Below are 57,671 nucleotides of genomic sequence, written 5' to 3'. Positions count from 1 at the left end.
GGCCTCGCGGAGCTGCGCCGGACCGTCGAAGGCACCGGGCACCTCGATCCGGACGAGGGCTTCACCGTGCACTGGGACTTCCACACCACGCTGGTGTCGATCAGCGGGAACCCGCTGCTGCACGTGATGTGCAGCCCGATCAACGCGGTGCTGCGCGGCCGGATGCACCGGGACCGGATCTCCCGTCCCGCCTGGGACGGCATCGACGAGGACCACGTGAAGATCTACGAGGCCGTCGCGGGCGGCGAGGCCGACATCGCCGAAACCCTGGTGCGCGAACACCTCCTGGGTCTCAAGCCGCTCTACGAGCGCATGGAGGACTAGTCCTCCGAGGACTCCGCGGACCGTCTCGGCGAAAACGTCAGACTTTTGTCTTGTGGTGGCGCGTGGTGTGGTTGCACACTGTGCGGGCCGGATGCGGTCGCGCATCCGCCGGGTCATCAATGACGAGGCCGAGGAGGCGCTCATGCCTGCCATCGCGGACGTGCTCGGGGAATTCGCCGCGCGCACCACGCTGCGGGACGTACCCGACGAAGTGCTGCGCCGCGCACGGCACCTCGCACTGGACTCCGTCGGCGTCGCCTTCGCCGCGGTCGATGAGGAGTTCACCCGGCGCGCCCGCCGGGCGGCCGCCGAACTCGGCCCCGGCGACCAGCCGGTCATCGGGCTGCCGGACCGGCTCGCCCCGCGCGAAGCCGCCCTGCTCAACGCGGTCCTGGTGCACGGCCTCGACTTCGACGACACGCACCTGCCCGCGGTCACCCACGTCTCGGCCAGCGCGCTGCCGGTGAGCATCGCCGCCGCCATCAAGCACCAGCGCTCCGCCGAAGACCTGCTGCTGGCCTACGTGCTGGGCATCGAGATCTCCGCCCGGGTGGGCACCGTCGCGCACGGCGGCTTCCACGCGGGCGGCTTCCACCCCACCGGGCTCGCCGGGGCGTTCGGATCCGCGGTGGCCGCGGCGAAACTCGCCGGACTGCCCGCCGACGGCATCGCCGAATCGCAGCGCATCGTCGGCTCGATGGCCTCGGGCATCCTGGAATTCCTCGCCGACGGCGCGTGGACCAAGCGGCTGCACCCCGGCTGGGCGGCGACCAGCGCGCTCACCGCCGCCACCTTCGCCTCGGTCGGCTGGCCCGGGCCGGAGCAGGTCTACGAAGGCCGCTACGGGCTCTACGCCACGCACCTCGGCAAGGACGGCTGGGACGCCACCGAAGCGCTCGACGGGCTCGGTGAACGCTGGGAACTGCTGGCCACCGCGGTGAAGCCGTACCCGAGCTGCCACTTCACGCACGCGTTCGCCGACGCGATCCTGCACCTGAAGCAGGCCGAGGGGTTCGCCGCCGCCGACGTCGACGTGGTGCGCTGCTTCATCCACGGCACGCCCGGTGCCGTGGTGTGCGAACCGATCGAGCGCAAGCGCGCCCCGCAGGACGACTACGACGCGAAGTTCAGCCTGCCGTTCATCGCGGGCGCCTGCCTGGCCCGCGACCGCCTCACGCTCGCCGAGTTCACCGACGACGCGTTGGGGGACCCGGAGATCCTGCGCCTCGCGCAACGCGTCGAGATCGCCGACGACCCGAACAGCCGCTTCCCGCAGGCGTATTCGGCCGAAGTGGAGATCGTGCTCACCGACGGCCGGACCCTGCACCGCCGCGAGGACGTCAACCGCGGTCACACCGAACGTCCGCTGTCCGATGAGGACATCCGCGCGAAGTTCACCGCCAACGCGGGCGACCGCGCACCGTCCACGATGGACCACGTGCTGGCGCTCGGGACGGGCAGCGCCGCCGACTTCGCCGAAGCCCTGCGCGCGGCCTGACCCTCCCCACCCCTCACCCCTAGGCGGTACCCCCATGTCCGGAACGACCGCGGAACCGGCGCGCGCGAACAGACCCGCCACCGCAGGACGGCCGTTGTCGGCGGCCCGCATCGCCGGGTCCTCGCTGCTCGGCACGCTCATCGAGATCTTCGACTTCATCATCTACTCGTTCATGGCCGCGCTCGTGTTCGGCCCGCTGTTCTTCCCCGGTGCCTCGCCGTGGATGGGCACGCTCGCCGCGCTCGCCACGCACGCCGTCGCGTTCGGGATGCGGCCGCTGGGCGCGCTGCTGTTCGGCAAGCTCGGTGACAGCCGCGGCAGGCGCACCGCGCTGCTGACCTCGATGCTCGTGATGGGCGGCTCGACCGTCGCCATCGGGCTGCTGCCACCGTTCGGCGTCGCCGGGTTCTGGGCGCCGGTGCTGCTGGTGGTCTGCCGCCTGCTGCAGGGCCTCGCCGTCGGCGGCGAGTGGGGCGGGGCGGTGCTCGTCGCCGTCGAACACGCCCCGGCGAAGCGGAAATCGCTCTACGGCGCGTTCGTGCAGCTCGGCACCGTGCTCGGCATCGGGCTGGCCAGCTCGGTCATCCTCGTGGTGAACCTGTGGGTCAGCGAAGAGGCGTTCCTGTCCTGGGCGTGGCGGCTGCCGTTCCTGGCCAGCGCCCTGCTCATCGCCCTCGGGCTGGTGCTGCGCAGGCGCCTGGAGGAGACGCCCGCGTTCCTCGCCGAACTCGCCGAACGCGAGAGCGGGCAGCGCAGCGCCCGGCCCACCGTGCGCGCGGTGTTCCGCGACCACGGGCTCGCGCTGCTCGCCGGTTCGCTGATGTGGTCGGCGTCCTGCTCCTTCCTGTACGTGCTGATGACCGGGCTGGTGGCCTACACGAAGCAGTACGTGCCTGCGCTCAGCGCCGTCGACGTGCAGATCGGACTGGTGCTCGCCTCGCTGCTGCTGGTGGTGCTGACCATCCTGTTCGCGGTGTACGCGGACCGGTGGGGCCGGGAACGGCTGACCGTCTGGTCCGGGATCGTGCTGGTGCTGTGGGCGTTCCCCGCGTTCTGGCTGATCGACGGCGGCGGGTTCGGCGCGATGCTGCTGGCGATGCTCGTCGGCACCCTCTGCTACGCGGCGTTCAACGGGGCGGTGCCGTCGCTGCTGTCCGAGCTGTTCCCGGTGGACGCCCGCTACACCGGCACCGGGCTGTGCATCTCGTTCGGCACCGCCGTGGCGGGCGGGCTGCTGCCCATCGGCGCGCTGGCCCTCGTCGGTTCGCTCGGCGGATCCTCCGTCCCGCTGTCGGCGACCCTGGTGCTGTGCGGGCTGCTCACCGTGCTGGGGATCGTGCTGGCCCGGCGGGTTCCCCGGTACCGCTGAGCCCGTCGGCTCGGTTCGTCCCCCGCGCCAGGGGACGGGCCGGGGATCTCGGCGGCTCCTCCGGTGCCTCGCGCCGGTACGACCGCGGCGCCCGGGCGCGCACCGGGCGCCGCGGCCCTCGCGGGGGAGCCGCCGAGCACCCGCTCGCGGAGCGGATCCGGTCCGCTGCAACGGGTATCGCCCGCCCACCCGACGTCGCCGCACGATCGCGGACGGTGATCTCCACCCGTCCGCTGTGATCGGTTCCACAGCGCGCGCCCGTGCGCGCGCGGCCGCGCGTGACACCCTGTGACACTGTCCGAACACGCGCACCCGGCGCCGCTGAAAGGCCACCATGACCCGGTTCCCGCCCGCCGATCACACCGCGGCACGCCCGCGTGACGCCCGGCAGGCCCGCGTCCCGGGGGCCGCGATGCCCGGATCCGCGCGGAATAGGGTGCACGGCGAAGTGGTTGCGGAGTGATGAGGTCGGTGCCGTGCCGCACCGGCCGGTCCGCGCCGGAGGTCCGCCGCAGCGGACCGGCCGGCGCCGGTTCCACCGCGTTCGAGGTCGTCGCGCCCGCACGGCGCAGCGAGGACCCGCGCGGCGGCGCTCCGGCCCGCGGCGTTCAACGACGAGTGCCACGACGTTCCCGTGACCGTGGCGATGGGTGAGGTAAGCGAACCAGCATGAGCATCAAGATCGGGTACAAGGCCTCCGCCGAGCAGTTCGCCCCGCGCGATCTGGTGGAGTTCGCGGTGCAGGCCGAGGAGAACGGCCTGGACAGCGTGATGGTCTCCGACCACTTCCAGCCGTGGCGGCACAACCAGGGCCACGCACCGTTCGCGCTGTCCTGGATGAGCGCGGTCGGCGAACGCACCTCCCGCGTCCAGCTGGGCACCAGCGTGCTCACCCCGACGTTCCGCTACGAACCCGCGGTGGTGGCGCAGGCGTTCGGCACCCTCGGATCGCTGTACCCGGGCCGCGTCATGCTCGGCGTCGGCACCGGTGAGGCGCTGAACGAGACCGCGGTGACCGCCCGCGAATGGCCCGAGTTCAAGGAGCGGTTCCGCCGCTTCCGCGAGGCCATCGACCTCATCCGCACCCTGTGGCGGGAAGAGCGGGTGAGCTACGAAGGCGAGTACTACCGCACCTCCAACGCCACCATCTACGACCGCCCCGAAGGCGGCGTGCCGATCTACGTGGCCGCGGGCGGGCCGATGGTCGCCAAGTACGCGGGCCGCGTCGGCGACGGCTTCATCTGCACCAGCGGCAAGGGCATGGAGCTCTACACCGACAAGCTGCTGCCCGCGGTCGAAGCCGGTGCGGAGGCCGGCGGCAAGAACGCCGCCGACATGGAGAAGATGATCGAGATCAAGCTCTCCTACGACCCGGACCGCGAACGCGCCCTGCAGAACACCCGGTTCTGGGCGCCGCTGTCGCTGCCCGCCGAGGTCAAGCACAGCCTGGCCGACCCGGAGCAGATGGAGAAGGCAGGCGAGGAACTGCCGATCGAGCAGGTCGCGACCCGCTGGATCGTGGCCTCCGATCCGGAAGAAGTGCTCGCCGAGGTGAAGGCCTACCTGGACGCCGGTTTCGACCACCTGGTGTTCCACGCGCCCGGATCGGACCAGACGCGGTTCTTGGAGACCTTCGGAGCGGACGTGGCACCGCGCCTGCGCGAACTCGCCGGCTGAGGTTTTCCAGGCTCCTTCGTCGAGAGGGGCGGGTGGCGGAACCTCAGCGCTTTCCTCGCTGCGGGATCGATTTCTCAGGTGGCTCCGCCACAGGAGAAATCGCTGTCCTCGCGAGGAAAGCGCTGAAAACCCGCGGCGGTGCGAGTTGCTCGGGTGGTCGTCTGCTCAGCGGCTTCGCCGCTGACAGGAAGGACGACGGGATCCTGGTAGCGGCTGGTTTCTTTGGGATTGGCGAACGCTCCCCCCGCCTGGTGGCGGGGGGAGCGTTCTGCTGCGTTCGTCCACTTCGGACTTGGTCAGCCCAGGGCGTTCACGGCGATCTTGGTGGCTTCCGCGATCAGGGCGTCGTCGTAGTCGGCGTCCACCGCCGCGCGGTCCGACAGCACCGACAGCATGATCGGCGCCCGGTTCGGAGGGTGGACCACCGCGATGTCGTTGCGGGTGCCGTGGTCGGCCGCGCCGGACTTGTCGCCGACGCGCCAGCCCTCGGGCACCCCGGCCGGGATGAGGTCGGCGGTGAGCGTGTTGGCGCCCATCATCCCGTTGAGCAGCGCCCGCTGCTCCGGTGCCAGCACGTCCCCGGTGGTGTAAGCGCGCAGGCTCGCGGCGAGCGCGCGCGGTGTGCTGGTGTCCCGCGGGTCGCCGGGGGAGGTCCGGTTCAGGTCGGTCTCGGTCCGGTCCGAGCGGGTCGTGGTGTCGCCCAGCCCGCGCAGCGCGGCGGTGAGCTCGGCCGGTCCGCCGAGCTCTCGGAACAGCAGGTTCGCCGCGGTGTTGTCGCTGTACCGGATCGCGGCGTCGATCACCTCGCGCAAGGTGAGGCCGTCGGCCACGTGCTGCTCGGTGACCGGCGAGTTCTCCACCAGGTCCGCCTGCGTGTAGGTGATGCGGCGGTCCAGGTCGGCGGGCGAGGTGCGCCGCAGCACCTCGCCGGAGGACAGCGCCTTGTGCGTCGAGGCGAACGCGAACCGCTCGTCGGCGCGGTGCACGACCTCCCGGCCGGTCCCGGTGTCCAGCGCGTACACCCCGAGGCGCGCGTCGAACCGCCGCTCCAGCTCGCCGAACTCGGCCTGCCGCTCGATCACCGCGGAAGCGGCGGTAGCCGCGTTCGCCGCGGCCGGGGGTGCGGAGGAGGGCGCGCCGCCCGAGCACCCCGCGAGGGTGAGCGCGGCCAGCGCGGCGATCGCGACCTGGTGGAAACGCTGCTTGAGCACGGAACTTCCCTTCCATCACTGCTCGACGGGCCGGAGCGGCCCGCGGCGCGCCCAGTCTCACCGCACCCCGCCCATGCTGTCCAAGACGGGAACCGTGGTTTCCATGCGGAATCGGCATATACTGCGGTCGTGGACTTGGTGGGCGGGTGCCGGGCGTTCGTCAGCGTCAGCGAAGCGGGCAGCTTCACCGGCGGATCGGCCGCCGCGGGCATCCCGCAGCCGGTGGCGAGCCGCCGCATCGCCGCGCTCGAACGGCACCTCGGGGAGCGGCTGTTCGACCGTTCCGCGCGGCGCGCGCTGCTGACCCCGTTCGGCCGGGACGTGCTGCCGCGCGCCCGGCAGCTGGTGCGCCTCGCCGACGCCCTGGAGCACGACGCGAAGCGGGCCCGGCTGCGGCCGGTGCGGCTCGCGGTCCCCGCCACCAGCACCACCCGAGCCCTGGCGGAACTGGACGCGGCGGCCCGCGACCACGAGCTGTTCCTGGAGTTCCGGCGCGCCGACCCCGCCGAGCGCGTGGACCTGGTGCGCACCCACGACGTGCGGGCCGCGCTGGTCGCCGTGCCCGCGGACGAGGCGGAGTGGTCGGTGCCGCTCGGCGTCGGGAGCACCACCGAACGCCACCGCGGCCCGATCCACCTGGATTCGCTGCGCGCCGGCCGCGCCGAACGCTCCCCGCGGCGCCGGGTGTGGATCCAGCCGGAGGACGACGTCCCGCATGTGCGGGACCGGGTGCTGCGGATGCGGGACGCGGTGGGGCTCCGACCCGCGCAGGTCGCTGTGGCAGAGTCGCTGAGCGCGGGCGCCGCCGAGGTGCTCGGGTCGGCGGACCTGCTGCTCTGCTCGGCCGAGCAGGCCGCCGAATTCGGATTCCGGTGGCACCCGGTCGCGGAGCTGCCGCTGGCGCGCGGCTACGCGATCACCGCGGAGGCCGGGTACGACGCGGACCCGCTGCGCACCGCGCTGCACGAGGAGGTCGCCCGCTGCCTCGGCGCGGTGGACGACGGGGGACGGGAGCACGGGTGAACGCCGAAGCACTGATCAGCGAGCTGCTCGCCGAGCTCGACGAGGGCGGGCTGCGCGGCTCGTTCCTGGTGCGCGACCTCGATTCCGGGCAGGAGATCGGCATCGAAGCCGACCTCGCGCACCCCGTCGCCTCGCTGATCAAGATCCCGCTGGCCGCCGCCACCGCCGACCGCATCCACCGCGGCGAACTGGACGGTGCCGCCGAAGTGCTGGTGCGGCCCGGCGCCATCAGCACCACCGGGCCGAACGGCCTGAGCCGGTTCCGCCATCCGGCGCGGGTGGCGGTGGACGACCTGATGTACCTGGCGGTGGCGCTCAGCGACAACGTGGCGGCCGACGTGCTGTTCGCGCTCACCTCTCCTGCCGAGGTCACCCGCGTGCTGCGGGGGTGGGGGTTGCGCGGCATCACCGCCCGGCACCTGGTCGGCGCCCTGTCCGAGACGCCCGCGGAGCGCTTCGCCGCCGCCGACGTGCACCTGGCGCACGCGCTCGCCATCGGTGCCCGCACCGCGGACCGCGGGCACCCGCTCGCGCAGCTCGACGTGTCGCGCGCGAATTCCGGTTCGGCGCGGGACTTCGTGGACCTGCTGCAGGAGTTGTGGCGGCCCGCCCGGATCGCCGAACCGGTCGCCGAGCGGGTGCGGGAACTGCTCGGCGCGAACCTGCTGCGGCACCGGATGGCCCCGGACTTCAGCTCGGACGCGACGACCTGGTCGTCGAAGACGGGCACGCTGCTGAACCTGCGGCACGAGGTGGGCGTCGTCGAGCACGACGACGGGCGCCGGTTCGCGATCGCCGCGCTCACCGAATCCCGGGTGCCCGCCGCGACCCAACCGGAGGCCGAGTACCTGATGGCCCGCACGGCCCGCAGGCTCCGCGACCACCTCCGCCGCCACTAGCGCGGTCCGCAGTGGACGGTAGCGCGCGGTGATTCCCCCGGCGGCCAACGGCGATCCGAGTATCGGTCGTCGCGGGCGGGGACGTGGACACCCGTTGCGACCCTCCTGTCGTGCGGCGCACCGGTTCCGGAGCCGCTTGGCGTGGCCGGGTAGTGGTTCCGGGCGGCGGACGGGTCAGCCGGGCAGCGCGCCGATCTCCGGGCTTTCCCCGGCGAAGGTGCGCCGCAGGTCGCGGTCGGCGAACCGGTCCCCGGCGCGTTCCAGGTAGCGGCGGCCGCGGCGGCTGCGGGCGAGCAGCCCCGATTTCACCAGGTTCGCCGCCCAGATCGGCGGGATCGCCCAGCTCGGCGTCACCGGCAGCTCCAGGTCCCGCATGTCCTGCTTGCCGAGGAAGAAGCGCAGCATGCTCAGCAACCGCAGCCGCGCGTACCGTCCCGCGAGCCGGCCGCGGCCCAGCGTCGGCTGGCCCGCCACCAGCGCGCCGGACAGCGCCGCGCCCGCCGGTGTCACGTCGTCCTGCACGCGCAGCACGTGGTAGTTGAACCGGTTCTGCTCGCGTTCGGTGTCGAACAGGAAGTCCTCGTCCACGCCCAGCAGCCAGCCCACGTACTTCCAGGCGTGCATGATCGCCCGCGACTCCTCCGGCGTGACCAGCCAGCCGAGCGCCCGCACCCCCAGCAGCAGCGTGCCGTTGAACAGCCCGAGCGTCGCCGCCTGGTCGGCCTGGTTGATCGGCAGGCCCCAGCGCTGCACGTCCCACCGGCCGTTGCTCTCGAACCGGTGGTTGATCAGCGCGTGCATGGCGCGCACGTGCACCGTCAGCCGGAATCCCTCGCCGTCGCGGCGCATCCCGCCGGGGCGGCTGATGGCCAGCGCCCACTTCTTCGTCTCGCCGAGCCTGCGCATCGCGGTCGCCCCGGTGAGCCCGCCGGTCGCCACCAGCAGGTCCGGCGGCCCGCCGAACCGGTAGCCGCCGATCAGCGACAGCTGCAGCAGCACGTCGTCCACGTTGCGGCCCATCCGGCGGATGGCGCGCGCCCCGCGCTCCACCAGGTCGGGATCGACCCAGTCGGGAGTCCGCTCCACCACGGCGAAGAACTCGCGCAACGCCTCCGGCGCGTCCGGCGGCACCCCGTCGTCCAGGGCGCGGGCGAACTGCCCCATCGTCACCCGCTGCTCGGCGGGCACGTCCCGGCCCATGGCGCGCACCAGCCGCGCCCCGGGCTCGTCGCGGGTGAACATCCGCCGCCCGATGCGGTCCACCAGTTCCTCGTCGAGCTCGTCGACCCGGGCGGCCAGCCGCAGCACCCGCCCGATCCGCCGGGAACGCTCGGGCGCGCCGAAGAACCGGTCCGGATACACCGCACCGGGAGTGCGTTGCGTCACAGGTGAGGTCATGCCGATGATGCTGACACGAAGATTCATTCGCGTTCAATTCGCGTTTCGGAGGTGCCCGTGTCCGCTCGCGCCCGGCGTCCGATGCGGCGCGAACCCAGCCAGGAGCGGTCCCGCGCGATGGTGCGGCGCATCCTCGATGCCGGGTACGACGTGCTGCTGGCGCACGGCTACGACCGGGCGAGCACCGGGCGCATCGCCGCGGCGGCCGGGATCAGCCCCGGGTCGCTGTACCAGTACTTCCCGGACAAGCACGTGCTGCTCGGCGAGGTCGTGGACCGCTGCGCCGATCGGTTGCGCGCTCGCATTTCGCGCGCGTTCGTCGCGAACCTCGCCGGTGGTTCGCTGCCGGACGCGGTGCGCGGCAACGTGCTCGCGCTGATCACCGCGTTCGAGGAGAACGCGGGGCTGCTGCGGGTGCTCTACGAGCAGCTGCCGCCGAACGCCGACACCCGCCGCACCGACTTCAAGCACCGCATCGACGAGCTCGCCACCACCGCCCTGCTGGGGTACCTCCCCGGCGGTGCCCGGGCGGACGCGGTGGCGTGGGTGCTGGTGCGGACCGTGGAGAACCTCGCGATCAGCTACGTGCTGGACCCGCCCGAGGTCGACCGGGCGGACGCGGTGGAGGAGATCACCGCGCTCCTCACCGGCTACCTCACGACCCGGCTCGATCCGGAGCGGTGCTGACCGCGGAGCCGGTCCCGTTCGGCGGCGGCTGGACGGGCACCGGACGTGGCGCGATCAACGGCGACGGGTCACCCCGGTGATCGTGCGGTGGAACGTTCCCCGGTGCGGCGCTCGACGTCTTCGGAGCGCCGCCCGCGGGTCTCCGGATCGGGGTGGGGGATCTTCCGGGATCGCCCGGTCGTGTGCCGTCGTTCAGCGCAATGTTCGCGTGGACGGGCGCATTTCCTCCTCCGCTGCACGTGCGGTTCGCACTGCGGCAGCGGCGAATCCGCGAACGTCCGGTGCCGATCAGCCCGAGGGCGACGTAGCGGTCGGGGAACCGGCGCACGCCTGGGGGACCAGCGGTGGGACGGTCAGCAGGGGGTGGAACGAGTCGATGCTCGCGTTCTCGCCGACCGCGATGCCCTCGGCCTCGACCCAGGCGTGCGCGCCGAACGGGTCGGTGCGCGCCCCCACCCGCCAGGTCGGCCACTGCCCGCGGCAGCGGCACAGCAGGGCGATGGCGATCGACCGCGGCAGGCAGCCCTTGCCGGCGCAGGTCAGGCTCACCGCCACCACGGCCTGCCGGATCGCGAGCGCCCGGTCGTGCTCGGCGGGCCGGGCCCGGCCGCGGATCGCTGCGAGCACCGCGCGAATCCGGCGCGGCGGCAACCGGGACAGGCCCAGCGCGACGGCCACGGCGAGCCGTGCCGCCAGCCGGGCCCGCAGCGGCGGGCGGGTGGCGCTGCGGAACAGCGCTTCGGGGGTGCTCACGAGCGCACCGCCAACCGGGCCGCGGTCAGCTGTTCGGTCAGCTCCCGCACGTCGCGCAACGCTTCGTCCAGGCCGACGTCACCGGGCGGGCCGTCGGCGATCAGCGCCGCCGCGACCTCGTGCTCCCCGGCGCCGTCGAGCAGCATCCGCAGCGCGGTCGCCGCGGATCCGTTGAGCTGCCAGTACTCCCCGGACCGCTGGTCCAGCAGCACCGAACCTCCGTCGGTGCCCGCCATCGACACCTCGTGGTGCAACCGCACTCCCATCAGGACACCTCCTGCCCGACGAGCTCCGGTGCGGTCTCCGCTTCGAGATCGCGCAGCCAGCGCTCGCAGCCGAACGTCGTGGACATCGCGTACGGGGTGAACAGCCGCAGCTGGAGGCCGGTGCACACCGACCGCAGCCGGTCGGCATCGATCAGGCCGAGGGCGGCCAGCCGGGAGTCCTCGCACAGGGCGGCGAGCGCGGCGACGTTCCGCCGGATGCCGCTGTGCTCCAGGTTGGAGCCCTCCGCCTTCGTGGACCGCCGCAGCGATCGTTCCGGGACGAGCCCGCGCATCGCCTCCACCAGCAGCGGCTTGTACCGCCACGGCGAGCGGCGTTCGTGCGGCCGGGCCGCGGCGCAGGCGGCGATCACGGCGTCGTCCAGGTACGGCGAGGACAACCGGACGCCTTCGGCGGCGTAGACGGGCACGGTGCCGCGCACCAGCCCGGCGCACTGCCGGATGCCCCAGGTCGTGTGGTGTTCGGTCCACGGCACGTCCCGCGCCGACTCGGCTTCGGCGATCAGCAGGTCCCGCACCGCGTCCACCGCGTCCGGCGTCGCCCACGGCGGTAGCTGCAGCAGCGCCGAGGCCCCTTCGTCGTCCAGCGGGGACGCGATCACGGTGCGCGCCCGGTCCGCCAGCCACGCCGGGTAGGTGCGCCGTTGCTCCCACGCCATCCGCGCGATGTCGGCCCACGTCCAGTGCTCCAGCGCGCGGTAGCCGCGCAGCTGGGCGAACGCGGTCCACGGGTGGCGGAGCAGGAAGTCGAACACCCCGGCCGATCCGCCGGGCAGCACTTCGTCCCCGCCGTCGCCGCTGAGGTGCAGTTCCGATCCGGCCGCACCGAGCTCCGCCGCCAGCGCCCGGTAGGTCCGGCGGTCCTCGATGCCGGGGAACGGTTCATCCCACGGCAGCCCGGGTTCCAGCAGGTCTTCGTAGTGCGTGGGCAGTTCGCCGAACTCGTACTGCAGCCGGTTGATGCGGGGCAGCGATTCGGCGGCCAGGTCGGCCCATTCCGGGTCGTCGTCGCCGAGGTCGGCGGCCAGCGTCGTCAGCGTGGTCAGCGGCCGGTCTTCGCGGGCGGCGAGGAAGCACAGCGTCGTGGAGTCCAGCCCGCCGGAGAGGTCGCTGCTGAGCACCAGCCCTGATCCGGTGCGCGCCCGCACTGCCCGGTCCAGCGCGTCGCGCAGCCCGACGGCGGCCTCGGCCAGCGGGAGTTCGGCCGGTGGCGGCGTCCAGCGGCGGTGCACCCGGGGGCGGCCGCGTTCGTCGAGCACCAGGCAGTCGTCCTCGTCGACCGCCTGCACCCCGGACCACAGCGGCGCGTGGACGGTGTGCAGCGCGACCTCCGACAGCAGCAGCCGCAGCAGCAGCCGCCGCGGGTCCACTGCGGCCCCGGCGAGCGGGCCGAGCACGTCGGCCCTGGTGGCGGCGGCGGTGACCCCGCCGATCCGGGTGTGCATCAGCTTGCGCAGCCCGGACAGGGTGCCCTGCGCGCGGACCTTGCCGCGGACGGAGGCGAACAGGTGGTAGCAGCCGGGGACGTCGAACGTGGTCCGGTCCAGGTCGGTGACCGAGCCGGCGCGCCGCGCGATCCGGTCCAGCTCCGCGGTGTCGGCCGCGCACACGCCGAGCGCCGCGACCTTGCTGCCGCCGGCCGAGCCGACCCGCAGGTCCGCGGGATTCCAGTCGCCGACCAGCCAGGGCAGCCCCGAGTGGTGGTGCACCCGGCGGGCCGGGTGCAGGGAGTCGGCTATCGAGGCGGATTCGGGGTGGTCGGGCAGGACCACGAGCCATTCGCCGTTCATGGGTTGCCGCCGTTCATGGGATGCGCGCCTCCAGCCGGGTCGACGAGGGGTGGCGCGAGCCGCAGTGCGCACGGCTCGCGCCCGCTGCTCAGAGCAGGATGTGCCGCGGGCGGCGGCGGTGTCCCTTGTCCTTGCGCACCGGACGGCTGTGCTGGGTCAGCTTCTGGAACTCGCCGACCTTGAGGATGGTGGGCTTGGAATACATGGCCACTCCTGGGAATCGGTGTTGCCCGGATTCGGTGTGGTGCACGCTGATCAACGCATTCCGATGTTATCCGCGGGGTGGGGTGGAAAACCATGTCGCGGGCCGGGAAAAGGCTGCCGAGGAACTGTCGTGCGCTGCCGTCGGGAATGGGTGTTCCGGCTGGTCGGTGTCGCGGAGTGGTCGTGTTGATCTCGTTCGGGTGGATTTTCGCCATTCGCCGCATCCGATTCTCGCCGGGCGCGCGAAAAGCCTCGCCGGACTGGTCCGGCGAGGCTGGTGGATCGAGCGGGTCGGGGATCGAGCGGATCGGGTCGATCGCGGAGATCGGGTGGATCGAGCCGATTCGGTTCGCGGAGATCGGCGGATCACCCGGGTCGCCCGGGTCGCACGGCGCCGTTCGCCGCGATCTCGCCCGATTCCAGCGCCACCACGGAATCCGCGGACCGGATGGTGGACGGCCGGTGCGCGATGACGAGCAGCGTGCACTCGGCGGAGACCTTCGCGATGGTCTCGGTCAGCGCCGCCTCGTTCGCGCTGTCGAGCTGCGAGGTCGGTTCGTCCAGCAGCAGCAGCCGCGGCCGGGGCAGCAGCGCCCTGGCGAGCGCGACGCGCTGCCGTTCCCCGCCGGAGAGCAGGTCGCCGTGGTCGCCGACGGGGGTGTCGAGGCCGTGCGGCAGCCGTCGCACGAGCGGTTCCAGCGCGGCCAGCGCCACGACCCGCTCGACTTCCTCGGATTCGGCGTCGGGGCGGCCGTAGGCGATGTTCTCGCCGAGCGTGCCGTGCATGATCGGGCAGTGCTGCTCGACGAGGCTGAGCTGCGCGCGGCATGCGCTGCGGCTCAGCTCCCGGGTGTCGTGGCCGTCGAGCAGGATCTCCCCGCGGTCCTGGTCGTAGAACCGGGCCAGCAGCGCGAAGATCGTGGACTTGCCGGCCCCGGACGGCCCGACCAGCGCGGTGTGCGTGTGGCGCGGCACCGCGAACGAGACGCCGCGCAGCACCGGCCGGTCCGGTTCGTAGCCGAACCACACGTCGCGCAGTTCCACCGCGGGCACCTCGGCGGCGACCGGTTCGCGCGGCACCGCGGTGATCGGCGCGTGGTCCTCCTCGACTGGCATCCGGGTGACGTCGTCGACCCGTTGCAGTGCGGCCATCCCGCGTTGCAGGGTGGCGAGCACGTCGAAGATGTTCGCCATCGGCGCGGCGATGTAGGTGACGTACAGCAGGAATCCGACGAGGTCGGCGAGCGAGGACGCGCCGCTGACCACGCGGATGCCGCCGACGACGAGCACCGCGATCAGCGAGGCGTGCATGGCCAGCGTCATCGCCGGGTTCACCACCGCGTCCCGCTTGGCCGCGCCGAGGTTCTGCCGGTACACCTGCCGCGCCAGGCCGCCGATGCGGTCCTGCTCGCGGTCTTCGGCGCGCAGCACCCGCACGGTGCGGATCGCGGAGAGCGCCCGCTCCAGTTCCGCGGTCATGCCGCCGAGGCTGTCCTGCGCGTCCTCCACGGACCGGCGGATCCCGGTGAGCAGCAACGTGGTCAGCGCCCCGATGGTGCCGATGATGGCCAGCACGATGAGGAACATGGCGGCGTCCAGCCAGATCATCATGGCGGTGCCGCCGAGCACCACGAACACGCCGACGACGACCTCGGACAGGTCGTAGGCGAGGGTGTCGCGCAGCAGGGTGGTGTCGCTGGTGGTGCGGGAGAGCAGGTCGCCGAGGCGGCGCTGCTCGTAGCCGCGCATCGGCAGCCGCAGCAGGGTGCGCACCACGCGCTGCCGCAGCCCCAGCACGATGCCCTCGCCGGAGCGCTCCAGCGCGTAGGCGGCGAGCGCGGTGATCACCGCTTCGCTGAGGAACACCACGGCCAGCAGCCCGATCAGCAGCAGGTACGGCTGCTGCCGGGAGAACGAGTCGATGGCGTGCCCGGCCAGCAGCGGCTGCACCAGGCCGAGCGCGGCGCCCAGCAGGGAGAGCACCAGGGCGAGCGCGATCGCGCGCTGGTGCCCGCGCGCGACCTGGACGAGGTCGCGGACGCCGACGCGACGTCCCGGTGCGGCCGCCTGATCCGGTTCGGGGATCTCGTCGTCGTCCGCGTCGTCGCTGCGCCGGGTGGATCGGAATGCTTGTAGCACGGGGCTCCTTCGTCGCTCGCGGGGTTCGCGCCGTGCGGGTCGTTCCGCACGGGATTCGTTCCTCGCGGGTCGGGTTCTTCTCGGGTCGTTCTGCGCAGGGGGTGGGCGACCTCAGCGGCGTTCTCGCTGCGGGGATCGTTGTCACCGGTGGTTCCGCCACGGGAGGGGACTCTTCGCAGGTCGCTCCGCTGCGCGGGAAACACTGTCCGCGCGGGAATCCCGCTGAGCACTCGCGCCGGTGCCGGGTGGTCCGGTGATCGGTGCTCAGCGGCTGCGCCGCGGACGGGACGAGACGGCGGTGCCCGGGACGTCGGGCGGATCGGGCTCGGGGTGTCGACACCGCGCGGGGCCGGCTCGCTCAGCGGTGGTCAGCGCCTGCTGCCGCACGGTGGCGGCCGGGGGGTGGGTTCCGGATCGGCGTCCTCGCCGGTGATCAGGCCCCACCGGGTGGCCGTGGCGATGGCTTCGCTGCGGTTCCGGGACCCGAGCCGGTGGTAGATCTCCCGCACCAGCCGGTACATCTGCCGTTCGGAGTAGCCGGTGGACTTGGCGATGTCGGCGACGGGGTTGCCCATCGCGAGCCGGGTGAGCAGGTCGCGGTCGACGCCGGTGAGCTGCACCGCGCCGGGTGGCCGGCTCGGCCCGGTGCAGAGGGCGCGGGCGACGCCGCGGGGCAGCAGCACGTCGCCGCGCAGCGCCAGCCGCAGCACCGAGATGATCTCGTCGAGGTCGGCGTCCTGGGCGGCGGCGCCGTCCGCGCCGAGGCGCAGCACGGCCCGGTAGTCGTCCGGTCCGGCCGCGTCGAGCAGCGCGATCAGCACACCGTCCGGCCGGGCGCGGCGGAGCGCGGCGAGGGCGGAGAGGTCGCGGCACGGCACTTCGACGAGGCAGGCGTCCCAGCCGGTGCGCTCGGCCGCGTCCGCCGGGGTCGATTCGCGCACCTCGAACGCGTCGGGCGCGGAGTTCCGCAATCCGAGGGCGAGGCCGCACCGGTAGGCGGGGACGCCGTGCGCGATGAGCACGATCGGATTCCGCGTGGTTTCGTCGCCGGAAACGCTGGTCCGCACCTTTCCTCCTCCGAATCGGCATGGCGCATCGAATTCGCACGATGCGGCCGAGCAGTGCAACGAGCACTCCGTGGTATTCCCCGCCGGACGGGATCCGCTTTCGCGGGGGTGTTCTCGTCGCGATTCGGAGCGGCCGGGGTGTGGCCGGTCAAGTGCGTCGTGCTCCGCGATTCCGGGCAGCGCGCATCTCCCCATCGATGCGTCCGGAATTCGCCGGTTTCCCAGTTATGTCCACGTTACGCGAACCGGCGATACCCGGGTACGCCCCAACGGGTAATGAAATTCCTGCTCCGGAGTGACCTCCGCGCGGGTGGCGCGGTGATTTCCCGCTCCGCTTCGCTTTCCACATTCCAGCGGGACATTTCCACCGCGCCTCCGGGCGCTGCGGGTCAACTCCCGCCGGTGTCGCGCAGTTCGCCACCGGACAGGTGCAGCCGCCGCGGCACGTGGATGTCGGCGAGGAAGCGCTCGTCGTGGCTGACCACCACCAGCGCCCCTTCGTAGGCGGTGAGGGCTTCGACGAGCTGCCCGGTGCTGACCAGGTCGAGGTTGTTGGTGGGTTCGTCGAGCAGCAGCAGTTGCGGCGCCGGTTCCGCGCACAGCACGCACGCCAGGGTGGCGCGCAGCCGTTCCCCGCCGGAGAGCGCGCCGACGGGCAGGTGCATCCGGTCGCCGGCGAACAGGAATCGCGCGAGCACGTGCATGAACCGGGTCCGCGGCAGTTCCGGGGCGGCGTCCCGCAGGTTCTCGGCGGTGGAGCGGTCCAGGTCGAGCAGGTCGAGCCGCTGCGACAGGGACGCGATCCGCCCGTCGAACCGGGTGATCTCCCCGCCGTCCGGCACGAGGTCGCCGCTGATCAGCCGCAGCAGCGTCGACTTCCCGGAGCCGTTGCCACCGGTGAGCGCGATGCGCTCGGGACCGCGGATGGCGAGGTCGATGCCGTCGCCGAACAGCGCGCGGCCACCGAGGTCCAGCCGGATTCCGGTGCCGTGGAACAAGGTTCGCCCGGCGGGGACGCGCGTGTCGGGAAGCGACAGCGCGAGCACGTCGTCCTCGCGCACCGCCCGGTTCGCCTCGTCGAGCCTGCGGCGGGCGTCGTCGACGCGCTGCCCGTGGGTGTCGTCGGCGCGGCCCGCGGATTCCTGCGCGCGGCGCTTGCGCGCCCCGGCGAGGATCTTCGGCAGCCCCGCGGAGTCGGCGTTGCGGGCCGCGTTGCTCGCCCGCCGGTCGGCGCGCTCGCGGGCCTGCTGCCGTTCCCGCTTCTCGCGCTTCAGTTCCTGTTCGGCGTTGCGCACGTTCCGCTCGGCGACGTCGCGTTCGGCGAGCCGCGCCTGCTCGTAGGCGGTGAAGTTCCCGCCGTACCACCGGATCTCGCCGCGATCGAGCTCGGCGATGCGGTCCATCCGGTCCAGCAGCTCCCGGTCGTGGCTGACCAGCAGCAGGCAGCCGCCGAACTCGGCGAGCACCCGGTGCAGCCGGTCGCGCGCGTCCCGGTCGAGGTTGTTCGTCGGCTCGTCCAGCAGCAGCACGTCCGGCTGCTTGAGCAGCTGCGCGGCGAGCCCGATCGCCACCGCCTGCCCGCCGCTGCAGGTGCGCAGCGTCCGGTCCAGCGCGATGTCGCCGAGCCCGAGGCGCCCCAGCTCGGCGCGGGCGCGTTCCTCGACGTCCCAGTCCGAGCCGACGACCGCGAAGTGCGTCTCGTCCACGTCGCCCGCCTCGATGGCCCGCAGCGCGCGCAGCACCGGTGCGATCTCCAGCACCTCCGCGACCGTGCGATCACCGCGCAACGGCAGGGTTTGCGGCAGGTAGCCGACCACGCCGTGCGCGGTGGCGGTCCCGGAGCGAGGGATCAGCTCCCCGGCGATCAGCCGCAGCAACGTGCTCTTGCCCGCACCGTTCGGCGCGACCAGCCCGGTGCGGCCCGGACCCGCCGTGCACGACAGGTCGTCGAACACCGGCGTGTCGTCCGGCCAGGAGAAGGTGAGGTGGGAACAGGTGATCAACGCATCGGCCATGGCGAGCTCTCCCGCGTCAGGCGGGCGCACCGCAACCGTGCTTCCGGCCTCGCGAACACCGGCGAGCCATGGGAAACCGGTGAGTCGGTGCAAACCGGTGAGCCAGGGCGGACTGGTGAGTCGGGGGAGCACGGGGCGGCGGCCCGGGGAACGAACAGTGGTGGGGTACGACGACAAGCCCTCCGAACCGCCCGACCAGGGCAGGGGGAGGGGCAGAGCACTCCGGCTCCAACCGGGTCTCGACCGGGCTTCCACCCAAGCCTCGAACCACGGTTCAACCGGGTCTCGAACCGGGCCTCACCCGGAGATGTCGTCCTCGCCCAGCACGTCGACCACTCCTCACCACAGGCCGCGATCCGGCCACCGACCAGCACCGTAACAGCGCCCACCCACCCGCGAAACCGAATTTCTTACCACCGCTCCCGAGCGCCCCACCCCAGGTGAACGGCCCACCCGCCCGACCACACCGGCCCAACGGGCCACTCACCTGACAGAGTCCCGCGAAACCGGCTCCATGTAAGGCGAATGGAGATCCGTCCCTGCGTGCGCGGGGCTTACTCCGTGCGCCCGCACACCGGGCAAGTCACCGTCGGTACATCCCCGCGTGCGCGGGGCTTACTACAACGACCTCTCGTGGGTACGGGGATGTGACGGTCCATCCCCGCGTGCGCGGGGCTTACGCCGGGCGACCGACCGCGGCGGTGACGCCTGAGGGTCCATCCCCGCGTGCGCGGGGCTTACGCAATGGTCATCGACGACGACCACCTCCAGTCGGGTCCATCCCCGCGTGCGCGGGGCTTACGCGACCCGGGGCGTTCCGCGACCGACTCCCGACGGTCCATCCCCGCGTGCGCGGGGCTTACGAGCTCGGCCGGGTCGTCGGCCATGATGCGAAGGGTCCATCCCCGCGTGCGCGGGGCTTACCGACACCCTGGCGGACAGGCTGTCCAAGGCGCCGGTCCATCCCCGCGTGCGCGGGGCTTACTGAATAAGTGCTACCTCTGCTACCTCCGCTACTGGTCCATCCCCGCGTGCGCGGGGCTTACGAGAGGTCACTGACGGGGTTCGAGGAGATCAGCGGTCCATCCCCGCGTGCGCGGGGCTTACCCTTTTTGAGCTGGGGTTTTGTGTGGCGGGATGTGCGTTTTCATTCGGTGGGTGGGTGTCCGCCGGGTTGGGGTCAGCGGTCGTAGGTGCCCGTTTTGAGGTCGGTGAGGAATGTGGTCCAGGTGCGGGTGGGGAAGGGGAGCAGCGGACTCCGGTCGCCGAGCTTGCCGTCTCGGACGGCGGTGCGGCCGGGGGCAGCCGCTACTTCGACGCACTGGCCGTTCGGGGTGCTGTAGGAGCTCTTGCGCCACACCGCGTCCGCTGAGCCGTGGTCGTCCGAAGCACGCGTGTTCAGCTGGGTCACGTGAACTCCTCTGGTCGCAGGACTCTCGGTTGTTCTACGGCGTCCCCAGGCGTGCCGAGTTCTGGGTTGGCGAGGCCCACCCGGGACATTCCGGATGGGCCTGCCCGAAGCGATCAGCGGTCGAAGGCGCCGCTCTTGACCGAATCGAGGAACGTCGACCAAGTGCCGTCGCCGAAGGGCAGTACCGGACTGGTCTCGCCGAGTTTGCTGTCTCGGACACCGGTCAGACCCGGGATCGAGGCGATCTCGACGCAGGCTCCGCCCCCGCCGTTGCTCCTCGTGCTCTTGCGCCACGGCGCCTGGCTGAAGTCCGGGGCGTTCATGCTCCGCTCCCTATCGTGCTCGCAGCTCCCCGGCGATCGACTCGATGAACTCCTTCGACGCCGCCGGGGACAGCGCTTTGTCCTGTAGAGCGCCGAAGTTCAGGCTATACGACTCCACCGCGTCCGGGTCCTCCACGTAGACGCATCCGGTCAGGTGCTCGGAGAAGGCGACATCCGGGTCTTCCGCCGCGGCGAAGCCCAAGATGATGAAAGGCGATCCCATCGCCGGGGTTGCTCCTGCTGCGAAGGGCAGCGCCTGAATCTCGATGTTAGGCAGCTTCGACATCTCGACGAGATGCCCGAGCTGTTCCTGCATGACCTCGGCGCTCCCCACCTGCTGGCGCAATGCGGCTTCATTGATCACGGCTCGCACCGAGACGGGTTCGTCGCCGAGGAGGCCCTTCTGGCGTTCTGCGCGGAGATTTGCGCGATCGCGGGCTACCGAGTCGTCCGCGCGAGGAACCCAAGCCTGGACGAGCGCGCTGGCGTACCCGTCGGTCTGGAGCAGCCCCGGGATCAGGTCGATGGCGAACTCGTGGACGTGGTCGGCTTCCGCTTCGAGCCCGACGTACTCGCTGAAGTTGTTCGCCAGGCTGTCGCCGTAGCTCTGCCACCAGCCGCGCTGGCGGGCTTGCAGTGCCAAGGCGACGTACTGATCCCGTTCGGCGTCGTTGACGCCGTAGATCGCGGCGAGCGCGAGGACTTCGGCCGGACCGGGGATCTGGTCGGCGTTCTCGAAGCGGCTGACCTTCGCCTTGGACCACTGCAACGCGGCGGCGACGTCGTCCTGGCGCATCCCGGCGGCCTCGCGCCACGCCAGCAGGCGGCGAACCACCTTGCGCAGCCGCACTGTCGGGCTCACACGCTCCACCACGAACTCCTCGACCTCGGTTGCCGCGTCGACCAGCAGCGTACGGGGCGGTTCTTCCACTACTGCACCCTCCTTGGATGAAACGGATGTCCCACTATCGAGTCGTTGCGTGAGTGAGAGTTTCACTTCACTATGGTTCCAAGCTTCGAGGTGATCGAACTCCGAGGCAAGACCCCGATCCGGGCACAGGCGATTCCTTCAGCCGTCCGGATACCGATCACCCGTCCGAACCCCATTGGTGCGAGGAGATAACCGCGATGAACACGCATCGCAGGCTCAAGGTGAATGGCCCACCCGCCCAGTCTCGTTGGGCGAATGGGCCACTCACCTGGTCGACATTTCCGCTTGATCGGCTGCTGCTGAGTCGTTGAGAGTCCCGGCCGGGTGTGCCCCGACCCCGGCCGGGTGGACCGGTGCTCGCTAGTGCCCCTCGGCGGGTGCCGGTCGCGGGCCGGACGGCGTGCTTCCCCGAGCGCCGCCCGGACACGCCCGGCCGCACGATCCACCCCTTCCCCCGAGATCGTGCGGCCGGGCCCCTCGCTTTCCCTTCGCCTGCTGAGGAAATCCCATGATGCTCAGGTCCTACGGGTTGCCCTGCGCCTGGCACTACCTCCCGGAACGGGACATCACCGTGCGGTGGGGACGGCCCGATCCGGTGTTCACCGTGCACCGGGGCGACCGACGAGGTGAGCGCGGCGATCACGCGCTCATCGACACCGTCGTCGTCACCCAGCCCTGGATCGACGACAACGACGTAGCCCGAAAAGCCCGCCACTGGGCCAGGATCCACCCACGATCTCGGGAACCCGGATGAAGGAACCACCACGAGCCGCACCGAACCGGCCGCGCCCGGGAGACCTCGCGAAACCAGGCCGCACCGGCTACACCCGCCACCTGACCGGCCACCTCCAGCCCGACACAGCCCCGGTGACGACCCTCTACGCCCGAGTACTGGAAGGCCTCCGAAAACTCTGATCGGCCATCAACACGCCCCGCATGCGCGGGGCTTACTTGCGGACGATGACGGCGGCGGAGATCGCGGGCGGCCCATCCCCGCATGCGCGGGGCTTACACGTTGATCAGCTTTCGGAGACGGGACATCTCCGGCCCATCCCCGCGTGCGCGGGGCTTACCAGGACCCGGTCGAGCCGGGCGCCTTCGCTGGCGGCCCATCCCCGCATGCGCGGGGCTTACGCCACCGGCATGAGCGTGTGGTGGCGGGATCACGGGCCATCCCCGCATGCGCGGGGCTTACCGCTCCGCCGCAACCGAGGCGACCGGACAGTACGGCCCATCCCCGCATGCGCGGGGCTTACCCTTTGCGAGCTGGGTTTTTGTTAGGGGTGTTGGCCAAAAATCGGACACTGGGTCGGTGTCATGCCGTGGCTCGGGTCGGGGCGAGGGTGAGGAGGCCGCAGCCGTAGGCCTTGGCTCGGCCGATGCCGTTGTGCAGGGCAGCGGTGAAGGCTTCGGGGTCGACCACGTCGAGGTGGCCGTCGAAGCGGACCGGGGAGATCGTGATCTTCCGGCGCCCGTCACCCCCGTCGGCGGCCTTCTTGCGGCCGACCAGTTGCGGGCTAGGCGTGGGCGCCACATCCGGGCCGTGCGAGGTGCCGGGGATGCGGAAGCCGTGCCGTTCTCCTTGCGCGGCGAGCCAATCCAGCTGCCGCTCGGGAGTGCGCACCGGCACCCGCTTGCCGCGGCCGCGGTGTCCGGGGACGCCGCCGTCGGGGTGGATGCTGCGGGTCGGGCTCGCCACCAGCCGGAACGCGAAACTGCGGCCTGCGCAGATCGCGTCCGACACGGGTTGCAGGCAGCGCACCTGGGCGCGAGCGCGCAGGTAGCCGTCCGGCAGCACCGCCCAGTCGGGGTGAGTGCGGCTCTGCACGTACAGCACGTACCCGCGCCCGGCGTTGTCCAGCCGCCACAGCACCCCGTGTTCCTCCCGCGCCTGCAATTCCGGTGGCAGCGCGGGGAAAGCGGACAGCACCGTGCGGTGCATGTCGTGCACGTCGGCGTAGTCGCGGCGGAACGCCCGCGAGGTGACGTCGACCTCCAGCCTGCTCAGGAACACGCCTCGGCCCCTTTCATCGCTTCGGTGAGCACCACGTGCCCGACGCGGACCGTGCGCGACTCGAACCGCCGGTCGTCGTTCGCGAACGACAGCGGGTGGTCGTGGCGCAGCTCGGCCTCCGGGTCGGAGGCAGGCACGTCGACGACGGTGCGCAGCAGCTCCGCGCCGTCGGCGGGGGACACCTGGTGGCGCTGCTCGAACCGGTTCTCCAGCCACGGGTGGGTTTCCAACACCTCCAGCAGCGGCTGCTCGACGACGCCGGTGCCGCGGCGGGTGCTGTGCCCGTCGGTGCCGATGAGCGGGCTGGCGGGCACGAAAGCCTTGCGGCCGAAGAACAACGGCCACCGCGGACGCCGCACCGCCTCGGCCAGCTCCGCGATCAGGTCCGTCTTCCCGTGCAGCGCCACCAGGAACAGCGCGTCCGCCAAGTAGTAGCGCTCGCTGAGCACCGTCCGCGGCGACGTGCCGTCCGATTGTGGGACGTTCGACGCGGTGTGGAAGTCCCGCTCCACCAAGCCTTCCCGGTCCACCCGGACACCCATCCGCAGCGCGGCGAGCTCCGCGATCCGCGCGGTGTCGTCCCGCGCCACCCCGCAGGCCGACGCCAACAGGCCGACGACCCCCGATTTGGTGGGCTCCGCGGCGGTGTCCCGGCCGGTGAACCGGGACCGCACACCCCAGGACTGCATGGGCGCGTCGATGCGCAGCGCCAAAGTCGCCTCGCTCACCGGATCACCCCAGTGCCCCGGCGAGCGTGCGGCGCACCAGCTCGCCGACCGACGCCGCCTGCTCCGACTCGGCCAGGTCCAGCGAACCGGTGACCGCCGCCCCGGTGACGGCGCGGATCGGCTCCTCGTCGTAGAAACCGCGCAGCCGGTTGAAGTGCTCGATCATCCGATCGGTCGACTTCACCAGCACGTCCTCGCCGCGCACCGGGTTCAGGAACGCGTTCGCCAGGTTCCACGCGCCGTGCTCGCGCACCACCGTCAGCAACGTCTCCGGGGTGGTGCGGGCCGCGGTCGAGTTCTGCTTGCCGCTCGGCGTGGCCGAGATGAACGCCCGCAGCCAGGCGTTCGCCGCGCGCCCGGCGAGTTCCGCGTCCCCGTCGAGGTTCTCCGACAGCTTCGCGACGTCGAGGTTTGCGTAGCGGTAGTAGCAGGCCGCGTTGAAGTCCACCGTGCCGATCATGTCCGCACCCGACTCGTCATCCGGCTGCAAGTCGTCGACCGCGGTGTAGTAGTCGAACTCGGTGACCACCGGGTGGGTGGACAACGCGTGCGCCACTTGGGAAGCGGCGTCCACGTTGAAGTCCTTGTTGTCGGCGATCATCCGGCCGAACAGCGCCACGTCGGCGACCCGGCGCGCGTTCAGGATGTCCCGCGCCCGCTGGAGGCTCTCCTTGCTGGGCTTGACCTTCGGCAGCTTCTCCTGCGCCTTCTTCGCCGCCGCAGCATCCTTCGCGTTCTCCACCGCCTTGGTGCGCTTCGCGGCCCGGTCGGCGAACGCCTCCCGGTGCTCCCCGGCGAACTTGGCGAGCTCCGCACCCGCCTCCCGGCCCACGAACAGCAGGTACTGGGTCAAGTCCCGCTTCGCGACGCCGAACCCGAGCTCGTACAGCGCCTCCCGCACCACATCCGCGGTCCCCGGATCGGGGTCGGCATCGCCGTCCAACCCGTCCATCTTCCGCGCCGCATCCGCCAGCAGGCGCTTCGTGCGCAACCCCGTCTCCGACACGTCCAACCCGTACTTGGGAAACTCGCCGCGCGCCGACCGCTTCAAGCACTGGCTGGAGATCCGTCCACGTTGGACACCGCCGAACGTCACCGATTTCGGCTGGCCGACGTCGTCCCGGTTGAGGTTGCTGACCGGGAACGACTGGAGCAGGTGCAACTCGATGATCACTGATCTGTCCCTTCGGTGGAGGTCGTGGTGGCATGCCTGCCGCGGTGGAAATCGCGCGCCCACCGCATGCGGACCTGGTAGGCGCCTTCGCTGTGCGCCCGAGCGCTCTGCAGCGTGATCAAATCGGTGAGGAGGGGGTGGAGGTCCACCGCGAGGTCGTGCGCGCCGACGAGCTGCACGGCCTGGCGGGCGTAGTGCACCAGCCCTTCCGCGGAAGTCGACAGCAGCTGGCGCAGCCGAGCCTCCGCGGAGTCCTTGCTCTCCAGCCGCCCCAACGCCTCTCCGATGGGGTAGCGCCTGGCCGGGTTCACCGGGTTGATCGCGTAGAGTCCCGCCGTCAGCAGCCAGAACCGCTCTTCCCGCTCCGGCGGCTCGTGCCGGTGCACCAGTTCCAGCGCCGCCGGGCGCAGATCGCCGGCCAAGGCGCGGCGCAGCTCCGCGAGCGTCGCCCGCGTCCCCCCGACGTCGTCCGCGAGGTCGTCGCCGAGCCGGTACACGTCCCGGATGAACGCCCGGCGGGCGTCCTGCACGTCATCACTCATCGTTCTCCTGTCCCGAGTCCCAGGTGGCGTCGCGGTCGGTCCGGTATTCGCGGTACAACCGCTCCGAGTGGGCGTGGAACCACGACTCCGGTTCGGCCAGCGCGAGCAGCTGCCGCCCCGACTCCCGCGGCAGGTTCCACACCCAGGTCCGCACCGCCTGTTCCGAGATCCGCCGCACGCACTGCGCCCACTGCTCGAACGGGTCGAACAGCGCCCGCTGCGCGGCGGCCGGACTCGGGTGCTCGGTGGCGAGCGCGACACCGACATCGCGCAGCACCACCCCGAACGGGGCCGACAGCTCCGGCCAGTACCACTGTGCGAGTGCGCTGCGGCGTTCGGCGTGCTCCTTTTCGAGCGCGAACGCCGCCTCGTACTTCTTCTCCATCCGCTCCAGCGCCCAGCCGATGTTGTCCGCCAGGTCCGCGGCCAGCCCGAGCAGCGGTCCGACGCGGTCGTCGGATTCGTCCGCTCGCAGCAGCGGAACCGGTGCCGGAACGGACTCCTGCAACCAGGTGTGCACCACCGCGGCTTTGGCACCGAGGGCCTGCCCGTAGATCCGCAGCGTGTAAACCGCGTCCTCCGGCGCGTTCGCGGCCACGTGGTCGAGCACCGTCGGGCGGTGCCGCGGGTTCTCCGGTGGCGCGGCCAGCAGCAGTTCCCGGCAGTACCGCCACGCACCGCGCAGCTCCTCCAGCCGGATCGGCCGCGGTTCGCCGTCCGGCTTCCACTCCTTCTTCTTGTTCTGCTTCATCGGCTGCCGGAACGCGGCCTGGTGCTCCGCTTCGTGCAGCTTCTCGGTGAACCGGTCGCCGGGAGTGATCACCGCACGGTCCACGTACGGCTCGCCGCCCCGGTCCACGGCGCGCAGCAGGATCCGGCGGGACGGCCAGGTGAGCACGTCGGTCCAGCCGCGCGGAATCCGGCTCATCTCCGGATCCGGTCTCGGCGGCTCGTCGAGCTCCCACTGCGGACGGTCGTGCTCGGTGGTCCCGGGCGGTTTGCCGCGCCCAGGCGCGTACACCTGCAGGTTCAGCAGCAAGGTCTCCTTGAGCGTGGCGCCCTCGACGACGACGGCGCCGAACTGGTTGCACACGGCGCACTTGGACGACTTGTCCTTGCGGAACGGGGTCTTCAAACCGCCGGTGTCGTAGGCCTGCAAGGCCACCATCCAACGGGCCGCCGCGGCCGCCGGAACCTCCACGTGATCCCGCGAGGTGGTGTGGTGGAACAACGTCGCATTGCTGCCGGAGGACGTCGGCATCAGCAGCTGCTTCGCCGAGCCCATCGCCTTCTCGGCGAGACCCGGGCATTGCAGGAACGGGCGCGGGCCGAACAGGTCGAAGCGGTCGCCGAAATCCTGCTGGTACTTCTCCAGTTCGTCGCGCGGCAACTCCCGCGCCGACCACAACGATTCCCACCGCCGCGTGGTCGGCGGTCCGTACGCGCGGTGCGCCAGTGCTAACAGCAGGCGGTGCAGCGCGGCCGTCACCACCGGGGCCTCGGCCTCGATCCACCGCAGATCATGGGCTTGCAGTAGCACCTCGGCCAGACCTAGTTCCGTGGCCGAGCCGTCGCTGCGAACCACCGGAAACCACGGTTCGGTCAACAGGTCGAAGCGCACTTTTCCTCCATTGTGGAATGAGTGGTCGAAGGCGCGCGCGGAATCGCGAACGAAATCCGCACGAGTGCGGGATCTGGTGTGTGAGCGGGTCGGACGGCTGTCGATGAACGGCCCGGAGGCGCGATCGAAAGGACGTTAGCAAGGCCCACCGACAGTCGAATCCGGGGTCTCGCGCTCGCATTCGGGTGTCGGGAAATGGCTGATCAGGGACAACGGGAGTCGAAAAGAAAACTTTCAACAACTGTCCGGGAAGACAGTCGGAAGGGAGTTCAGATCAGTTCGATGACTCCTCGGGCGCCACCAGCAGCCCGTGCTCCGGATCGTGCTCGAACCGCCACCCGTCGACCACCGCGATCCCGTCCTGGAGCAGCAGCGGGCGGTGCTCGGTGAGCCAGCCGCTGAACGCGAAGCAGTCCGGGACCGGCAGGTCCGCCAGCGCCGCGAACGCCGCCGGTTCCAGGTCCTCCGGCACGGCCAGCCGGACCGTCGAGCCCGCCAGCTCCGCGACGAGCTCCACCGCGAGCTCGGCGGATTCGAGGTCCACCGGTGTGCCGCGTCCCGTCACCGGCCCGGCGGCCGTCGTCCACAGCGGGACCAGCGCGATCTCCGGCAGGAACGGGGAGAACTCGTGGTCGGGATTCATCGCTCCTCCGGTCGCCGGTTCTTGCTGCGGGTCCGGGTTCGGCTGCCGGGGCGTTCGGTGAGGTCGTGGAGGGCGTCGTCCTCGTCGCTGCGCGGCACGCACACCACCTCGCCGTGGTAGTGCGCCTTGGTCTCGGTGTGCTCGTGCTTCGCCAGCGCCGTCGTTTCCCGGCTGCTCTCGTAGACGGCGCGGACCAGTTCGCCGACATCGGTCGGCAGCGTGATGCCCGTGCGCCCCGCTAGGACGCCCGCGGTCAGCTGCAGCAGGTGCGGCGCGTGGACGTGCGTGGTGGCGCGGGGCAGGCGGATCTCCTGCCGACCGGCGGTTCGTGCGCTCGCGAGCTCCGTGAGGCCGACCTTCGCCGTGCCCCGCGGCTTCCGGCGGTGCAGCCGGCCCAAGCGCTGGACGAGCAGGTCGATCGGGCACAGGTCGGTGACCAGCGCGTCCACGTCCAGGTCCAGGTTCTCCAACACCGAGGTGCCCACCACGATCACCCGGCCGGGGCAGTCGCCGTCGGGGCCCAGGAGCGCGTGCAGGCGCCGCTCGGTCTCGGCGCGGCGTTCGTCCGGGCCGGTCAACGTGATCACCTCGGCGGCGGGGTCGAGGCTCCGCAGTTCGTCGGCGGTGGCCGTGACCTGGGATACGACGCTGTGCACGATCATCGCGGCGCCCCGCTCGCCGAGCTCGTCGAGCACCCAGCGGCAGTGGTCGTCGCGCTCCAGCTCGACGACCTGCACCTGCCGCTCCTGCTGGTCGGATTCGAGCGGCACCGGCGGGATCCGCTCCTGCGCATCCACCCAGTTCAGCTGCCAGCCGTCGCCGGACTCCACCGGCTCCGGCCCGGTGACGGCCTCGACCCGCGCGCCCGCGCGCCACTCGGCGAGCAGCCGTTCCCGCCGCCGCGCCGTCAACGTCGCCGACATCAGCACCACCGGGATCTCCAGCCGACCGCACCACCACAGCAGCCGCTCCAGCAGCCGCGAGGTGTAGGTGGTGAACGAGTGCACCTCGTCGACCAGCAGGACCTTGCCGGACATGGCCGTCAGCTGCACGAACGTGTGCCGGGAGCGGACCACCGCCTGCAACGCCTGGTCGAGGGTGCCGACGCCGACGGGAGCCAGCACGCCGTGCTTCCGGGCGAACCACTCCCGGGCGTCGGCGCGGAGTTCCCACGACTCCTCGTGGTCCACACCGATGTCGAACGGCTCGCACCGGTGCTCGGCGCGCACCTGCTGGTAGCCGTCCCCGTGCGCGGGCACCGCGCGCAACGGGGAACCCGTGCGGGCCAGCACCTCGTTGAACTCGTCGTAGCAGGACTTGATGGTGGCGCGGGTCGGCATCGCCGCGTACACGCCCGACAGATCCAACCGCCGCACCAGCGCGGCCGCCGCCTGGATGCCCGCTTTCGTCTTGCCCTCACCGGTGGGCGCCTCGATCACCAGCACGCCCGGCCGGGTGCGGGAGGCGACGAGCTGCGCCACGGCCCGCTGCAACCCGCGCGGCCGCACGCCGAACATCTCGGTGAACCCGATCCGCTCGGGGCGCCACCGGGTCCAGCCGAAACCGTCGACGAGCTCCCGGGCGATCCGCCGCGATTCCCGGTGGTAGGCGTCCAGGTCCGGCACCTCCGGCCGCCACGGGAACCGCTTGCGGTCCGAGGCGATCCAGTCGCTGACCGTCGTGAGACCGGCCAAGCCGATCTGCGCGGGCAAGGTCCAGCTCGTCTCCCGCCACGGGGCCTCCGCGAGCGGCGGCAGGCCCCACAGCTCCGCGAGCCGGTCCGCCGTCGCGTCCCGCAACCGCCACCACTGCGCGCTCCCGACGTGCGCGCGCATTCTGGTGGACTCCTTGCGCGTGTCGGAGTCCGGCACCCAACCGTGGTGCCCGCCCAACACTTCGGCGAGCACGTCGCCCGCTGCCGCCGCGCCCCACTCGGCCAACCGGGTTCCCAGGTGCACCGCGGTGACCCGGTCGTGCGTGAGCTCCCGGCGCCTGCCCGGGACGGTCGCTTCGACCACCCGATCCAGATCGGGCACCGCCGCCGGTCCCAGCCGTCCGACGGCGATGTCGTAGCACCGCACCTGGAAGCTCGGCGAGATCTTCCCCAGGTCGTGCAGCCCGCACAGCACCGCCGCCCACGCCACCGGATCACCGAGCGGTGCCAGCGCGCGCTCCAGATCCGTCCGCGCCCGCGGCCCCAGCAGCACCGGGAACAGCAGCTCGGCGACCGCCGCCGTGTCGATCAGGTGGCAGATCACCGGATGCGGCTTCCCCGTGCGGCCCTCCTTGCCCCACGCCGCGGTGAGCGTCGCGAACAGCCCGTCCGCCATGTCCCCTCCGATGTCGATGGCACCGGATCATGCCGCACCGCTCCGGCGCGCGTGCGGACTTCGGGTCGCGGGTCGCGGTCAGATCCAGAACGGCGGGTCGCCGGGCTTCGCGCCCTTCGACAGGAACTGCATGTCGTCGTGGACCGTCCTGCGCGCTTCCAGCCACGCCTCGTAGCGCAGGGCCAGCCCGTCGCCACCTTCGCCGCGCCTGACCTGGTCCCGGTAGACGTGCAGCTCCCGCTTCGGCATCTCGGCGACGCGGCGGATGTAGTCGGCGACCGGCACGCCCTCGGTCTCGGCCGCAAGGGTCAGGACTCTCAGTGCGTCCGGATGTATCTCGGAGATCCGGTCCAGGCGGATCCGGTAGCGGATCGGCGATCCGTCCTGGAGTTCGTCCTCGAACCAGCCGTCGTCGTGCGTGCGCCGCGACATCGTTCCCCCGCCGTGCGACCGCCGCGATCGGGCCGGTCCCGACGTCCAGCGGTGCCGCTCGAATGATGGTCGGCGGCAGGCACGGCACGACAGGGCCGACCGGGTGCGCTGCCGACGGCGCCGGGCGAGCCGGTGGGAGACCGTCCGCACCCGGCGTGATCTCGGCCCGGGCAAGGCCGCGCGCGTGCGGGGCGGGGCCGTCGGCAGGGTGATGTGCCCGGGTCAGGACAGCTTCCGGTACCACCGTGCCGGCGCCTTCAGCGCGCGCGGATCAGCCGCCGACCCGCGGAGCTCACCGTGGCGTGCGTCTCCTCGGGTGGGTTCGCCCCCGCGCCGGGGCGGCGATTGGCAAGATCGCCCGGGTTCCGAACGACCGGTGGGTGTGGTGTTGAGCGAGATGATGGACGCGCGCGCGAATGTTCTCGAAGTGGACCGCTGGCTGCGGGTGGGCGCGGTGCCACCGGAAGCTGTCGGGTACGTGCCGATGGTCGCGGCGGACGAGCCGGGACTCGTGGCCGCGGGGACGACGCTGTTCCACGGCGACGGATTCGGGAAGACCGCCACCGTCGTCGACCAGGTGGAGCGAGCCTGGATAACCGGCAAGGTGGACCTGCTGGTGTGGGTGGAGGCCGGATCGCGCGAATCGATCCTGTCCACCTACGCGACGGCGGCGGCGAAACTGGGGCTGCGCTCCGGTCGTGGCCCGGAGCGGGATGCCGTGCGTTTCCTGGAGCACCTGGCGGCATCCGCTTGCTGCTGGGTGGTGGTGTTGCACGACATCGCGAGCCCGGAGGTCCTCGAAGGACTGGTCCCGCCTGCGGGTGGTCGAGTGCTCGCCACGTCGCGGATCGGACCGGACGAGATCGCCGAGGTGCTGCCCGACGTCACGGCGATCGAGCTGCCCGGGCCGATCGATCCGGAGCGGCACCTGACAGCGCGGGGAGCCGGCGGTGCGAGCGACGACATGTCGGCCGTCTCCCGGACGTGGGGCGACGACCCGCTCGCCCTCGCGATGATCGCCGCCTACCTCCGGCAGAACCCGATCGGCCACCAGGAGTACTTCGAGCGGTTCCAGGCCGAAGGCGGCTCGCCGAGCGCCTTCCCCACGCGCAGCGCGCTCGCGCTCGCGAGCCGCACGGATCCGCTCGCGAGCCGGCTGGCGGACCTCCTGTCCGCCACCGACGACCACGGGGTCCCGGTCGAACTCATCACCAGCGAGCCCGTGCTGCGCTACCTGCGCCAGGACTCCGATGTGGACCCGAGCCCGAACGACGTGTCGGCGGCACTCCGCGTCCTGCGCGACCTGGAGCTGCTCACCGAGAAGCAAGACATCATCCGGTGCTACCGGGGTACGCGCCGCGTCCGGTGGGAGGACCTGCCGGAGGCGGAGCGAGGCCCGGTCGTCACCACGATCGCCGACGGCCTCGTCGAGATCGTCGCCGACGCGGACGCCGCCGGGCATCGGATGTTCCGGGCCAACATCGAGTTCCTGCTCGGTGTCGGAGACCACCTGATCCGGCCCGAGGTGCACGACGCCGTCGGGGAAGTGGTGCAGAGCCTCGGGGACCACGGGCTCGACGCCGCTCAGGCGGACTTCCTCCGCCGGATGGCGACGCGGTGCACCGACCTGCGCGGCCCCGATGACCTCTCGACCAAGTTGCTGCGCACCATGGCGGACGCGGAACGAGATCGTGATCCGGAAGCCACTCGTGCCGCCCTGGAATCGGTCCTGACCGCAGCGAACATCGAACCCGGACCCGACCACGACCAGACCGTCGAATGCCGGGAAGCGCTGCTCGACGTCCTCGACGGACTCGGTGCCGCCGCCGCAGCGGTGGAGGTCGCCGCGCACGCCCGCGACTCCCGGTCACGTCGGCTCGGGCCCGGGCATCCGGACACCGTCGCGGCTTCCCTGGACGTGGCGAGGCGTCGGCACGAGCTGGGCGATGCCGCGGCGGCGCAGGGCGAATGGGACGCGCTGCTGAGCGAACGAGCACCGGAATCCGATGATCCGGGCGCGACCGAAATTCAGGTGCACCGCCACCGGATCGGCGTGCTCACCCACGGGGACCCGGACCGGGCGCGGGCGGAGCTCAGCGAGCTGATCACCCGGGCGGAAGCGGCACTCGGCGCGGAACATCCGGTCACTGCGGACTGCCGCGAAGACCTCGCGGGCGTGCCGGGAGGAGATCCGGCGGAGAACCTGGAGCTGCTGGCGCGGGTGGTCGTCGACCGCACCCGCGCGCTCGGCCACTCGGCCCCCGACACGCTGCGAGTTCGACTGCACGCCGCCCGGCTCCGGGAGGTGTTCGACACCACCGGCGCGCTGGTGGAGTTCGACGGCCTGCTGCCGGTGCTGCGCGGCGCGCTGGGCGCGGCGCACGCCGATTCGGTGTTCGCGGCCCAGGAGATCGCGGGGTTGCGGTGCACGTCGGGTGATTCCGCAGGCTCGCTCGCCGCGCAGCAGGAGCTGATCCGGGAGCTGGAGCGCGAATGCGGCACGGAACACCACCAGACGTTCGCGGCCCGCGACTACGCGGCGGATCTCCGAGGCTGGTGCGGCGATCCGGTGGGAGGGCAGCAGGAACTCGACCAGCTGGCGTTCGACCTCACCCGCACTGTCGGCCCCGCGCACGTGCAGACCGTGCACGTCGAGCGGAAGGCGGCCGTGCGGCTCGGGGAGAACGGCGACCCGCACGCCGCGGCGGACCGGTTGACCGCGCTGGCCGAGCGGCTCGCCGCCGAGGCCGACTGGGCGGGGACGGCCTCGTTCGAACTCCGCGGCGAGCTGGCCTGGTGGCAGTCCGCCGCGGGCCGATCCGAGGAGGCGGTGCGGACCAGCGCTGCACTGTTCGACGACGTCTGCGCCGCGTACGACGAACACGATCCGCGGCGGACGCCGTACCACCTGAGCCTCGCGCAGTTCCGCGGTTGGGGCGGAGATCCGGCGGCGGCCGCGGCGGAGTACCGGCGGGTGCGGGACGCACAGCTCGCCTTCCAGGCGGTGGATCATCCGGACGTGCTGCGCACCCGCTACGCACTGGTGGACTGGACCGGCTGGGCCGGGGATGCCGCGGGCGCGGTGGAACTCGCTGAAGAGCTCGCCGTGGACTGCGCGCGTGCACTCGACGCCGACGATCCGACGAAGCTGGGCGTGGACGGGGCGCTGGCGACGTGGCGCCGCGCGAACGGAGATGCGGTCGGCGCAGCGGAGCAGTACGCGGCGCTCGCGGCCGACCACGCGCGGGTTTACGGCCCGATCGCGTCCAGCACGATCTGGGCCGCGGACTCGGCCGCGCAGTCGTGGGCCGCCGCGGGTGACTTCGCCGCGGCCCGGCGCACGTACGACGAACTGGTGATCAGGCTCAGCAGCATCGCGGGCCCGGACCACCCGGAGACAGTGGACGTCCGGCACCTGCGGGCGATCTGCGGCGCGACATCGGACCCCGCGTCGGCGGTGGCGGACCTCGAGTTGCTCGAACGGGACGCGACACGGGTGCTCGGCGCGGCGCACCCGGACACGCTGCGCGTGCGCCGGGACCTGGCGGAGATGTGGGCCGCGGCCGGCGATCCGCGCCGTGCGATTGCAGAATTCGACGAACTCGCGGTGGTCCGGGTGGACGCGTTCGGTCCGGACCACCCGGACCTCGACGAGCCCGCGCCGGGAACCCGCGGGACCCCTGGCAGCGCTGCCGCTGCGGCCGCCACGCTCGACGGGGTCGTCGCCGCCCTGGAGGTCGATCGCGGCCCGGGCAACGCCGTGGTCGCCCGAGGCGTCGCGGCCGAATGGCACGGATTGGCCGGGGATCCCGCCGGAGCGGCGTCGGCTCTCCTGGAAGCGACCGCAGTGGCGGAGGACTTGCTCGGCGCCCGTAACCGGGACGTGATCCGGTTGCTCGACCGGCTCGCGTACTGGCACGCCCGCAACGGGAACCACGCCGCGGCAGCCGAGGTGCACCGCCGAGTCCTCGACTCGAAGGGGCGGAGCAGCTTCCCTGATCGGAACGAGATCGCGCACCACAGCCTGTCCATCGCGATCAACCTCGATGCTGCCGGTGACCGAGCCGAGGCGGTGCAGGCGTTCGAAGACTGGGCGGAGCGGAGCACCGCGTTGTTCGGAGCGACGCACCTGCGGGCGCTCGACGCCTGGTCCGTCGTCGTGGAGCACCGAGGCAACAGCGGCGACGTGGCAGGCGCTGCGTCGCTGGCCGCCGCGCGGGGAATCCCGGTCCAGACGTACCCGCGCCCGCGCCCGCGCACCGCGCAGGAGCTCGCCGCGCACGAGCGGCTCGCCTACTGGTGCGCTCGAGGTGGGGAGGCGGCGGCCGCAGCACAGCTGTACCGCGAGACCGCGCTCGGCTGGGCCGCGACCGCCGGACCCGACGATCCCGACGCGCTGCGCACCAGGGAACTGGCCGCCCTCTCGCTCGGGGACAGCGGCGATGTGGCGGGCGCCGCCGCACTGCTCGACTGGGTGCTGGCCGACCACGAGCGCGTCTACGGCGCGCGCCATCCCGTCACCGAAGCCGTGCGCGAACGCCGGATGCTCCGAGCCGACTAGCGGAGCGGCCCACCCGCCCCGGGTGGGCCGCTCCTCGCATCAGTAGAGCTTCCGGTAGCCCTCCTGGAGTTCGTGCTCCAGGTGGGCGGGGTCGATGTCGAGGCCGGATTGGGCGGCGGCGATCTCGCCGGGGGAGGGGATTTCGGCGGCGAGGGATTGGGTTTCCGGGTTCCAGAGCCGGGAGCGCAGCATGGCGCGGCCGCAGTGGAAGAACACCTGCTCCACCTCGACGATGATCGCGAACATCGCCTCCTTGCCCTCCACGCGCATCCGGGCGAGCACGTCCGGATCATCGGTGGGGTAGCCGCTCCCGTTGATGCGCAGCACCTCCACCACGCCGGGCACCAGGAACAGCAAGCCGATCCCGTCGTTCTCGGCGAGGTTCCGGAACGAGTCCGCGATCTTGTTGCCGGGCCGGTCCGGGATGGCGAGCGTGCGGTCGTCGAGGACCTTCACGAAACCGGGGTAGTCGCCGCGCGGGGAGCAGTCGGCGCGCCCCTGCGCGTCCGAAGTGGACATCGACAGGTACGGGGAGTGCGCGATGAACCGGTGCGCGTGCGCGTCGACCCGGTCGCCGCCCTTGAGGGCCTTCACCACGTCGTCGGGTTCGCCGAGCCGAGCGCGCAGCTCCGCCATCGGTACTCGTCGTGGCCGGGTGCCGGCGAGCGTCATCCGGGGCTCCTTCCGCAGCGCTGGTGACGGTGTCTCCGCAGGTCGTGCCATGATTATGAGCAATTGTTCGGTTCGCGCGCCACTCGCTTTCGCGCCGGCCCAGGGAGGTTCCGTGAGCTCCGGAGAACGACGTCTGCGACCTCGGAAGACGCCGCGCCAGGTGCGCGCGGAGCTCACCAGGGAACGCATCCTCACCGCGGCTGCTCACGTTTTCACCGAGCACGGCTACGCGGCGGGCACCACGAACCGGATCGCGGAGCGGGCGCGGATCTCGATCGGCTCGCTGTACCAGTACTTCCCGAACAAGGACGCGATCCTGGTGGAACTGCTGACCAAGCACCTCGACGACGGCATCGCGGCGACCCGCGCCCACCTGGCCGCGCAGCAGCCCGCCACGGTGGAAGAGGCGGTGCGCGGGTTCGTGCGGGCCGCCATCGAGAACCACCTGGACGATCCGAAGCTGCTGCGCGTCATGTTCGAGCAGGCGCCGCGTTCGCAGGCCCTGCTGGAGAAGATCGAGCGGCTGGAGCGGGAACACGTCGCTCGCGCTCGCGAGCTGATCGAACGGCACCCGGAGGTGCGGGTCGGCGATCCGCGGACCGCGGCCCGACTCGTCGTGTCCACAGTGGAACTCGTGGTGCACCAGCTGATCTCGTCGGCCGACCCGATCGACGTCCCCCGCTTCGAGGACGAGCTGACCACGATGCTGACCCGCTACCTCACCGGCGGACCGCTGCGGTGAGGGTCGCCGGGGTCGGTTCGGCGCTGTGGTGAGGGGTCGCCGGGGTAGCCCGGCGCGGTGGAGGGACCTGGTGCCGCGTTGAGGCGCCGACGGGGTCAGCCCGCTCCCGCGGATCAGCCCCGCGCTGCGGTGCGGCGCCGTCGGGGTCATCCCGAGTCCACGGATCAGCCCCGTGCCGCGGTGAGGCCCCCGGAATCAGCCCAGCGCCGCGGTGACCGCTCGGGTGGTGAGCTCGTCGAGGGTGGTGGGCTGCTGGCCGCGCTCCAGGGGGAGTTCGCCGGTGACCGAGGCGCCGAGCACCTCGCGGATCTCGCCGGTGCCGTAGAAGGCGCGGACCTGGCCGAAGTACTCCACCAGCCGCCGGGCCGAGCCGGTCACCGGGTCGGCGCCGGTGATCGGGTCCAGGAACGCGTTGATCAGGTTCCACGAGCCGTGCTCGCGCACCACGGCCAGCACCACTTCCGGCAGGGTGCGAGCCGCGGTCGGATTCGGCCGCGCGTCGGGGACGGCGTGCACCAGCGCCCGCAGCCAGGCGTTCGCGGCGCGGTCTGCCTGCTCGCGGTCCCCGCCGAGGTTGGCGGTGAGCTTCGCCAGGTCCAGGCGCGCGTAGCGGTAGTAGCAGGCCGCGGCGAGTTCGGTGGCCCGGCCGGGTTCGGCGGCGGTGCCGGCGGGGTGCGTGGACAGCGCGTCCGCGATCTCGCAGGCCGGTTCGGCGGTGAAGTCCTCCGCGGTGGACGGATCGCCGCCGAACAGCGCGACGTCGATCGCCTGCCGGGGCGCGAGCACCCGCGCTGCGGCCTCCCGCTGCTGGGCGGCGGTCTTCACGTTGGCCAGCAGCAGTTCGTCCTGCCGCGCCTGCTCGGGGCTCTCCGCGTTGGCGATGATCTTCTTGCGGCGGGTCGCGCGGTCGGCGTACTCCTCCCGGTTCTCCAGGCAGAACCGGGCGAGGCGCTCGCCGGCGCGTTCGGCGGTGAACACCACCGAGCGGGTCAGGTCGCCGCCGTCGAGGCCGAGGCCGAGCTCGTAGAACGCCTCCCGCACCAGCTCCTCGGTGTCCGCGCCGGGTTCGTCGGCGCAGCTCGCTGCGTCGATCCAGCGGCCCGCCTCGGCGATCAGCTCCCGGGTGGAGATCCCGGCGTCGGCGAGGGGCAGGTCCTGCTCGGCCAGCAGGTCGCGGACCGACCGGCGCAGGTAACGGGCGGGGAGCTGCTCCCGGGTGACGTTGCCGAAGGTGGCGTGCCGGGGGCGGTCCGCCTCGTCCCCGCCGAGCTCGGTGGCCGGGACGGAGTGGAGCAGGTGCAATTCCACGATCATGGGACGTTCCTCCGGGAGTGGGCTCGCGGGAGCGCGGCAGGCGTCGCGAACCACGGCGCGGGTCGGACGGGCGCACCGATCGTGCGCGGGGACGGGCAGGTCGTGGGTCCGGACCCGTGCCGCGGTGGTGCCGGGGAGCGTTGCGGGCGGGCCGTGCGGCGGCTCGTCCAGCAGGCCGGAACTCACAGGCTTTCCTCCGGGCAGGAAGGGGTGCGACGGGGAGTCGGGGACCATCGGCTGGCGGAGTGCTGCGGGTCGCGTCGCTCCTGCGGCCGGTGGGGTCATCGGTTCTTCCGCTCGGCGAAGCGGCGAACCTGGTGCACTCCTCGCTGAGTGCGTTCCGGAATGCGACCTCGATCGACGGTAGCAAGCCCGGCTCGCGCTGCCAACGCGCCCCTCGCAGTGCCGTGACCTGCGGGAATCATGGCTGCCTGGTGCCGGGAACGTCGGATGACCGAGCGTCGCGGGGAGCGCGTCCTGCGACGATGGCCGGTGGCGGCAATTACCGGAACGGAATGGTCTCGCTGCCGGAACTCCTTGTGATCTTCATTTCCCGTTCGCCAGGTCCGTTCGGCCGAGCCCGGGACGACTCCATTCGGCCCGCTGGTCTCGTCCGCACGTTCTTCTGATCCCGGGATCGAAAGTAATTGCGGCCGATAAATGTGCGATGTCAGCACTGATGCGGGTTCGGAACGGCGATTCATCGGCAATTGCGCCGACCGCCCGTCGGGTTGTCGTGGTCCTGGGATCGGTCCAGCGGGCCGGTGCGATTCTCGCATCGATCCGCCGCGGTGAATGGTGTCGTGCGGAATGTGCCGCGAGCCGGTCCGCGCGTTCGTGCGGGTGCGGGCGGCAGCATCCGGGAAACGGCGTCGGAAAGCCGTGTTGTCGCACGTGGATCTCCTTCCGGTTCGGTCGTTCGGCGTGCGCTGCGCCGCGTCGCGATACCGCGGCGGCGGCCGCCCGTCGAGCCGGATCCCGTTCGGCGGGGAAAGCACCCGCGAACCGGTTCCCGCTGGTGGTGGCGGTCCGGAACGCCGGCGCCCCCGGCGAACCAGGGAATACCGGGCGATTCGGCGAGGTTACTGGTGATTTCCCTAGATCGCGCGCCTGGTGATTTCCTTAGACGTGCCGGAATGGTGGTTCTGAAGATTGCGAGCGGTTCCGCGGCGTCTCTAGCGTGGTCTCCAGATTGATCCCGAGCGGGGTTATCGCTCATTCAGGAGGCGCGTGATGCGAACAGCCGAGCCGGTGCACCGGGACCACGCGGCGGGGGCGGCGTGAGCACGGCCGCGCGCACGGTGCTGTTCCCCGGCCAGGGATCGCAGCGCACCGGGATGGGCGCCGAGCTCTTCGAACGCCACCCCGAGCTCACCGCCCGCGCCTGCGACGTCCTCGGCTACGACCTGCCCGCGCTGTGCGCGCAGAACCCGGACGGGCGCCTCGACGACACCCGCTACACCCAGCCCGCGCTGTACGCGGTGAACGCGGTGTCCTACCTGGACTCGCTGGAACGCGGGGAGCCGGCGGCGGACTTCCTGCTCGGGCACAGCCTCGGCGAGTACAACGCGCTGCACGCGGCCGGCGCCTTCGACTTCGAGACCGGCCTGAAGCTGGTGCGCAAGCGCGGCGAGCTGATGTCCCGCGCCGACGGCGGCGCGATGCTCGCCGTGCTGGGCGTCCCGCGCGCCGAGCTGCGCGCGCTGCTCGCCGAGCACGACCTCGCCGACCTGGACCTGGCGAACATCAACACCGCCGCGCAGCTGGTGCTCTCCGGCGACCGGGAGCGGATCGACCGCGCGCAGCAGGCCCTCGGCGAACGGGACGTGCGGGTCGCCCGGTTGAAGGTCTCCGCCGCCTTCCACTCCCGGCACATGGCGCCGGCCCGCGACGAATTCGCCGCGTTCCTCAAGGGATTCCGGTTCGCGCCGCTGCGCGCCACCGTCATCGCCAACCTCACCGCCCGCCCCTACGCCGACCAGGACGTGGCCGCCACCCTCAGCGAGCAGATCGCCGGTTCGGTGCGCTGGCTCGACAGCGTCCGCTACCTGCTGCGGCGCACGACGCTGGACGGGTGCCGCGAGGTCGGCGACTCGCAGGTGCTGACCCGCATGGTCCGCCAGATCGATGCCACCCCCGAGGCCGCCGAGCCGCGGCCCCGGTTGTTCTGCGTCGCCTACGCGGGCGGTGACGAGCGCGCCTACGCCGGGCTGGCCGAGCACACCGACCTGGACGTGGCCGTGCTGGAACGGCCCGGGCACGGCGCGCGGATCTCCGAACCGCTGCGCACCGACCCCGGCGAGATCGTCGAAGACCTGCTGGCGCAGCTGCGGAACCGGCTCGGCGAACCGTACGCGCTGTACGGGCACAGCCTCGGCGCGCGGCTCGCCTTCCTGCTGTGCCACCGGATCCGGGAGGAAGGGCTGCCCGCGCCCGCGCACCTGATCGTCTCCGGCGAGAGCGGCCCGTCGATCCCCAGCCGGGAGCGCGACACCTGGCGGCTGCCCACCGCCGAGTTCTGGGCGCACCTGGACCGGCTGGGCGGGCTGCCCGCCGAACTGCGCGAGCACGAGGACCTGCTGGCGTTCTACGAGCGAATCCTGCGCGCCGACTTCACCGCGCTCGGCGCCTACCGGCACCCGCGGGTGCCACCGCTGGACGTGCCCATCACCGCGCTCAGCGGCGAGGACGAGTGGTTCACCGGGGACGACATCGGCGCCTGGCAGCGGGAGAGCACCCGGCCGCTGCGCACCCACCGGTTCCCCGGCGACCACTTCTTCATCCGGGACCAGTGGCCCGCACTGGCCCGGATCGCCGGTTCCGCGTTCGCCGCCTAGCGGGCCGGTGCCGGGAAGACCACGACGACGATGCGGAGGACCGCGATGAAGGACGAGTTGAAGGACCACCTCGAAGAGCAGTTCCTGTTCGAGTTCGACGCCGAGATCACCGAGGACACCGACCTGTTCAAGGCGGGCATCCTCGACTCCTTCGGCTACATCTCGCTGATGGCGCACATCGAGGAGCGCTACGGGGTGCAGTTCGAGGAGGACGAGCTGCTCGGCAACGTCATGGTGTCGCTCAACGGCATCGCGGCCTTCGTCGAGGGTGCCCGCGAGCGGGCGCTCGAGAGCCGGTGACGGCATGTGCGGCATCGCCGGGTTCTACGGCAGCCCGCGCCCTCCGCAGGAGTACGCGGACCTGATGCACGACATGCTCGCCCAGATCGAGCACCGCGGCCCGGACGAGGCGGGCTGCCTGCTCGACGACCGGCTCGCGATGGGCACGGTGCGGCTGAGCATCATCGACCTCGCCAGCGGCCAGCAGCCCGTGCTCAGCGCGGACCGGCGCTTCCGGTTGTGCTACAACGGCGAGCTCTACAACTACCGGGAGCTGCGCGCCGAACTGCTCGCCCGCGGCGTCGCGTTCCGCACCGAATCCGACACCGAGGTGGTGCTGAACGCCTGGGCGGAGTGGGGTCCGGACTGCCTGCCGAAGTTCAACGGGGCGTTCGCGTTCGCCGTCCACGACGCGGTCACCGATGAGCTGCACCTGGCCCGCGACCGGTACGGCAAGCGGCCGCTGTTCGTGGCCCGGCACGACGGCGCGCTGCTGTTCGCCTCCGAGATGAAGGCGTTCCTGGCGTACCCGGGGTTCCGCTTCGAGTTCGACCCGGACCAGCTGACCTCCATCTACGCGACCTGGACGCCGCTGCCCGCGCAGAGCGCCTACCGCGGGATCGAGCAGATCCCGATGGGCGAGTACCTGTCGGTGCGCGGCGACGAGGAGCGGCGCGGCCGGTGGGCGCCGCTGGACCTGACGCCCGGTCCGGCGCCGGAATCGGAGCAGGAGGCCGTGGAACTGGTGCGCGGCGACCTGGAGCGCGCCGTGGACGTGCGGCTGCGCAGCGACGTGGAGGTCGGGGTGTACGCCTCCGGCGGCCTCGACTCCTCGATCATCGCGCACCTCGCCGCCCGCCGCACCGACCGTCCACTTCGGACGTTCTCGATCGAGTTCGAGGACGCCGAGTTCGACGAGTCCGCCGAGCAGGACGAGCTCACCGCGCACCTCGGCACCCGGCACTCGAAGCTGCGCGTCACCGACGACGACGTCGCCGAGGCGTTCCCCGACGCCGTCCGGCACGCCGAAGTCCCCGCGTTCCGCACCGCGTTCGTGCCGATGCACCTGCTGTCCCGGCAGGTCCGGCGCGACGGCATCAAGGTGGTGCTCAGCGGCGAAGGCGCCGACGAGGCGTTCCTCGGCTACGGCATCTTCAAGGACACCCGGCTGCTGTCCGAGTGGGACGCGCTCGACGACGAGACCCGCCGGGAGCGGATGGGGCGGCTCTACCCGTACCTGGCGCACTTCAACGGCGCCGACGAGCAGCGCCGGATGCTGGGGCTCTACCAGCAGTTCTCCACCGAGCAGCGGCCCGGCCTGTTCTCGCACCAGATGCGGTTCCAGAACGGGCGCTTCGCATCCCGGCTGCTCGCCGCGCCCGGCGACCCGCTGGCCGCGGTGGAGCGGCTCGTCGCCGAGGAACCCGGGTACGCGGAGCTGGCACCGGTGCAGAAGGCGCAGTGGCTGGAGTTCCGCACCCTGCTGGCCGGCTACCTGCTGTCCACCCAGGGCGAGCGGATGGCGCTGGCGCACGGAGTGGAGAACCGCTGCCCGTTCCTCGACCCGGCGGTGGTGGCCCGCGCGGCCTCGGTCAACGGGCGCTTCGGCGACCCCTACGACGAGAAGTACCTGCTGAAGCAGGCGTATGCGGACGTGCTGCCGGAACGCATCGTGAAGAAGGGCAAGTTCCCCTACCGCGCACCGGATTCCGCGGTGTTCGTCCGTTCCCGCCCCGACTACCGGGACCTGCTGCTGGACCCGGACGTGCTCGGCGAGATCCCCGCCCTGGACGCGCGGTTCGTGCGCAAGTTCGTCAACCGCGTCTACGACGCGCCGCCGGAGCGCATCGGCACCAAGGAGAACCAGGCGTTCGTGTTCCTGGCGTCCACGGTGTGGCTGCACCACTGGTTCGTGCGCGGGCACGGCCTGAACCGGAACCCGCTGCGGGTGCCGCTGCGGGTCGTCGACGAACGCAGCTGCGCGGCCGCCTGACCTCCGAATCCCGCGCGCCCCCGGCCGGGCGCGCGGGACGACCACGACCACGGCCGGACGAGCCGACGCGGGCCGCAGCGGCACCGGTGCTGAGACGGAGAAGACTTCGATGGACCACGGAACCGATGACCACGACATCGCCATCATCGGCACCTCGCTGCGCCTGCCCGGCTCGCGGACGATGGACGAGTTCTGGGGGCACCTGGCGGCGGGCCGCTCGCTGATCAGCGAGGTGCCGGAGCGGCGCTGGCGCAAGGAGGACCACCTCGGCGACCCGCGCCGCGAGTTCAACAAGACCAGCAGCGCCTGGGGCGGGTTCGTCGACGACGTGGACTGCTTCGACGCCGAGTTCTTCCAGATCTCCCCGCGCGAAGCGCAATCCATGGACCCGCAGCAGCGGATGGCCCTCGAACTCAGCTGGCACGCCGTGGAGGACGCCGGGTACCGCGCGGACCGGCTCGCGGGCTCGGCGACCGGCGTGTTCATGGGCGTGTGCCACTGGGACTACGCGGAGCTCGTCGAGCAGGAGGTCGCCGAGGTCGACGCCTACTACCCGACGGGCGCGGCCTACGCGATCATCGCGAACCGCGTCTCGCACCACTTCGACTTCCGCGGACCCAGCGTCGTCAACGACACCGCCTGCGCCAGCTCGCTGGTCGCGGTGCAGCAGGGCGTGCAGGCGCTGCTGGCCGGGGACTGCGAGTACGCGCTGGCGGGCGGGGTGAACCTGACCTGGTCGGCGCGGCACTTCATCGCGTTCGCCAAGGCCGGGATGCTCTCCCCGGACGGGAAGTGCCGCGCGTTCGACGCGGGCGCCAACGGGTACGTGCGCGGCGAGGGCGGCGGCGTGGTGCTGCTCAAGCGGGCCGCGGACGCGCGCCGCGACGGCGACCCGGTGCACGCGGTGATCAAGGGCATCGGCAGCAACCACGGCGGGCGCACCAGCTCGCTGACCGTGACCAACCCGGAGGCGCAGGCCCAGCTGATCAGCGGCATCTACCGGCGGGCGGGCATCGCGCCGGAGACGGTCAGCTACGTGGAGACACACGGCCCGGGCACCCCGGTCGGCGACCCGATCGAGATCCGCGGGCTGAAGAAGGCGTTCGCGGACCTGCGCGACGGTGCCGAGGCGCCCGCCGAGCACCGCTGCGGCGTCGGATCCGTGAAGACCAACATCGGGCACCTCGAAGGTGCCGCGGGCATCGCCGGGATGCTCAAGGTGATCCTCGCGATGCGGCACCGGCAGCTGCCGGAGACGGTGCACTTCCGCAAGCTCAACCCGCTGATCAAGCTCGCGGGCAGCCCGCTGCACGTCGTCGACGAGCTCACCGGCTGGGACGGGCCCGGACCGCTGCGCGCGGGGGTGAGCTCGTTCGGCTTCGGCGGCACCAACGCGCACGTGCTGCTCGAATCCGGCGTGGACGTGCCCGCCGGCGAGGAGGTGCCCGGCGAGCAGTGGCTGCCGGTGTCCGCGCGCGACGAGCAGCGGCTGCGGGAGAGCTGCGCTGCCCTCGCGAGCTGGGTGCGGCAGCGGATCGAACGGGGCGAGCGCCCCGCGCTCGCCGACGTCGCCCGCACCCTGCGCGACGGCCGGGTACCGATGGCCGAACGCGCCGCGTTCCGCGCCGCCGACCTGGAGACCTGGGCGGACCAGCTGGAATCCGTCGCCGCCGGGGAGGTGACCGCCGGGTGCGAGCGCGGCCGCGCGGGCGAGGACGTGCCCGCCGGGCTGGACGCCGAGGACCTCGGGGAGCTCGGCGCGCGGTGGCTGGAGCAGGGCCGGTACCGGAAGTTCGCCGCCGCCTGGGCCACCGGGCTGCCGGTGGACTGGGCGCAGTGGCCGGAGCAGGGGCGGCGGCTGCACCTGCCGGGTTACGCGTTCGCCCGCACCCCGCACTGGTTCACGCCCACCGCGCCGTCCAACCTGAGCCCGCGCCCCGCCGAAACCCCGGTCCCGGCGGTGCCCGAGACCACCGCATTGGGTACCGGGGAGCGCTCCGGCGACGGCTGGAGCTTCCCGGTGCGCTTCGACGACACCCAGGGCTACGTGCGCGACCACGTCGTCGGTGGCACCCGCATCGTGCCGGGCGTGGCCGTGCTGGACCTGGTGCTGGCCGCCGCGCGCGCCGCGGGTCACCGGACGCCGCGGGTGCGCAACGCGGTGTGGATCCGCCCGCTGGCCGTCGGCCCGGACGGCCTGGACGCGCGGCTGCGGCTGACCGCCGCCGGCGATGGGCACGACTACGAACTCGTCAACCCGGCGGGCGAGCCGTACGCGAGCGGCCGCGTCGAACCCGGTGACGCGGCGCCGGAACCGGTGGACCTCGCCGAGCTGCGCGCGCGGCACCCCCGGGAACTGGCCGCCGACGCCGGGTACGCGGCGCTGCGGGCCAGCGGCATCGAGCACGGGCCCGCGCTGCGGGCGCTGACGGCGGTGCGCACCGGGCCGGACGGGGTGCTGGCGGAACTGCGGCTGCCCGCCGCGGCCGCCGCCGGCCCCGTGCTGCAACCCGCGGTCCTGGACAGCGCGCTGCTCGCCGTGCTCGCCGTCGGCGGCGACGGCGACTGGCGGGCACCGTCGGCGCCCGCGGTGCCGTTCGCGCTGGACGAGCTGGCGGCACCCGCCGCGACCACCGCCACCGCGCACGCGTGGCTGCGCCCGGCCGCGGGCGCGCGCGGGCGCGGCAAGGTCGACGTGGACCTGTACGACGACGCCGGCAGGCTGTGCGTCCGGTTCACCGGCTACACCGCCCGCTCGCTCGGCGGCGAACCGGCCGCCGAACCCGGGCAGGACCTGCTGGAGGTCACCGGGAACTGGGTCGAAGCACCGTCCACATCGGAGGGACCCGCGGGTCCGGTGGTGGTGCTCAACGCCGCCCTGGACGACGACCTGGTGCCCGCGAGCGCAGCCCGGCTCGGCGCCGACGTGCTGCCGCTGCCGGTGCCCGCCGGGGCCACCGACGCCGCCGCGATGCGCGCCGCGTTCGAGAGCTGCTACGCCCACCTGCAACGCCTCGGCAAGGGCCGGGTCCTGGTGGTGGCACCCGGCGAACCGGACTCGCCGGTGTTCGGGCCGCTGGCGGCGCTGCTCAAGACCGCGCGGCTGGAGAACCCCGCCTTCCGCGGCACGCTGGTGCTCCTCGACGGCTTCGACCCGCGCGACGCGGCCCGCTTCGAACGCGCCGTGCACGCCGAAGCCGCCACCGAGGACGCCGAGGTCGCGCACACCCGCGACGGGCGCCGCCTGCGCCACGAGACCACCGAGATCCCGGCCGGGGAGCCGGGGGAGAGCCTGCTGCGCACCGGCGGCGTCTACTGGATCACCGGCGGCACCGGGGGCATCGGACGGCTGCTCGCCGAGCACCTCTGCACCCGGTACGCGGCGACCGTCGTGGTCAGCGGCCGCTCCGAGCAGGGGCCGCCCCCGCCGCACCAGCGGGTGCACCACGTGCGCGCGGACGTCACCGACGCGGCGAGCGTGCGGGCCGCGGTGGACGCCATCCGCGCGGGGCACGGGCGCCTCGACGGCGTGTTCCACGCGGCCGGGGTGCTCGACGACGGCTACCTCGCCACCAAACCCCTCGCGAGCACCGCCGCCGTGCTCGCCCCCAAGGTCGACGGCACCGCGCACCTCACGGCGGCCACCCGCGACCTCGACCTGGACTTCCTGCTGCTGTTCGGTTCCGTCGCGGGCGCCTTCGGCAGCGCCGCGCAAGCCGACTACGCCGCCGCCAACGCCCACCTCGACGCGATCGCCCTGCAACGGCAGGCCGCGGGCGCCGAGACGCGGGTGCTGGACTGGCCGCTGTGGGCCGACGGCGGGATGCGGATGGACGCGGCCACCGCCGCCTACCTGCGCAAGCGCACCGGCACCGTGCCGCTGCCCACCCCGGTCGGGCTGGCCGCGGTGGAACGGGCGCTGCGCACCGGAGCACCGGTGCGGCGGGTCGTGCTGCACGGCGAGCGCGCCAAGCTGCGGGTGTACGCGGGGCTGGACCGGCCGGTCGCGGCGGACCCGAGACCGGCGACCCCGGTGCCGAACGCGGTGGCGGCGCCGGTCGCCGAGCTCGACGACGCCGAGCTGGCCGAACGCGCCCAGGACTTCCTGCGCGAGGTGTTCGCGGCGGTCACCCGGCAGGACCCGGACGGCATCCTGGCGGACGAGAAGCTGGAGCACTACGGCATCGACTCCATCGCGATCGTCGACCTCACCAGCACTCTGGAGGACTCGTTCGGGTCGCTGCCGAAGACGTTGTTCTTCGAGCACGTGGACCTGCGCGGGGTGGCGGAGTACTTCGTCGCCGAGCACCGGGAGCGGTTGCTGGAACTCGTGGCACCGATGGAGTCCACTGTGGATTCAGTGGGCGAGGTCGCCGCTGCGCGGACGAATGGCGCTGGGCCGGAGGGGAGTCCGGAGCCGGCGGTCGCGGCTACCGGCACCACGATTCCGGGCGCCCCGGCCGCCGCAGCGACTTCGGCTGCTGCGGTACCGGCCGCTGCCGGGGTTTCGGCTGCCGCGATCCCGGCCGGCGCGATCCCGGCTGCCGCGACCCCGGTCGGCGCGATCCCGGCTGCTATCGGGAGTTCGCCTGCCGCTGGAACTTCCGCCGTAGCCGGGACCCCGGCCGCCACCACGACCCCGCGCCCCGCCGACCCCCGCCAGGACCCCGACCGGCACGACATCGCCGTCGTCGGCATGGCCGGTCGCTACCCGGGCGCCGACACCCTCGAAGAGTTCTGGGACCTGCTCAGCGAGGGCAGGCACAGCTTCGAGACCGTGCCCGCCTCCCGCTGGCGGCACGGCGACATCCACTTCGACGAGCGCGAGGTGCTCGGCAAGACCGTCGTGCGCACCGGCACCTTCCTGCGCGACGTGGACGCGTTCGACCCGCGCTACTTCAACATCTCCCAGCGCAACGCCGAGATCATGTCCCCGGAGGTGCGGCTGTTCCTGCAGGCCGGGGTGACCGCGCTGGAGGACGCCGGGTACTCGCGGGAGACGCTGCGCCGCCGCTACGACGGCGACGTGGGCGTGCTCGTCGGCTCGATGAACAACAGCTACGCCTACTACGGCTTCCAGAACATGCTGCAGCGCGGCACCACCACCAGCGGCAGCGAAGTCGGCGTGATGGCGAACATGCTGTCCTACCACTACGGGTTCACCGGCCCGTCGGTGTTCGTGGACACCATGTGCGCCTCGTCGTCGGCGTGCGTGCACCAGGCGGTGCGGCTGCTGCGCGACGGCGAGACCCGGATGGTGGTGGTCGGCGGCATCAACCTGATGCTGCACCCCTACGACCTGATCTCCACCTCGCAGGCGCACTTCACCACCAAGTCCGCGGACGTGGTGCGCAGCTACGGGCTCGGCGCGGACGGCACCATCCTCGGCGAGGGCGTCGGCGCGGTGGTGCTCAAACCGCTCGGCGAGGCCGTCGCCGACGGCGACCACGTGTACGGCGTGATCAAGGGCAGCGGGCTCACCAACGCGGGCGTGCGCAACGGGTTCACCGTGCCCAGCCCGCAGCAGCAGGCCCGCGCCATCGAACGCGCGCTGGACGACGCCGACGTGGACGCCCGCACCATCAGCTACCTGGAGGGCCACGGCTCGGCGACCTCGCTGGGCGATCCGATCGAGATCAAGGGCGCGAGCCTCGCGTACGGCCGGGACACCGACGACACCGGGTTCTGCGCGCTGGGCTCGGTGAAGTCGAACGTGGCGCACCTGCTGTCCGGCTCCGGGCTGGTGGGGCTGACGAAGGTGCTGCTGCAGCTGCGGCATCGCACCCTGGCACCGTCGCTGCACTCCGAGACGCTGAGCCCCGCGATCGACTTCACCGCGACGCCGTTCGCGGTGCAGCGGGAACGCGCCGAGTGGCAGCGGCCGGTGGTGCGCGGTGAGCAGGTGCCGCGCCGCGCCGGGGTCACCTCGATCGGCGCCGGTGGCATCAACGTCCACCTGGTGGTGGAGGAGCACGACGGCCGGGTGGTCGCCGCCCCGGACAGCGGGCGGCCGCAGCTGCTGGTGTGCTCCGCGATGACGCCGCAGGCGCTGCGCACCGTGCTCGGCGACCTGCGCGCGCACCTGGAGTCGGCGCGGCCCGGGCTCGACGCGCTGGCCTACGGGTTGCAGACGGGCAAGAACGAGCTGCCCTGCCGGGTGGCGTTCGTCGCCACCGACCTGCGGCACGCGCTGGAGCTGCTCAGCGCGCTGTCCGAAGTGGACTTCACCGCCGACGCTCCGGTGCTCCCCGAAGGCGTGCAGTACGTCGTGAGCACGTTGCGGCAGCGGCGCGCGGCGAACGCCGCCACCGTCGAGCAGGCCGTCGCCGACCGCGACCTCACCGGGCTCGCCCGGCACTGGTCGCAGGGCGCCGCCGTGGACTGGGACCGGTTGTGGCCGCTGGGCACCCGGCCCGCGAAGCTCTCGCTGCCCGCCTACCCCTTCGAGCGGGTCAGCTGCTGGTACCCCGAGTTCGACGACGCGCCGAGCGTGCTGCGGCCGCTGGCGTTCACCCGCCGCGCCCACCCGTGGGTGGGGGAGAACCGGTCCGACCTGCGCGGAGTCCGCTACGGGCTCACACCGCGCGGTGACGAACTGCTCGACTACGTGCACACCGCGGGCCGCAAGCGCCGGTACGCCACTATGGCGCTGCTGGACGGCGCGCTGGCCTTCGCCGTCGTCGCCGGGATCACCGGCCCGCTGCGAGTCCGCGACGCCGAGTGGGCGGAGCTGCCCGCGCCCGCCGACGAGACCGAGGCCCTGGAATGGCGTCTCGGCCGCTCGGCCGGGGCGCACCGGGTGGAGCTGTGGCACGCCGACGGCACGCTGCGGTTCGCCGCCACCGTCGAAACCGACTCCGCCGTCGCTGAACGGGTTGCGGCGCAACGGATTCCGGAGGTGCCGGACGAGGTCGACCAGGACGGGTTCTACGCGGCGCTCGCCGAAGCGGGCCTCGACGCGCGGCCGTACTCGCGCAGCGTCGACGGCCTGGCCCGGCTCGACGACGGCAGGGTGCTGGTGCGCGTCGGCGAACCGGCGGCCTGCCAGGACCCGCACAAGCGGCACGTGCACGTCCCGGCGTGGGTGCTGGCCGGGGTGCTGCAGGGGGTGCAGCACGTGCTCGGCAGGCCTGATGCGGCGGTGCTGCGGGTCGCGGCGCTGCACGGCGCCGACCTGGACCGCACGCGGGTCGTGCTGCTGGACCGGCTCGCCGACGCCGAGTTCCGGATCGACCTCGCCGACGAGCGCGGGCAGGTGCTGGGCCGGATCGAGCGGGCCGAGTTCGGGACCGGCGCGCTGCCGGGATCGCTGCGCGGGTCCGCGGTCGCGGTGACCCCGGAGCCGGCCGCGTCCGCGGTGGTGCCGGATCCAGTCCGGTCGGCGATCGGGGACGGCGTTGCCGCCGGTGCTGCGGTCCGGAGCCCGGTGGGCTCCGGAACCGCGGATTCCGGTTCTGGGCTCACCGGCTCTGGGGTCTCCGGTCCTGGGGTTCCCGATCCTGCAGGCCCTGATCCTGCGGACCTCTCCGATGCGGTCGGGTCCACATCGGACCGCGAGACCCGGCTGGTGCGAGCGCTGCGGGAGACCGTCGCCGACCAGCTGAAGTTCGACCTCGCCGAGATCGACGCCGACACCCACTTCCACGCCTACGGCTTCGAATCCATCACCCTCGCCAAGCTCTCCGCCGAGCTCAACGGCCTGCTGGGCGTGGAGCTGAGCCCCGCGGTGTTCTTCGAATGCCCGAACATCCGGAGCCTCGCCGAGCACCTCCGCGAGCGGTGGCCGGACCTGGCGGGAGCGCGGCCCGCGCCGGACCCCGCACCCGCGGCACCCGTGACACCTTCGGCACCTTCCGCACCCGCGGTCGAGACCCCGCCGCGGCCCGCGGCCGAGTCCACATCGGACGCGGTGGCCATCGTCGGTGCGGCAGGCCGCTTCCCCGGATCCGCCGACCTCGACGAGTTCTGGCAGCGGCTGCGCGCCGGGGACGACCTCATCACCCCCTACCCGGGCGACCGGTTCGACGAGCGCTACGCGGGCACCGTGGCCCGCACCGAATTCCCGAAGTTCGCCGGGCAGCTCACCGACGTGGACCGGTTCGACGCGGACTTCTTCAACCTGTCCCGCCTCGAAGCCGAGCTGATGGACCCGCAGCAGCGGCTCGCGCTGGAGGCGGTGTGGGCGGCGCTGGAGGACGGCGGCTACGCCCCGGCACGGCTGCCGGAGAGCACCGGCGTCTACTTCGGGGTGTCCGGCAACGACTACCACCAGCTGCTCAACGCCAGCGGCGTCGCACCGGAGGGCTACACGTCCACCGGCAACGCGCATTCCGTGCTGGCCAACCGGATCTCGTTCGTGCTGGACGTGCACGGACCCAGCGAACCGGTGGACACCGCCTGCTCCAGCTCGCTGGTCGCGCTGCACCGCGCGGTGCAGGACGTCCGGTCCGGGCGCTGCGCGATGGCGCTCGCCGGCGGGGTGAACCTGCTGCTCAGCGTGGACACCTTCGCCGCCACCCAGCAGACCGGGATGCTCAGCCCGGACGGCCGGTGCAAGACGTTCGCCGCGGACGCCGATGGCTACGTGCGCTCGGAAGGCGTCGCGGTGGTGCTGCTCAAACCGCTGGACGCGGCCGTCCGCGACGGCGATGCGATCTGGGGCGTGGTGCGCGGCAGCGCGGTGAACCACGGCGGCCGCGCCGGATCGCTCACCGCGCCCAACGGCGGCGCGCAGGCCGCGCTGGTGCGGGAGGCGATGGGCGAGCTGGCGCCCGGCAGCATCGGCTACGTCGAAGCGCACGGCACCGGCACCGCCCTCGGCGACCCGGTGGAGGTCACCGCGCTCGCCAACGCCTACCGCGAGCTCGGCGGTCCTGGCCCGGACGGGCGGCCGTGGGCGCTGGGCTCGGTGAAGACCAACATCGGCCACGCCGAGTCGGCGGCGGGCCTGGCCGGGGTGCTCAAGGTGCTGCTGGCGATGCGGCACCGGGAACTCCCGCCGACGCTGCACTGCGACCGGCTCAACCCGCACCTGCCGCTGTCCGGCGGCGAGTTCGAGGTGGTGCGGCGCGGGCAGGTGTGGGAACCGCGCACCGACCCGAGCGGGCGCGCGTGGCCGTTGCGGGCCGGGGTGAGCAGCTTCGGGTTCGGCGGTGCCAACGCGCACGTCGTCCTCGAAGCACCGCCGCGCCCGCGACACGCCCCGGGCGACGGCGGACCGCAGGCCGTGCTGCTGTCCGCCCGCGACGACCAGCGGCTGCGGGTGAGCGCGCAGCGGCTGCGGGACCACCTCCGCGCCGCCCCGGCCACGCCGCTGCCGGACCTCGCGCACACCCTGCAGGTGGGCCGGGAGGCGATGGAACGGCGGCTCGGCCTGGTCGCGGACAGCGTCGACGAGGTGCTCGGAGCCCTGGACCGCTACCTGGCCGGGGACACCATCGGGCTGCACGCGGGCGGTGTCCCGCGCTCCCGCGGCACCGGCGTGCGGCGCGGGACCGCGCACTCCCCGGAGGTCGCCCGCGCGCTGCGGGACGGGCGGCTCGACGAGGTCGTGCGGCTGTGGTGCGGCGGGTCCGATGTGGACTGGTCCGTGCTGCATCCGGCGGGCACCGGCGTGGTGCGGTTGCCGGGCTACCCGTTCGCCCGCGAGCGCTACTGGGTACCGGAATCCGCACCCGGAAACCACTGGAACGACCGGGAAAACCGCGGTGCGCGGCCGGGAACCGATTCGGTTGTGCGGAAAACCGCAGGGCGCGAGGAGGAAACTCCGGTGGTGGAAGGGCGATCCCCGGCGCCCGGGTTCGACACCGGTGCCTACGCGGCGCTGCTGGACGCGGTCCTCGACGACCGCCTCGGACCGGACGCCCTCAGCGATGCCTGACCACGAGCCCGCGCGACCGCGCCCCCGAACGGAGCCCCACGTGAGTCGACAGATCCTCCGCCTGCCGGTCTGGCGCGACGAGCCGGTGCGGCCCGGTGCCGCGGCGGTCGCCGACCGGCGGCTCGTCGTGCTCTGCGACGTCCCCGACGCCGAGGCGGCCGCGCTGCGGTCGGTGTCGGTGGCGCGGGTGGACGGTCGCGCGGACGGTGCCGCCGCGGGCTTCGAGCACGCCGCCACCCGGCTGCTCGGCGAGCTCCAGCGCGTGCTCGCCGCGGGCGGGCCCTGCCACGTGCAGGTGGTGTGCCCGGCCGGGACCGCGACCGGGTACGCCGGACTGCTCGGCCTGCTGCGCACCGCGTCCCAGGAGGACCCGGGCCTGCGCGGGCAGCTCGTCGAGTTCGACCGGATCCCCGCCGGACCGGACCTCGCGCGGGTGCTCACCGCGGAGCTCGGTTCCGCCGACGAGCACGTCCGCTACGACGGCGGCCGCCGTCGGGTCCGCGACTGGGAACCGGTGTCCCGCCCGGACGCGCCGGTGCCGTGGAAGTCCGGCGGCGTCTACCTGATCACCGGGGGAGCGGGCGGCCTCGGCGCGCTGCTCGCCGCCGACATCGCCCGGCACGCCCCGGACGCGCACCCGGTGCTGTGCGGGCGGTCCGAGGCGCGCGAGGTGCCGCACGGCGAGTACCGGCGCCTCGACGTCACTGACCGCGCCGCCGTCGCCGAGCTCGTCGCCGACGTGGTGCGCGAGCACGGCCGGCTGGACGGCGTGCTGCACGCCGCGGGGCTCGTCGAGGACGACTACCTCATCCGCAAGTCCTTCCAGCAGGCGCAGCGGGTGCTGGCGCCGAAGGTCGCCGGGCTCGTGCACCTCGACCACGCCACCCGCGACCTGCCGCTGGACTTCTTCGCCGCGTTCTCCTCGGGCGCCGGGACGCTCGGCAACGCCGGGCAGGGCGACTACGCCGCCGCGAACGGCTTCCTGGACGCCCACCTGGCGCACCGCGCCGAGCTCGTCGCCGCCGGGACCCGCAGCGGGACCAGCGCGTCGATCGGCTGGCCGCTGTGGCAGGACGGCGGCATGCACGTCGCCGCCGAGGAGATCCCGGCGCTCACCGCCCGCTTCGGGCACCCGCTCTCGACCGGCACCGCGCTGCGCGCCCTGCGCGAGGCGCTGGCGGTCGGAGCACCCCAACTGCTGGTCATCGACGAGGAGGGCGACGTGCCGGAGCGACCGGGAGACCTGCGGGCGGCGGTGCTGCCCGCGCTGAAGGAACTGGTCGCCGCGACCGTGCGGCTGGACCCGGCGAAGCTCGACGCGGCCGCGCCGCTGGACTCCTTCGGCATCGACTCGCTGGCGGTGACCCGGCTGAACCGCGGTTTCGCGCGCTGGTTCGGGTCGCTGCCGAAGACGCTGCTCTACCAGCACCCGACGCTGCACGACCTCGCCGGGCACCTCGCCGAGCGCGACCCGGAGGGGTGCAGGCGGTGGCTCGCGGAGAGCGCGCCCGAGGAGGCGGTGGCAGGCACCGGCCCGGCTCGCGCCGAACCGCGGCCCGCGCCCCGCCCGCTCGGCCCCGCCGAGCCCATCGCGATCATCGGCCTCACCGGCCGCTACCCGGACGCCCCCACCCTCGACGAGTTCTGGCACAACCTGCGCACCGGCCGCGACAGCGTCCGCGAGATCCCCGCCGAGCGCTGGTCGCTGGACGGGTTCTACGAACCCGACCCGCAGCGCGCCGTGCGGCAGGGCGCCAGCTACGGCAAGTGGGGCGGGTTCCTGGACGACTTCGACCGCTTCGACGCCGCGTTCTTCGGCATCGCCCCCCGCGAGGCCGCCGACCTCGACCCGCAGGAACGGCTGTTCGTGGAAGCCTCCTGGTCGGTGCTGGAGGACGCCGGCTACACCCGGGAGCGGATCGCCGACCGGCACGGCGGCCGCGTCGGCGTGTTCGCCGGGATCACCAAGAACGGCTTCGACCGGAACAGTCCACAACGGACGGACGCGGCGCCGCGGACCTCGTTCGCCTCGCTGGCCAACCGGGTGTCCTACCTGCTGGACCTGCGCGGGCCGAGCATGCCGATCGACACCATGTGCTCGTCCTCGCTCACCGCGATCCACGAAGCGTGCGAGCACCTGCGCCGCGGCGACTGCGAACTCGCCATCGCCGGGGGCGTGAACCTCTACCTGCACCCGTCGACCTTCGTGGAGCTGTGCCGGTCCCGGATGCTCGCCTCCGGGCCCGCGTGCCGCAGCTTCGGCGACGGCGGTGACGGCTTCGTGCCCGGGGAAGGCGTCGGCGCGGTGCTGCTCAAACCGCTGGCGCAGGCCGAAGCCGACGGGGACCCGATCCGCGCGGTCGTGCTCGGCTCCGCCATCGGACACGGCGGCCGCTCCAACGGCTACACGGTGCCGAACCCGCGCGCCCAGGCGGCCGTGGTGCGCGAGGCGCTGGAGCGCGCGGGCGTGCCCGCGCGCGACGTGGGCTACCTGGAGGCGCACGGCACCGGGACCCGGCTCGGCGACCCGGTCGAGGTTGACGGGCTGACCGAGGTCTTCGCCGGGGAGGACGGGGCAGTCGCCGGGCAGGACGGGGCAGTCGCCGGGCAGGTCGGCCGGTGCGCGCTGGGTTCCGCCAAGTCCAACATCGGGCACTTGGAGGCTGCGGCGGGCATCGCCGGGCTCACCAAGGCGGTGCTCCAGCTGGAGCACGGCGCGTTCGCCCCCACGCTGCACGCCGACCAGCCCAACCCCGAGATCGACTTCGCCGCCACCCCGTTCGCCCTGCAGACCACCGCCGCCGATTGGCCGGCCGCGGACGACCGCCCGCGCATCGCCGGGGTGTCCTCGTTCGGCGCGGGCGGCGCCAACGCGCACCTGGTGCTCGCCGAGCACCGGCCCGCGCCCGTCGTCCCGATCGAGACGGGTGCGGTGCTGCTCCCGTTGTCCGCCCGCACCCCCGAGGATCTGCTCGCCCGCGCCGCGCAGCTCGCCGGATGGCTGGACGCCGCCGAACCGGACCTGCCCGCCGTCGCCGCGACCTTGCAGCTCGGGCGCGAACCGATGGACGAGCGGGCGTGCTTCACCGCGAGCACCGCAGCCGAATGGCGGGAGCAGCTGCGCGCCTTCCTCGCCGACCCCTCGGGCGAGGGGCCGTGGCACCGCGGCCGGGTCCGCGCCACCCGCGAAACGCTGAACGCCCTGGCGGGCAAGGACGAGCTCCGCGCGCTCGTCGCGCAGTGGGCCGCCCGCGACGAGCTGGGCGAGCTCGCCGCGTTCTGGGCGAAGGGGATGCCGCTGGACTGGTCCGCGCTGCGCCCCGTCGCGCGCCGGGTGCACCTGCCCGCGTACCCGTTCGCCGGGCGCCGGTTCTGGTTCGAGCCCGGGGAGATCGCGTCTGCCGAGAACGTGTCTGCGGTGAACGGGTCTGCGGTGAACGCAGCTGCGTCGAACGCGACCGCCGCGACCGCTGCTGAACCTCGCCCCGCCATCGCCGCCGAGAGCTCGCCCGCCCCCGCGGCCTCGCCCGCCGATGTGGAGCGGGTGCTGCTGGACGCGGTCGGCGACGCCCTGGACATGCCGGTCGCGGACGTCGAGCGGCGCCGGCCGTTCGCCGACTACGGCCTGGACTCCATCCTCGGCGTCAACCTGGTGCACACCCTCAACGCGGCCCTCGGTACCGAACTGGAGACCACCGACCTCTTCGACCACGGCAGCGTCGAACGGTTGCGGGCGTTCCTGCTCGACACCTACGGCGCCGCGCTGCGCGTCCACGGTGCCGCCGAAGCCGACGCGCCCGCCGCCGACGCGCCCGCCGCCGACGCGTCCGCGGCCGCAGCGCCCGCCGCCGACGCACCCGTCACGACGCCGGAACCCGCCGCGACGCCGGAACCCGTTGCGGCGGCGGCGAAGACCCGGCCGGTCGAGGACGACGTGATCGCCGTCGTCGGCATGTCCGCCCGCTACGCCGACGCCGAAGACCCGCAGGCCCTCTGGGACCACCTCGTCGCCGGCGCGGACCTGCTCGAACCCGTCACCCGCTGGCAGCTCGGCCCCGAGATCACCTGCCGCTCCGGCAGCTTCCTGCGCGGCATCGATCGCTTCGACCCGGTGTTCTTCTCGATGTCCGGCGTCGAAGCCACCTACACCGACCCGCAGCAGCGGATCTTCCTGGAGCAGTGCTGGAACGCCCTCGAAGACGGCGGCTACACCGGCGAACGGCTGCGCGAACGCAACTGCGGCGTGTACGTCGGCTGCTACACCGGCGACTACTACGACCACCTCGACGAGGCCCCGCCAGCGCAGGCGCTGTGGGGCACCATGGGCTCGGTCGTCGCCTCCCGCATCGCCTACCAGCTGGACCTGCGCGGGCCGGCGTTGACGACCGACACCTCCTGCTCCAGTTCGCTGGTGTCGTTGCACCTGGCCTGCCGCGACCTGCTCTCCGGGGCGACGGACCTGGCGATCTCCGGTGGCGTGTTCGTGCAGACCACGCCCCGGCTGTACCGCTCGGCGAGCCGAGCCGGGATGCTCTCGCCGACCGGGCGCTGCCACGGCTTCGACGCCCGCGCCGACGGGTTCGTGCCCGGCGAAGGCGCCGGCGCGGTGCTGCTGAAGCGGCTCGCCGACGCCGAACGCGACGGCGACCACGTCCACGGGCTGATCCGCGCCACCGGGATCAACCAGGACGGGACCACCAACGGCCTCACCGCGCCCAGCGCCGCCTCCCAGGAACGGCTGCTGCGCGAGGTGCACGCCGACGCCGGGATCGAACCCGGCGGCATCCAGCTGGTGGAGGCGCACGGCACCGGCACCCAGCTCGGCGACCCCATCGAGTTCCGCGCGCTCACCCGCGCCTTCGCCGGGGCTCCCACCGGGTCGGCCTCGCTGGGCACCGTCAAGAAC

General features: G+C 72.7%; 37 protein-coding genes and 2 CRISPR repeat arrays (1 of these 39 running past the window's edge). Of the genes, 15 read left to right on the top strand and 22 right to left on the bottom strand.

The features are described 5' to 3' along the window. From ABZ805_RS16655 to fgd, 4 genes are all read left to right on the top strand, one after another. On the top strand, positions 1 to 324 hold the final stretch of the coding sequence (locus tag ABZ805_RS16655; protein WP_358440565.1) for a FadR/GntR family transcriptional regulator. Its footprint begins 417 nt before the window's first position; only the last 324 of its 741 coding nucleotides appear in the window; the start codon falls outside the window, past its left edge; its stop codon occupies positions 322 to 324. Between the two features lie 142 nt (positions 325 to 466). Then, a complete protein-coding gene (locus ABZ805_RS16650; protein WP_358440562.1) occupies positions 467 to 1,822 on the top strand; it encodes an MmgE/PrpD family protein in 1,356 nt (451 codons plus the stop codon). Positions 1,823 to 1,856: 34 nt separating this feature from the next. Then, positions 1,857 to 3,191 (top strand): MFS transporter, encoded by a 1,335-nt coding sequence (locus tag ABZ805_RS16645; protein ID WP_358440559.1) that lies wholly within the window; start codon positions 1,857 to 1,859, stop codon positions 3,189 to 3,191. A gap of 669 nt (positions 3,192 to 3,860) precedes the next feature. Next, positions 3,861 to 4,868 carry a glucose-6-phosphate dehydrogenase (coenzyme-F420) gene (gene fgd / locus ABZ805_RS16640; protein WP_358440556.1) on the top strand — a complete coding sequence of 336 codons (1,008 nt, stop codon included), beginning with the start codon at positions 3,861 to 3,863 and terminating at the stop codon, positions 4,866 to 4,868. Between the two features lie 296 nt (positions 4,869 to 5,164). On the opposite strand, the gene bla is transcribed toward fgd, so the two are convergent. After that, positions 5,165 to 6,079, bottom strand: coding sequence for a class A beta-lactamase (bla, locus tag ABZ805_RS16635; protein WP_358440553.1), 915 nt, complete (start codon positions 6,077 to 6,079; stop codon positions 5,165 to 5,167). A 129-nt stretch (positions 6,080 to 6,208) separates the two neighbouring features. Between bla and ABZ805_RS16630 the strand changes: the two genes are divergently transcribed. Next, a complete protein-coding gene (locus ABZ805_RS16630) occupies positions 6,209 to 7,102 on the top strand; it encodes a LysR family transcriptional regulator (RefSeq protein WP_358440550.1) in 894 nt (297 codons plus the stop codon). Beyond that, on the top strand, positions 7,099 to 8,001 hold the full coding sequence (locus ABZ805_RS16625) for a serine hydrolase (protein ID WP_358440548.1): 903 nt from the start codon (positions 7,099 to 7,101) through the stop codon (positions 7,999 to 8,001). The genes ABZ805_RS16630 and ABZ805_RS16625 overlap by 4 nt, the downstream gene beginning before the upstream one ends. Positions 8,002 to 8,175: 174 nt before the next feature. Here the strand turns inward: ABZ805_RS16625 and ABZ805_RS16620 are convergent, their stop codons facing one another. Next, entirely contained in the window at positions 8,176 to 9,399 is a 1,224-nt protein-coding gene (locus tag ABZ805_RS16620) for an oxygenase MpaB family protein (RefSeq protein ID WP_358440545.1), read from the bottom strand. A gap of 57 nt (positions 9,400 to 9,456) precedes the next feature. Here ABZ805_RS16620 and ABZ805_RS16615 point away from each other — a divergent pair, with 57 nt between their 5' ends. Further along, the gene (locus tag ABZ805_RS16615) at positions 9,457 to 10,086 is read left to right on the top strand and encodes a TetR/AcrR family transcriptional regulator (RefSeq protein WP_358440543.1); all 630 of its coding nucleotides are present in this window, start codon (positions 9,457 to 9,459) and stop codon (positions 10,084 to 10,086) included. Between the two features lie 288 nt (positions 10,087 to 10,374). On the opposite strand, the gene ABZ805_RS16610 is transcribed toward ABZ805_RS16615, so the two are convergent. From ABZ805_RS16610 to ABZ805_RS16565, 10 genes are all read right to left on the bottom strand, one after another. Next, a complete protein-coding gene (locus ABZ805_RS16610) occupies positions 10,375 to 10,839 on the bottom strand; it encodes a lasso peptide biosynthesis B2 protein (RefSeq protein WP_358440541.1) in 465 nt (154 codons plus the stop codon). Continuing rightward, on the bottom strand, positions 10,836 to 11,105 hold the full coding sequence (locus tag ABZ805_RS16605) for a lasso peptide biosynthesis PqqD family chaperone (RefSeq protein WP_358440538.1): 270 nt from the start codon (positions 11,103 to 11,105) through the stop codon (positions 10,836 to 10,838). The genes ABZ805_RS16610 and ABZ805_RS16605 overlap by 4 nt, the downstream gene beginning before the upstream one ends. Continuing rightward, positions 11,105 to 12,913 carry an asparagine synthase-related protein gene (locus ABZ805_RS16600; RefSeq protein WP_358440536.1) on the bottom strand — a complete coding sequence of 603 codons (1,809 nt, stop codon included), beginning with the start codon at positions 12,911 to 12,913 and terminating at the stop codon, positions 11,105 to 11,107. The genes ABZ805_RS16605 and ABZ805_RS16600 overlap by 1 nt, the downstream gene beginning before the upstream one ends. Positions 12,914 to 13,001: 88 nt before the next feature. Then, the gene (locus ABZ805_RS16595; protein WP_224962311.1) at positions 13,002 to 13,118 is read right to left on the bottom strand and encodes a lasso RiPP family leader peptide-containing protein; all 117 of its coding nucleotides are present in this window, start codon (positions 13,116 to 13,118) and stop codon (positions 13,002 to 13,004) included. Positions 13,119 to 13,483: 365 nt separating this feature from the next. Continuing rightward, positions 13,484 to 15,256, bottom strand: a complete 1,773-nt coding sequence (locus tag ABZ805_RS16590) for an ABC transporter ATP-binding protein (protein ID WP_358440534.1) — start codon at positions 15,254 to 15,256, stop codon at positions 13,484 to 13,486. Positions 15,257 to 15,624: 368 nt separating this feature from the next. Next, the gene (locus ABZ805_RS16585) at positions 15,625 to 16,323 is read right to left on the bottom strand and encodes a hypothetical protein (RefSeq protein ID WP_358440531.1); all 699 of its coding nucleotides are present in this window, start codon (positions 16,321 to 16,323) and stop codon (positions 15,625 to 15,627) included. A gap of 389 nt (positions 16,324 to 16,712) precedes the next feature. Continuing rightward, positions 16,713 to 18,338 (bottom strand): ABC-F family ATP-binding cassette domain-containing protein, encoded by a 1,626-nt coding sequence (locus ABZ805_RS16580; protein ID WP_358440528.1) that lies wholly within the window; start codon positions 18,336 to 18,338, stop codon positions 16,713 to 16,715. A 530-nt stretch (positions 18,339 to 18,868) separates the two neighbouring features. Next, positions 18,869 to 19,445: a CRISPR direct-repeat array (repeat unit 28 nt; unit sequence GGTCCATCCCCGCGTGCGCGGGGCTTAC). A gap of 73 nt (positions 19,446 to 19,518) precedes the next feature. Then, positions 19,519 to 19,749 carry a DUF397 domain-containing protein gene (locus tag ABZ805_RS16575; protein WP_358440526.1) on the bottom strand — a complete coding sequence of 77 codons (231 nt, stop codon included), beginning with the start codon at positions 19,747 to 19,749 and terminating at the stop codon, positions 19,519 to 19,521. Positions 19,750 to 19,862: 113 nt separating this feature from the next. Then, entirely contained in the window at positions 19,863 to 20,072 is a 210-nt protein-coding gene (locus ABZ805_RS16570; protein ID WP_358440524.1) for a DUF397 domain-containing protein, read from the bottom strand. A gap of 10 nt (positions 20,073 to 20,082) precedes the next feature. Continuing rightward, entirely contained in the window at positions 20,083 to 21,003 is a 921-nt protein-coding gene (locus tag ABZ805_RS16565; RefSeq protein WP_358440522.1) for a helix-turn-helix transcriptional regulator, read from the bottom strand. Positions 21,004 to 21,511: 508 nt separating this feature from the next. Here ABZ805_RS16565 and ABZ805_RS16560 point away from each other — a divergent pair. Then, complete coding sequence (locus tag ABZ805_RS16560) at positions 21,512 to 21,757, top strand: hypothetical protein (protein ID WP_358440519.1); 246 nt, start codon at positions 21,512 to 21,514, stop codon at positions 21,755 to 21,757. A 172-nt stretch (positions 21,758 to 21,929) separates the two neighbouring features. Next, positions 21,930 to 22,259: direct repeats of the CRISPR family, unit length 25 nt; unit sequence CCATCCCCGCATGCGCGGGGCTTAC. A 59-nt stretch (positions 22,260 to 22,318) separates the two neighbouring features. On the opposite strand, the gene cas6e is transcribed toward ABZ805_RS16560, so the two are convergent. From cas6e to ABZ805_RS16520, 8 genes are all read right to left on the bottom strand, one after another. Next, a complete protein-coding gene (gene cas6e / locus ABZ805_RS16555) occupies positions 22,319 to 23,017 on the bottom strand; it encodes a type I-E CRISPR-associated protein Cas6/Cse3/CasE (protein ID WP_358440516.1) in 699 nt (232 codons plus the stop codon). Next, positions 23,008 to 23,745: a type I-E CRISPR-associated protein Cas5/CasD gene (gene cas5e, locus ABZ805_RS16550; RefSeq protein ID WP_358440514.1), complete on the bottom strand. Its 738-nt coding sequence runs from the start codon at positions 23,743 to 23,745 to the stop codon at positions 23,008 to 23,010. Before cas5e ends, cas6e begins: the two co-directional genes overlap by 10 nt. A gap of 4 nt (positions 23,746 to 23,749) precedes the next feature. After that, complete coding sequence (gene cas7e, locus ABZ805_RS16545) at positions 23,750 to 24,919, bottom strand: type I-E CRISPR-associated protein Cas7/Cse4/CasC (protein WP_358440510.1); 1,170 nt, start codon at positions 24,917 to 24,919, stop codon at positions 23,750 to 23,752. Continuing rightward, positions 24,916 to 25,461, bottom strand: a complete 546-nt coding sequence (gene casB, locus ABZ805_RS16540; RefSeq protein WP_358440507.1) for a type I-E CRISPR-associated protein Cse2/CasB — start codon at positions 25,459 to 25,461, stop codon at positions 24,916 to 24,918. The genes cas7e and casB overlap by 4 nt, the downstream gene beginning before the upstream one ends. After that, on the bottom strand, positions 25,454 to 27,082 hold the full coding sequence (gene casA / locus ABZ805_RS16535) for a type I-E CRISPR-associated protein Cse1/CasA (protein WP_358440504.1): 1,629 nt from the start codon (positions 27,080 to 27,082) through the stop codon (positions 25,454 to 25,456). The genes casB and casA overlap by 8 nt, the downstream gene beginning before the upstream one ends. 274 nt (positions 27,083 to 27,356) lie before the next feature. Further along, positions 27,357 to 27,725, bottom strand: a complete 369-nt coding sequence (locus tag ABZ805_RS16530; protein ID WP_358440501.1) for a hypothetical protein — start codon at positions 27,723 to 27,725, stop codon at positions 27,357 to 27,359. Continuing rightward, the gene (cas3, locus tag ABZ805_RS16525; protein WP_358440498.1) at positions 27,722 to 30,055 is read right to left on the bottom strand and encodes a CRISPR-associated helicase Cas3'; all 2,334 of its coding nucleotides are present in this window, start codon (positions 30,053 to 30,055) and stop codon (positions 27,722 to 27,724) included. The genes ABZ805_RS16530 and cas3 overlap by 4 nt, the downstream gene beginning before the upstream one ends. Positions 30,056 to 30,133: 78 nt before the next feature. Beyond that, a complete protein-coding gene (locus tag ABZ805_RS16520) occupies positions 30,134 to 30,487 on the bottom strand; it encodes a hypothetical protein (RefSeq protein WP_358440495.1) in 354 nt (117 codons plus the stop codon). A 376-nt stretch (positions 30,488 to 30,863) separates the two neighbouring features. On the opposite strand from ABZ805_RS16520, the gene ABZ805_RS16515 reads away from it, so the two are divergent. Beyond that, positions 30,864 to 35,048, top strand: a complete 4,185-nt coding sequence (locus ABZ805_RS16515) for a tetratricopeptide repeat protein (protein ID WP_358440492.1) — start codon at positions 30,864 to 30,866, stop codon at positions 35,046 to 35,048. A gap of 39 nt (positions 35,049 to 35,087) precedes the next feature. Here the strand turns inward: ABZ805_RS16515 and ABZ805_RS16510 are convergent, their stop codons facing one another. Further along, a complete protein-coding gene (locus ABZ805_RS16510) occupies positions 35,088 to 35,720 on the bottom strand; it encodes an MSMEG_1061 family FMN-dependent PPOX-type flavoprotein (RefSeq protein WP_358440490.1) in 633 nt (210 codons plus the stop codon). A 112-nt stretch (positions 35,721 to 35,832) separates the two neighbouring features. Between ABZ805_RS16510 and ABZ805_RS16505 the strand changes: the two genes are divergently transcribed. Beyond that, positions 35,833 to 36,462, top strand: a complete 630-nt coding sequence (locus tag ABZ805_RS16505) for a TetR/AcrR family transcriptional regulator (RefSeq protein WP_358440487.1) — start codon at positions 35,833 to 35,835, stop codon at positions 36,460 to 36,462. Between the two features lie 195 nt (positions 36,463 to 36,657). On the opposite strand, the gene ABZ805_RS16500 is transcribed toward ABZ805_RS16505, so the two are convergent. Continuing rightward, positions 36,658 to 37,776, bottom strand: coding sequence for a type I-E CRISPR-associated protein Cas7/Cse4/CasC (locus ABZ805_RS16500; protein WP_358440484.1), 1,119 nt, complete (start codon positions 37,774 to 37,776; stop codon positions 36,658 to 36,660). A 1,280-nt stretch (positions 37,777 to 39,056) separates the two neighbouring features. On the opposite strand from ABZ805_RS16500, the gene fabD reads away from it, so the two are divergent. The 5 genes from fabD to ABZ805_RS16475 form a co-directional block, all read left to right on the top strand. Further along, positions 39,057 to 40,613, top strand: a complete 1,557-nt coding sequence (gene fabD / locus ABZ805_RS16495; RefSeq protein ID WP_358440482.1) for an ACP S-malonyltransferase — start codon at positions 39,057 to 39,059, stop codon at positions 40,611 to 40,613. Between the two features lie 45 nt (positions 40,614 to 40,658). After that, positions 40,659 to 40,913, top strand: coding sequence for an acyl carrier protein (locus ABZ805_RS16490; RefSeq protein ID WP_358440479.1), 255 nt, complete (start codon positions 40,659 to 40,661; stop codon positions 40,911 to 40,913). Between the two features lie 4 nt (positions 40,914 to 40,917). Beyond that, complete coding sequence (gene asnB / locus ABZ805_RS16485; RefSeq protein ID WP_358440476.1) at positions 40,918 to 42,885, top strand: asparagine synthase (glutamine-hydrolyzing); 1,968 nt, start codon at positions 40,918 to 40,920, stop codon at positions 42,883 to 42,885. A gap of 109 nt (positions 42,886 to 42,994) precedes the next feature. After that, positions 42,995 to 52,765 (top strand): SDR family NAD(P)-dependent oxidoreductase, encoded by a 9,771-nt coding sequence (locus ABZ805_RS16480; RefSeq protein WP_358440474.1) that lies wholly within the window; start codon positions 42,995 to 42,997, stop codon positions 52,763 to 52,765. A gap of 40 nt (positions 52,766 to 52,805) precedes the next feature. Continuing rightward, positions 52,806 to 57,671: SDR family NAD(P)-dependent oxidoreductase (locus tag ABZ805_RS16475; RefSeq protein ID WP_358440471.1), on the top strand; the 4,866-nt coding region annotated here is incomplete at its 3' end.

It is taken from the genome of Saccharopolyspora sp. NPDC047091, from assembly GCF_040643635.1.
Classification (GTDB): Bacteria; Actinomycetota; Actinomycetes; order Mycobacteriales; family Pseudonocardiaceae; genus Saccharopolyspora_C.
This window is presented reverse-complemented; position numbering and strand designations above follow the sequence as displayed.

What these genes read in the sequence shown, in the direction of transcription:
- ABZ805_RS16580 (WP_358440528.1), bottom strand. Translation starts at nt 18,338, where the DNA reads ATGGCCGATGCGTTGATCACCTGTTCCCACCTCACCTTCTCCTGGCCG.
- ABZ805_RS16480 (WP_358440474.1), top strand. Translation starts at nt 42,995, where the DNA reads ATGGACCACGGAACCGATGACCACGACATCGCCATCATCGGCACCTCG.
- ABZ805_RS16595 (WP_224962311.1), bottom strand. Translation starts at nt 13,118, where the DNA reads ATGTATTCCAAGCCCACCATCCTCAAGGTCGGCGAGTTCCAGAAGCTG.
- ABZ805_RS16560 (WP_358440519.1), top strand. Translation starts at nt 21,512, where the DNA reads ATGATGCTCAGGTCCTACGGGTTGCCCTGCGCCTGGCACTACCTCCCG.
- fgd (WP_358440556.1), top strand. Translation starts at nt 3,861, where the DNA reads ATGAGCATCAAGATCGGGTACAAGGCCTCCGCCGAGCAGTTCGCCCCG.
- ABZ805_RS16620 (WP_358440545.1), bottom strand. Translation starts at nt 9,399, where the DNA reads ATGACCTCACCTGTGACGCAACGCACTCCCGGTGCGGTGTATCCGGAC.
- ABZ805_RS16500 (WP_358440484.1), bottom strand. Translation starts at nt 37,776, where the DNA reads ATGATCGTGGAATTGCACCTGCTCCACTCCGTCCCGGCCACCGAGCTC.
- ABZ805_RS16605 (WP_358440538.1), bottom strand. Translation starts at nt 11,105, where the DNA reads ATGGGAGTGCGGTTGCACCACGAGGTGTCGATGGCGGGCACCGACGGA.
- ABZ805_RS16600 (WP_358440536.1), bottom strand. Translation starts at nt 12,913, where the DNA reads ATGAACGGCGAATGGCTCGTGGTCCTGCCCGACCACCCCGAATCCGCC.
- ABZ805_RS16570 (WP_358440524.1), bottom strand. Translation starts at nt 20,072, where the DNA reads ATGAACGCCCCGGACTTCAGCCAGGCGCCGTGGCGCAAGAGCACGAGG.
- casB (WP_358440507.1), bottom strand. Translation starts at nt 25,461, where the DNA reads ATGAGTGATGACGTGCAGGACGCCCGCCGGGCGTTCATCCGGGACGTG.
- ABZ805_RS16520 (WP_358440495.1), bottom strand. Translation starts at nt 30,487, where the DNA reads ATGTCGCGGCGCACGCACGACGACGGCTGGTTCGAGGACGAACTCCAG.
- asnB (WP_358440476.1), top strand. Translation starts at nt 40,918, where the DNA reads ATGTGCGGCATCGCCGGGTTCTACGGCAGCCCGCGCCCTCCGCAGGAG.
- ABZ805_RS16650 (WP_358440562.1), top strand. Translation starts at nt 467, where the DNA reads ATGCCTGCCATCGCGGACGTGCTCGGGGAATTCGCCGCGCGCACCACG.
- cas3 (WP_358440498.1), bottom strand. Translation starts at nt 30,055, where the DNA reads ATGGCGGACGGGCTGTTCGCGACGCTCACCGCGGCGTGGGGCAAGGAG.
- ABZ805_RS16645 (WP_358440559.1), top strand. Translation starts at nt 1,857, where the DNA reads ATGTCCGGAACGACCGCGGAACCGGCGCGCGCGAACAGACCCGCCACC.
- ABZ805_RS16490 (WP_358440479.1), top strand. Translation starts at nt 40,659, where the DNA reads ATGAAGGACGAGTTGAAGGACCACCTCGAAGAGCAGTTCCTGTTCGAG.
- ABZ805_RS16510 (WP_358440490.1), bottom strand. Translation starts at nt 35,720, where the DNA reads ATGACGCTCGCCGGCACCCGGCCACGACGAGTACCGATGGCGGAGCTG.
- ABZ805_RS16530 (WP_358440501.1), bottom strand. Translation starts at nt 27,725, where the DNA reads ATGAATCCCGACCACGAGTTCTCCCCGTTCCTGCCGGAGATCGCGCTG.